The following is a 53,447-nucleotide window of genomic DNA, read 5'->3' as shown; positions in this document are numbered from 1 at the left end:
GCGTCGTCACCGCACAGGACCCGGTGCCGGACAGCACGGCGTACTGGAACGACTCGGTGACCCTGACCTGCGGCAAGGAGCCGGCGGAGCCGAGCGGGGAGCCGACACCGACCCCGTGACCTCCGGCCCGGCGCACCGACTGGCCTCGCACCCCTGCGGCTCGCCGCGCTGAAACCGGCCGATGCGCGCGGCAGCGGTTAGCGTGAACGGCGAGGGCCAGGCCGCCCGCCCGGTGGGGAGAGGACGTGCGATGAGCGACGACCGCCAGGACCCGCCACCCGACGACGACGATCGCACCCGGCCGCTGCCGGGTTCCTCGCGCGGGCTGCCCGCCGAGGAACCGGCCGACGCGACCCGCCCGCTGCCCCGGTCCGGGGACACCGGTCGGCAGCCGCCGGCCACCCCCGCGGTCTGGTCCGGGCGGGCCGGGGTCCCGCCGCCGCGCCCGGCGGACTACCGCGACCCGGCCGGCGAGGACTGGTACGCCGAGGACCAGCCCGGCCGGCGCTGGTGGACGCCGATCCTGCTCGGTGTTCTGGCGCTGCTGCTTGTCGGCCTGCTCGGGGCCGGCCTCTGGTTGCTCGCGTCGGCCGACGACTCTTCCGGTCCCGGGGAAACTCCATCGGCGCGGCCGACCACCGCCCCGGCGACCACCGCCCCGGCGACGACCGGCGCTCCGACGACCGAGGCGACGACCGCCGGGCCGTCCAGCACCCCGCCGTCGACCACCCGACCCGCGGTGCCGATGCCGCCGCTGGTCGGGCTGTCCCGGGCGAGGGCCGAGCAGGTCCTGGACGAGCTCGGCATCGAGCACCGGGTCGAGGCTCGGGAGTCCGACCAGCCGGCCGGCACGGTGCTTGAGACCGATCCCGGCCCCGGCGAGCTGGTGCCCGCCGGGGAGGAGGTCACGCTGGTGGTCGCGGCGGCCCCGGCACCCACCGCCAGCGCGGTCGAGCCGTCGGCGACCACGGCTGCCAGTCCGACGCCCTGACGCTGCCGGGCCGGCCCTCGGCGGCGCCGGAGCCCTCGCCGTGTCGGTCGTGCGCTCACCACCTCCGGCGTCTGGTCCCGACAAGTCCCAGTCCGGCCAGCGAGATGGCCAGGCCGAGGACCCCGGACCAGAACAGTGAGCGGCTCACGCCGTCCCGGCGTTCCGCTGCCCCGCCCGGTGCCCGGTGGGCCTCGACCACCGCGTCCGTTCCGTCGCCGGCGCCCGCTCCGGCGGGGCCCGGTACGCCGACCACCCCCGCCGGAGCGCCCCGCGCCCCTGTCGGGGGGTCCCGGTCGGCCCAGCCCGGCCCGGGATCGGGCCCCTCGTCCACCACGGTGATCTCGGGGGCCGGGACCGGAGCGCTCAGCTCGGTGGCGGACAGGGCCGGATATCGGACCACCACCACGAGGGTGGTGACGGCGCCGAGCAGCGCCAGCAGGCCGAAGGCGTAGAGGGTGCGGGAGCGGTGGTGTCGCCGCGCGGCGGGCAGAATGACCATGACCATCCCAGGTTCAGGGTCCGGGACGCGCGGGGTGGAAACGTTCGCCGGGGTGGGCGTACCGATTCTATGCCGGCGGCACGCCTCCCGACCTGCGATTCCGGTGGGTCAGCCCACCCGGACCGCCGTACGGACTACCGGGCGGCGCTGGCGGACGGTGTGCTGCTGGGGCTGCGGCGCGGTCCGGAGCTGACGCAGCCCGGCCGCCTGTACGAAGATCGACCGCTGGCTGACCGCGTCCCCCGCCGCGTTCAACTCGTAGCCGTTGAGCCACACCCAACCTTCGTACGTGGGCCAGTCGTGTACCCGGATCACGCGGAACATGATCGGTCTGAGGAACTGGACACTCGCCGCGCGAGTCACGTGCACTACGTCACCTGAGCGGGGAAGCACAGAGGACTCCTGGAAAAGATCGGCCGGCGTACGCCGGCGGTGATTTCGGGGGATGCCGTGGGACCGGTCACGTGGTCGTGCCTCGTGAACCGGTCAGGCGGGCGGTGGTGGTCGGGTTGTGCCCGCTGGTGGCGTGCCGTCACCCGACCATCACCCGACTGCACCCGGTCGTCGCGCCCGCCGTCGCAGCCAGCGGCATGCGGCAACGGGGCCTGGAACCGGGGCAGGTCCGTGTGGTGCGTGGGCCGGGTCCCTCGACCGGGCGCTCCGTCGCGGCGGAGCGCCCGCCTCTCCGGTGGCCGACCGGAACGGTGAGTGACCTTGGCCCTACGGACAGACTGCATCAGCGGCGTGTTTCATGCAAGTTGCATGTCGACTTTTGCCGATACGTGAGCGGCGCGCGGAAATAGACGCTTGATGCCGCTGTCCCCGGGGCGGCACACTGGACGCCGGTTTCGCCCGCCGCGGCCGGGCGACGACCGCACCACGCCTCTGCCGCGAAACGCTCGCCGCCCGACGGTCGCGCCCCCGGCGGGCGTCGATTCCGGGCGCGATCGACCGGAGGTAACCGGGTGAGCGCGAGCAGCGATCGGTCCGGCCACGTGGCCCGCTGGGGGACGCCGTGAGTGAGCGACACAGCCCCACCATCCGCCGTCGCAGGCTCGGCGCCGAGCTGCGCCGCCACCGCGACGCGGCACGCATCACGATCGAGGTGGTCGCCGAGCGGCTGGAGTGCTCCGCGTCGAAGATCTCCCGGATCGAGACCGGCCACACCACCGCCACCCCGCGCGATGTCCGGGACATGCTGCTGATCTACGGGGTGTCCGGCACCGAGAGCGACGAGCTGGTGCAGATCGCCCGGGAGGCCCGGCAGAAGGGCTGGTGGCACCCGTACAGCACGGTGCTGGTCGGGTCGTTCGTCGGCCTGGAGTCGGCCGCGAGCTCCATCCGGACGTACGAGCAGCAGGTGGTGCCGGGCCTGCTGGAGACCGAGGAGTACGCCTCGGCGATGATCCGCGCCGCCCGTCCGGACTTCACCGCCGATCAGGTCCAGCAGAGAGTGCGTGTCCGAATCGACCGCCAGTCGTTGTTGACCCAGGACGATTCGGTCGATCTCTGGGTGGTGCTCGATGAGGCGGTGCTGAGCCGGCCGGTGGGCGGCGACGCGGTGATGCGTGGTCAGCTCAGGCGGCTGGTGGAGGTGGCGGAGCTGCCGAACGTGACGCTCCAGATCCTGCCGTTCTCGGTAGGGGCGCACGCCGGCATGGACGGCACCTTCACCATCCTCAGCTTCCCCGAAGCGGGTGATCCCGATGTCGTGTACGCGGAGAACGCCACGGGTGGGCTCTTCCTCGAGAAGAGCGACGAACTGCAGAAGTACAACTTCATCTTCGATCACATTCGAGCAGCAGCCACACGGCCGGAGGAATCCATCGCACAGATCGCAAAACTGGCAGAGGAGCCGTTGTGGAAGTGGCGACCAAGTGGTCCCGTGGGGACCTGACGCGGGTGACGTGGTTCAAGAGCTCGAAAAGTGGGCCGAACTGTGACAACTGCGTCGAGGTGGCGTACGTGACCGGGGCGGTCGGGGTGCGGGACTCGAAGGACAAGAGCGGGCCCAACCTGATCTTCGCTCCGGGTGACTGGCACGCCTTCGTCGCCGGCACCAGGGAAGGCACCTTCGCCCGGGACTGATGGACCGGACCCAGACACGACGGGCGCGGCCCGTCCGGCAGCGTTGCCGGACGTTCCGCGCCCGTCGCGCGTCCCGGGGTGGGACCGTGACCTGCGGGTACGGATCGGCGGCCAGCGGCACGGATCGGTCCGGACCCGTCGCCACCCCCGCCCCGGGTCGTTGTACCTCTCGGTACGGCGCTGGTCGACAACCCGCCGCACGGATCGGCAACCGAGCGAGGCAGGCGAGACGATGACGACGATCGGGTCAGAGAACCTCACCAACGGTCCGGGCAAACCGGAGCGGTTCGGCGGCAAGTACCGCGGGGCCCGCCGGGACACCGTGCTGACAGAGGTGGTCTCCACCGACACCGATTTCGGTGGCAGGGAAGGCGGGGCGCCAGCCCCCGAGCAGGCCGGGCCGCCGCTGTCGCTGCCCTCGCTGGACCCGAACCCGCTCACCGAGCCGTCGTTCCCGCCGGCCGGCTGGCCGACCGGGTCGGCCGAGTCCCTGGCCGACCACCCGTTGCTGCGCGGCCTGCTGCTGGAACTGCCGCCGAAGGGGAGCGTGCCCCCGCCCGGCTGGATGGACCGCTGGTTCGAGGCGACCCGGGCGATCCTGGAGCTGCTATACGTGCAGGGGACCGGCCACCCGCGATGACCCCGGCTGCTGCTGGGGCAGCGCCCGCTCGGCCAGCCGGCTGTGGCGCAGCGCGTGTCGTACCCCGATGGCGGCGACACCCAGCGCGCCGACGGTGACCGCGACCCCGGTCGTGCCGGGCCCGGCGAAGACCCCCAAGCCGCTGGCCGAGAGCACACCCGGGACGGTGGCCAGGCCGGTGACCTGGAGCGGCAGGCCGACGAGCGGATGGGCGGCGGCGGCCCGCAGGCCGTGCGGGGCTGGGGCATGCGGTGCCGTGGCGAGGGCGCCCGCGCCGGTCCGCAGCCGGCGGATCCGCCGGGCGGTGCACACCGCGACGAGCAACGCGGGTGGGGCCGCCAGCGCGAGCCCGGCGGCGGCCCGGTCCACCGTGCCGGCACCGGCGCTCTGCAACCCGGCGGCCAGCACGCCCGCCGTCAGGCCGAGGCCGGTCAGGGTCAGGGCGAGCACCCATCCGGTACGCCGGTGCAGTGCTCGGGCGCGGTCCAGCCGGGGCAGCCGGTCGGCGAGGAACCCCGCGGCCAGCCAGACGCCGGCGACCGGCAGCAAAACGATGAGATGCCCATCCATGCGCCCAGCCTCGCCCAACCCGGCCCCGGGGCGAATCCGGGCCAGCCCCCGGTTCGTCCCGCAACTGCCACCAGTAGGGGGCGGGGGTTGGCGGGAGGCGCCCTGCTCTCGTCCGCTCCCTTTGGAGCTGCCCCGTCTGCGCGGGCGGAGCCGTTAGCATGTGGCCGGTGCGCCAGCCAGTGGATCGTGAACCGGTGATCCTCCAGGTCGCCACCGCGCAGCTCTGGCCGGTCGTCGAGCGGCTGGGCCAGCTCTACCGGCACGACCTGTCCGAGTTCCGCGGCATGGTTCCGCGCGCCGACGGGCTCTTCGCGTTCGACCAACTGCCCTCGTTCCTCGGGGCGGCCGACCGGGTGGCCCACCTGATCCGGTGGGGCCGCACCGTGGCCGGGTTCGCGCTGACCCGGCACCCGTCCGACGGTCCGTCCTCCGTCGCCGCCTTCTTCGTCGTACGCGCGTTGCGTCGCCGGTCGGTCGGTCACCGCGCCGCGTCGGAGCTGCTGCACGGCCGCCCGGGTGGCTGGGAGATCACGTTTCAGGAGGAGAATCCGGGGGCGGCGCGGTTCTGGCGGGCGGTCGCCGCCTCCGTCGGGACGGGTTGGCGGGAGGAACGCCGGCCGGTGCCGGGCAAGCCCCAACTCCCGCCCGACACCTGGCTGCTGCTCGACGTTCCCACCCCGGCCTGAGCCCCACCCCCGGCCCGCGCTGGGGCGGTGGCGTGGACGGGGCAGCTCCACAGGGCCCGGACCGCGCCCGCCGGCGGCCCGAGGACGAAGCCGGTCGGACCGCGAAGGCCGGTCGGACTGCGAAAGCCGGTCAGACGGCGAAGGTGGCCGGACGCTCGGCGGCCGGGGTGGGCGGCTTCGCCTTCCACAGGCCGGTCTTCTGCGCCGCCAGCCGGCCCAGGTAGGCCGGGTTGAGGATGACGTACCGGCGCCAGAGCCGCTTCGGCTCCAGGCCGAGCCGCCAGAACCATTCCAGCCCGGCCCGCTGCATCCACGGCGGCGGCTTGCGGAGCAGGCCGGCGTGGTAGTCGAAGGCAGCCCCGACCGCCATCAGCGGCATGTCCAGCAGGGGCCGCATGGCGTACGCCCAGACCTCCTGGCGGGGGCAGCCCAGCCCGACCAGGACGAGCCGGGCACCGCTGGCCCTGATCCGGTCGGCGATCTCGACGTCCTCGCCCGGCTGTACGGCCCGGAACTTCGACGGCTCCACCCCGGCGATCTTCAGGGCCGGGAACATCCGCTCCAGCTCCGGGATCAGCCGGCCCAGGGTGTCCTCCGTCGAGCCGTAGAGGTAGACCGGCAGGCCCTCCTCGGCGAAGCGGCGCAGCACGTCCAGGGTCAGCTGCGGGCCGTAGACCCGGTCGGCCAGGCCGGCGTGGTGCAGCAGGTTCAGCGCCCAGCGCACCGGCTGCCCGTCCGGGGTGACCACGTCGAACGAGTTGAGCCGGGCGTTGTGCGCCGGGTCGAGCACGCCGGTCATCACGCCGTGCACGGCGAGCGCGGTCAGCGCCAGCGGCCGGCGCTCGCGCGCCGCGGCCACCACCCGCTCGGTCGCGCCGGCGTAGTCGGTGGCGTCGACCAGGACGCCGAGGACGTTGCGCTTGCTGTCGACGGTCACGCGCCCGGAACCCACTTGTCCACGTTGGCCTCGTGGATCTCGCGCGCGATCATCGGCACGTCGTAGACCTGCTTCCACTGCGGGTAGTCGGCCTGGAACGCCTCGTTCGAGCCGATCCACCACTTGTGGTCGCCGACCCGGTTCGCCTCGTCGTACTCGGTGATCATTTCCTGGCCGGTGATCTCCTCGGCCAGGGCGAAGACCTCGCGCATCGAGATGTTGGAGTGCCGGCCGCCGCCGAGGTTGTAGACGGCCGCCGGGCGCGGGTCGCGGAAGAACGCCTCGAACGCCGATACCACGTCCGAGCTGTGGATCGCGTCCCGGACCTGCTTGCCCTGGTAACCGAAGATCCGGTACGTGCGGCGCTCCATGTTGGCCCGCATCACGTACCCGAGGAAGCCGTGCAGCTCGGTCGCGGAGTGCGCCGGGCCGGTCAGCGTGCCGCCCCGGAAGCAGGCGGTCCGCATCCCGAAGTAGCGGCCGTACTCCTGCACCATCACGTCGGCGGCGACCTTGGACGCGCCGAAGACCGAGTGCAGGCAGGCGTCGATCGACATGTCCTCGCGGATGCCCTGCTCGTACGGGTGCCCCGGCTCGATCTCCCACCGGGTCTCCAACTCGACCAGGGGGAGGCTGTTGGGGCGGTCGCCGTACACCTTGTTGGTGGAGCAGTGGATCACCGGCGCCTCGACGCAGTGCTCGCGGACGTTCTGCAGCACGTTGAGGGTGCCGCCGGCGTTGACGTCGAAGTCGGTGAACGGGTCCCGGACCGCCCAGTCGTGCGACGGCTGCGCGGCGGTGTGGATCACCACGGCGATGTCGCGGCCGTACCGGGCGAAGAGCTTCGCCAGCGAGTCGCGGTCCCGGATGTCGATGCTGTGGTGGGAGTACGCCCCGCCCAGCTCCTCGGTCAGCCGCCGGACGTTCCACGCGGTCGACGCCTCGGCGCCGAAGAACTCCTGCCGCATGTCGTTGTCGATGCCGACGACGTCGAGACCGAGGCCGGCGAAGTGCCGGACCGCCTCGGAACCGATCAAGCCGCCCGACCCGGTCACCAACGCGACACTCACACGCCACTCCTGGTCCATAGGAGGCAGGGAAACGATCGGAGCATAGCGTGACGTCCGGCACCGGCCGGACGCGACGCGGGCCCCCGCAACGACTCGAGGGCCCCGCATCGCTGCGGAGCCCTCGATCTGGTGGGGAAGGGGGGAGTTGAACCCCCACGTCCTTTCGGACACACGGACCTGAACCGTGCGCGTCTGCCATTCCGCCACTTCCCCGTGGCTGACCGGGAAACTGTAGCTTGCCCCGGCTCCGCCGTTGTCAGCGGCCCGGAACATCCTACGGTCTTTCCGACCCTGGCCACGACCGGTTACCGTTCGTGGCGGACGAAACTGTAGCACGAGGGCACCGGCCCGCCCGAGCGGGCCGGCAGCGGGCGGCCGAGCGGCGTGTGAGCTGCACGCGCGCCGGCCGGATACCATCATGTCCTCGGGACCCGAGGAGGAGCCGGTGAGCGTGCTGCAACGCTTTGAGAAGCGTTTGGAAGGCCTGGTCGAGGGAGCCTTCGCCAAGGTCTTCAAAGGGGTGGTTCACCCTGTGGAGATCCTCAACGCCATGCAGCGGGAGGCCGAGGCGCACAAGGCGATCCTGGCCGGTGGGCGAACGCTGGTGCCCAACCGCTACGTGATCGATCTCTCGCCCTACGACCACAGCCGTCTGGCGCCGTACGCCGCCGCGCTGGCCCAGGAACTGGCCCAGTCGCAGGCGGAGTTCATCGGCGAGCAGGCCTGGACGGTCTACGGCGACGTGATCGTCGAAATCGAGCGCGGCGAGGGCCTCGACACCGGAATGTTCCGGGTCACCGCCGAGGTCTACACCGGCGGCGACGTCGCCCCGGTCTCCGCGCCCGGCTACGACCAGGGCGGTTACGACCAGGGCCCGCCCGCCTACCCGGCGTACGACCAGGGCGGCGGCTACGGCCCCCCGCCGGGGCACGGCGGCGGGCGCAACGTACGGCTGGTCTCCGGCGACGGCCGCACCTATCCGCTCCAGATGGGCTCGACGGTGATCGGCCGCGGCGACCAGGCCAACCTGCGCCTGCCGGACGTCGGCATCTCCCGGCGACACGCCCGGCTGGACTTCGACGGTGGTCAGGTTGTGCTGACCGATCTCGGGTCGACCAACGGCACCATGGTCAACGGCCAGCGGGTCTCCGCCGTCGCCCTCAACCCGGGCGACATGATCCAGCTCGGCACCACCACCCTGACCTTCCGCGTGGACGGCTGATCCGCCTTGCCGGAACTCGTCATCACCGTCGCCCGGTTCGGGTTCCTCATCCTGCTGTGGATCTTCGTGTTCACGGTGGTCGGCGTCATCCGCCGGGACCTGTTCGCAGGCGCCCGTTCGGGTCGGCTGGTGGCCGCGCCACGGGCGTTGGGAGCCTCGACCGGGCAGCCACAGGCCAAGCCGGCGAAGGTGAAGCGGGGCCGGGCCGCGCACCAGCTGGTGGTGACCGCCGGGCAGCTCGCCGGCACCCGGATCACCCTGGGTGAATCGCAGATCACCATTGGTCGGGCCGAGGATTCGACCCTGGTCATCACCGACGACTACGCCTCCGCGCGACACGCCCGACTCGTGCCGCGTGACGGGCAATGGTTTGTCGAGGACCTCGGATCGACTAACGGCACCTACCTGGATCGCGCTAAGGTCACCGGACCAACCCCCGTCCCCCTCGGCGTGCCGATCCGAATCGGCCGCACCTCTCTCGAATTACGGCCATGACTCTGACCCTGCGCTATGCGGCCCACAGCGACCGCGGTCTGATCCGAGACGGTAACCAGGACTCCGTCTACGCCGGACCGCGGCTTCTCGCCGTCGCCGACGGCATGGGCGGCATGGCCGCCGGTGACGTCGCCAGCAACATCGTCATCGGTGCCATGGAGCCGCTCGACCAGGACGTCCCCGGTGACGCCCTGGTCGACGCGTTGCGCTCGGCCGTGGGCACCGCCAACCAGCAGCTCCGCGACACAGTGGACGCCAACCCGCAGCTGGAGGGGATGGGCACCACGCTGACCGCGACCCTCTTCTCCGGCACCAAGCTGGGTATGGTCCACATCGGCGACTCGCGGGCCTATCTCCTGCGCAACGGCGAGTTCGCGCAGATCACCAAGGACGACACGTACGTCCAGATGCTCGTCGACGAGGGCCGGATCAGCGCCGAGGAGGCGAGCAGCCACCCCCAGCGCTCGTTGCTCACCCGGGCGCTCGACGGCCGCGACATCGACCCGGAGTACAGCGTCCGTCAGGTGCTGCCCGGCGACCGCTACCTGATCTGCAGCGACGGCCTCTCCGGCGTCGTCAGTGCGGAGACGATCGGCGACACCCTGCGCGAGTACACCGACCCGCAGCAGTGCGTCGAACGGCTGGTGCAGCTCGCGCTGCGCGGCGGCGGCCCGGACAACATCACGGTGATCATCGCCGACGCCACCGCCCACGACATCGTCGAGGCGAGCCCGATCGTCGGTGGCGCCGCCGCCCGCGACCGGGGCATGGCCACCTCCGCCGACATCTCCACGCCCGCCGCGCGCGCCTCGGCGCTGTCCGCGCCCCGGCCGCCCGCACCCGAGGAGCCGGCCGAGGAGGACGACGACCGTCCGAAGCGTCGCCCGCTGCGGACCACCGCGATGCTCCTCGGCCTCGTGGTCATCCTCGGTGGCGTGCTCTTCGCCAGCTGGAGCTACACCCAGCGGCAGTACTACGTCGGCGCCACAGAGCAGGGCGATGTGGCCGTGTTCCGGGGCGTCCAGGGGCAGGTCGCCGGCCTGGACCTCTCGGCCGTGCACTCCACCAGCCCCGCCCGGCTGGACGACCTCACCCTGGCGGCGCAGGAGCAGGTCAAGCAGGGTATCCCGGCCAAGAACGAGCCGGACGCCGAACGCCGGCTGGCCGAGCTGACCAGTGACGACCCGGCCAACCCGAACCTCAAGCCGATCTGCCCGGCGGGCCCGACGGCGACGACGGATCCGGCCAACCCGGGCCCGGCGACCCCCACCCCCGGGGCGAGCCGTACCGCGGTCGCCAGCGGCGAACCCGCCACGCCGAGCGGCACGGCGACGCCATCAGCCGCAGCCACCCTGACGTCCTCGCCCACCACGACACCCGACGCTCCGCCCTCCGACACGGCCACGCCGGCCGACCCCGCCGGCTGCCGATCGCCCGAGTGAGTGTCGGCTGAGAAAATCCGAGGACCATCCGTGACCGCAGCGGCCGTACCGGCAGTCTCGCCCGCCACGACGGGCGAGCAGTCCGGCGTACGCATGGCCAGGTCGCGACGCAACGCCGAACTGTCCCTGCTGCTGCTGGCCCTGGTGATCGTGGCCGCGTACGGCGCGACGGTGGAGGCGACCGTGCTCGACACGGTCACCCCGGACTTCTGGGTCCCGACCGCCGTGCTGGCGGTCGTCTTCCTCGCCCTGCACGTGGTCATCCGGTTCCTCGCGCCGTTCGCGGACCCGGCCCTGTTGCCGGCGGTGGCCCTGCTCAACGGGATCGGGGTGGGCTTCCTACGCCGGCTCGACCTGGCCAAGGCCACCCCCGGGGAGCGGGAGTCGCTGGCGATCTTCGCCGGCAACGGCGGCCGACAGTTCGCCTGGACGCTCGCGTCGGTGTTCCTCGCAGCCGTCCTGCTCGCGTTGATGCGCGACCACCGGTCGATCTCGCGGTACGCGTACACCCTGGGCCTCGCCGGCATCGTGCTGGTGATGATCCCGGCGGTGCTGCCGGCAAGGTATTCCGAGATCTACGGCGCGAAGCTGTGGATCCGCATCGGCGGCTTCAGCATCCAGCCCGGCGAGTTCGCCAAGCTGGCGCTGCTCGTCTTCTTCGCCTACTACCTGGTGCGCAAGCGCGAGGTGCTGTCGCTGGCCAGTCACCGGGTGCTCGGCATCGACTTCCCGCGCGGGCGGGACCTCGGCCCGGTGCTCGCGGTGTGGGTGTTGAGCGTGCTGGTGCTCGTCTTCGAGAAGGACCTGGGCACCTCGCTGCTCTACTTCGGCATGTTCGTGGTGACCCTCTACATCGCCACCGAACGGGTGAGCTGGCTGCTCATCGGCCTGATCCTGTTCTTCGGCGGGGCCTATCTGGCGTACGTGCTGGGTGGCGTGATCGGCGGGCCGTTCGCGAACTTCCACCTGCGCGCCGAGATCTGGCTGGACCCGTTCGCCGACCCGTACGAGGACGGCTACCAACTGGTGCAGGGCCTGCTGGCGCTCGGCAGCGGCGGCCTGTTCGGCGCCGGGCCGGGCGGCGGGCAGCCGCTGGAGATCCCCGAGGTGCAGAACGACTTCATCTTCGCCGGCATCGGCGAGGAGATCGGCCTGTTCGGGCTCTCCGCGCTGCTGGTGGTCTACCTGCTCATTGTGGAGCGGGGGCTGCGGGCCGCCCTGGCGGTACGGGACTCGTTCGGCAAACTGCTCGCCGGTGGCCTGGCCTTCACCCTCGGCCTCCAGGTGTTCGTGATCGTGGGCGGGATCAGCAAGCTGATCCCGCTGACGGGTCAGACCACCCCCTTCCTGTCCGCCGGTGGCTCGTCGCTGATGGCGAACTGGCTGCTCATCGCGGTGCTGCTACGGGTCTCCGACGGCGCGCGCCGTCCGCTGGCCGGGGCCGGCGGCTCCGCGGCCCGACCCGGGGGCGGCCCGCCCGAGCAACTGCACGGTGCCCCCACGGAGGTGATCCGGCCGTGAACGCACCCCTGCGCCGCGTTGGCGTCGTCGCGATGGTCCTGTTCGGTCTGCTCTTCGCGAACCTGAACTGGATCCAGGCCTACAAGGCGGACGAGTACCGCAGCAGCGACTACAACGGCCGGGTCCAGGTGGCCGAGTACGAGCGCAAGCGCGGCAACATCGAGGCCGGCGGCACCGCCCTGGCCACCAGCAAGGAGACCGGCGGCAAGCTGCGGTTCCTGCGGACCTACCCCGGCGGGGAGAAGTACGCGCACGTCCTCGGCTACAAGCCGGTCAACCTCGGCGACACCGGCATCGAGCGGGTGGAGAACGACTTCCTCGCCGGCACCAGCGACGCGCTGATCGCCAACCGGATCAAGGACATGTTCACCGGCGACGAGACCGGCGGCGGCAACGTCCTGCTCACCCTCTCCAAGCGGGCCCAGGACGCGGCGTACAACGGGCTGGCCGACAACGAGGTCGGGGCGAAGAAGGGCGCGGCGATCGCGTTCGACCCGCGTACCGGTGCGGTGCAGGCGCTGGTCTCCATGCCCAGCTTCAACCCGAACCCGCTGGTCAGCCACGACAGCAACGAGGCGACGGCGGCGTACAACAAGCTGGACAACGCTCCGAACGGCCCGCTGAAGAACCGGGCACTGTCGGAGGTGTTGCCCCCGGGGTCCACCTTCAAGATCGTGGTGGCCGCCGCTGCTCTGGAGAACGGCGTGGGCAAGAACACCGAGATCCCCGCCGGCTCCAGCTGGACCCCGCCGACCTCGGGCACCCCGATCCGCAACGCCGTGCCGTCGATCTGCCCCGAGGACCAGGTCACCCTCCTCGACGCGGTCACCGAGTCCTGCAACACCGGCTTCGCCCAGCTCGGCGTCAAGCTCGGTGCCGACAAGGTGAAGGAGAAGGCCCGCCAGTTCGGCTTCGAGCAGGACGACCTCACGGTCGGCCAGCTCGGCGAGGACGGGCTGCCGACGGCGGCCAGCCGCACCGGAACGATGCAGGCCCCCGACGGCGCCACCGACCCGGCCGCGCTGGCGCAGTCCTCCATCGGGCAGCGCGACGTGAGGATGACCCCGCTCCAGGGGGCGCTGATCGCCGGGGCGGTCGCCAACGGCGGCAGCCAGATGCGGCCGTACCTGGTCCGGCAGCTGCTCGCCCCGGACCGCACCACCAGCTACTACACCGCCAAGCCGCGGGAGCTGCGCCAGCCGGTCAGCGGCCCCGTCGCGTCGGACCTGCGCGACATGATGGTCAGCGTGGTGGAGAACGGCAGCGGCCGCAAGGCGAAGATCGACGGCTACCGGGTCGGCGGCAAGACGGGCACCGCCCAGTCCGGTCCGCAGACTCCCGACCACGGCTGGTTCATCGGCTTCGCGTTCGACAAGAACGGCAACCCGGTCTCCGCGGTCTGCGTGATGCTGGAGGAGGCGGGCGCCGGCGGCAGCGCCGAGGCGGCCCGGATCGCCGGCAAGATCATGCAGGCGGCGATCGCCGACCCCGGGGGCCGCTGACATGCTCAGCCCCGGCGTCCAGCTCGGCAACCGCTACCGCCTCGACGAGCGGATCGCCAGCGGCGGCATGGGCGACGTGTGGCGCGGCACCGACCAGGTGCTGGGCCGAACGGTCGCGGTGAAGAGCCTGCTCCCGGCGCTGCTGGACGAGCCGGGCTTCGCCGAGCGGTTCCGTGGCGAGGCGCGCACCATGGCCACCATCAACCACCCCGGCGTGGTCGACGTCTACGACTTCGGCAGCGACCAGCACATCGCCTTCCTGGTGATGGAGTACATCGAGGGCGACGCCCTCTCCTCCACGCTCGGCCGGGTCGGCCGGCTCACCCCGGCCCGCACCATGGCGCTGCTCGCCCAGGCCGCCGACGCGCTGCACGCGGCGCACTGCAAGGGCATCGTGCACCGTGACGTCAAGCCGGGCAATCTGCTCGTCCGGCCGAACGGGACCCTGGTGCTGACGGACTTCGGCATCGCCCGCTCCGAGCTGGTCGGGCAGCTCACCGCCGCCGGCTCGGTGCTCGGCACCGCCTCCTACATCTCCCCCGAGCAGGCCACCGGCGCGGTCGCCACGCCCGCCTCCGACGTGTATGCCCTCGGCGTGGTCGCATACCAGTGCCTCGCCGGACGGCGGCCGTTCGAGGGCGACAATCCGCTCGAGATCGCCATGAGGCACGTCCGGGACGCGCCCCGGCCGCTGCCTGGCGACATCCCGCCGTCGGTACGGGCGATCGTCGAACGGGCGATGGCCAAGGACCCGACCGCCCGCTGGCCCAGCGCCGCAGCCCTGGCCGGGGTGGCCCGGCAGGCGAAGCTCGCGCTCGGCCAGCAGTCTCGCACCGCCGGGCACCTCGGCCAGATCTCCGCCGCGCCGGCGTCCCCGGCGGCCCCGCTGGCCCGCGCCCAGGTGCCGCCCGCCACACGCCAGCCGCCCCGTCCGCCCGCAGTGGCGCAGCGGCCGGTCCCGACGTCCGCGCCACCGCAGCCCCGGCCTCCGGCCGCCGTACCCCGGCCGCCGGTCGTCCACCAGCGGCGTCCGCCGGTCACCCACCAGCAGGCGCAGCCTCCGGCGGCCGTTTCCCGTCCGCCGGTCGCCAGCCCGCCGGCCTACCCGCGCGGTGCCGCAGCCGTGCCACCGGCCCCGGTCCGGCAGCCCGGCCCGATCGGGTATGCACGGCAGCCCGGCCCACCGCCGGCCCCCCCGCAACGGTCCAGTTCAGGGTTTGTCCTGCTGTTCGTCGTGCTGGCCGTGGTGGTCCTGCTCTGCTCCGGCGTGATCTCCTACAACTTGCGGAAGAACGCGGCGGCCGGTGATTCCGGCGTCCTCGGCATCCGGGCCGTGACCTCCGGTGCGTCGGCGGCCGGCGAGGGCGACGAATCCTCCCGGACGCCGTACCGTCGGGTGGAACGGCTCCTGCCGGGTGGCGGCGAGACGACGACGAGCGAAGGACGACAGACGCGATGACAGCGCAGGCCCGCCTGCTCGGTGGCAGGTACCAGGTCGGCGAGCTGCTCGGCTACGGCGGCATGGCGGAGGTGCACCACGGCCGTGACCTCCGGCTCGGTCGGGACGTCGCGATCAAGATGCTCCGGGCCGACCTGGCGCGGGACGACACGTTCCAGATGCGGTTCCGTCGGGAGGCGCAGAACGCCGCCTCGCTCAACCACCCGGCGATCGTGGCCGTGTACGACACCGGCGAGGAGACCGGGCCCACCGGCGAGACGCTGCCGTTCATCGTGATGGAGTTCGTCAACGGGCGGACCCTCAAGGAGCTTCTCGGCGTCGAGGGGCGCCTCCAGCCGCGCCGGGCGCTGGAGATCTGCGCCGACATGTGCGCCGCGCTGGAGTTCAGCCACCGGCACGGCATCATCCACCGGGACATCAAGCCCGGCAACGTGATGCTCACCCAGACCGGCCAGGTCAAGGTGATGGACTTCGGCATCGCCCGGGCCCTGGCCTCCGGCGTCACCTCGATGACCCAGACCAGCGCGGTCATCGGCACGGCGCAGTATCTCTCCCCGGAGCAGGCGCGCGGCGAGGCCGTCGACGCCAGATCCGATGTGTACGCGGCCGGCTGCGTGCTCTTCGAGTTGGTCTGCGGCCACCCGCCGTTCGTGGGGGACAGCCCGGTCAGCGTGGCGTACCAACACGTCCGGGAGGCCCCGCCGATCCCCAGCGACATCAACCCGGATGTCACCCCCGCGATCGACGCGATCGTGCTGAAGGCGCTGTCGAAGAACCCGCTCAACCGGTACCAGAGCGCCGGCGAGATGCGGGCCGATCTGCTCCGGGCGGCGGCCGGCCGACCGGTGATGGCCACCCCCGTGATGCAGGAGGCCGAGACCGCTCCCATGGCGGCCGCCGGATCGGGGTACCCGACCCAGGTCGTCGGCGGCGCGGCCACCCGGCAGCAGCCGCCGGCCCGCGTCGGCGACCCGCGGCAGCGCAGGGCCTCCTCCTGGGTGATCGCCACCTTCGCCGCGCTCGGCGTGCTCGCCGTGATCGCCCTGGTCGCCGGCATCCTGCTGAACCAGGACAACACCGAGAAGACCGGTGTCCCCGACGTGGCGGGCCAGACCAGCGCAGCTGCGGTGGCCGCGATCGAGGGAGCCGGCCTGGTTCCCACCGTCGGCGACCCGGTCTTCGACAGCACCTGCAAGAAGGACACCGTCGTCAAGCAGGAGCCGTCAGCGAGCACCGAGCTGGAGAAGGGCGAGGGGGTCACCATCCAGCTCTGCGGCGGCAAGCCGGAGGTGGCGATCCCGCCCGCCCTGGTCGGCTCCCCGTTCAAGAACGTCGAGCAGCAGCTCAAAGGGCTGAAGCTTCAGGTGATCAAGAAGGTGGTGAGCAACGAGGCCGCCGAGGGGAACGTCACGGAGGTCGACCCGCCCTCCGGCACCATGGTCGCCGAGGACACCAAGGTGACGGTGACGGTCTCCAAGGGCAACATCCGTGAGGTGCCGAACGTCGTCGGCTCCTCGGCGGAGAACGCGAAGCAGGAGTTGGAGCGGGCCGGCTACGTGGTGAAGATCGTCGACGGTGACGAGGTGCCGGCCGACCAGGCCGGCAAGGTGTCCGGCCAGAACCCGCGGGGGGGCACGAGTCTCGAGAAGGGCAAGCGGGTGACCATCGAGGTCGACGTGCCCGAGCCCAGCCCCGAGCCCACCGAGCCGACCGCGAGCCCGCCCACCACCAGTCCGACCCCGTCGACGGGTGGTGGCGGCGGCGGACAGCCGTTCCCGACCCCACCGATCCGGCTCCCTGAGCGGTGACCCCCGAACCCGGCCCCTCCGAGGGCCGGGTTCGTCGTTTCCGGTCTCGGGGCGGCGCGAACGCGACCGGTCGGCGTCAGGCGGTGGCGAACGCCGAGCGGCGGCGGGCGTCGACCTCGGCGGCCAGCTCCGGCGCGCGCTCCAGCGCCTGCGGGTGGCCGCACGTGGTCAGCCAGTTGGCCAGCATCAGGTGGCCGCCCTCGGTGAGCACCGACTCCGGGTGGAACTGGACGCCCTCGATCGGCAGCGTCCGGTGCCGCATCGCCATCACCACGCCGGAGCCCGTCCAGCCGGTGACCTCGAGCTCGTCGGGCAGCGTCTCGGGCAGCACGGTGAGCGAGTGGTACCGGGTGGCGGTGAACGGGTCCGGCAGCCCGGCCAGCACCCCCACCGAGTGGTGCCGCACCTCGGACGTCTTGCCGTGCAGCAGTTCGGGGGCGCGGGCCACGGTCGCCCCGAACGCCTCGCCGATCGCCTGATGACCCAGGCAGACGCCGAAGATCGGCAGCTCGCCCGCGTACCGGCGGATGACGTCGAGGCAGATGCCGGCCCGGTCCGGGCTGCCCGGCCCCGGGGAGAGCAGGACGCCGGCCGCGCCGACCCGGCCCACCTCCTCGACGTCGATCTCGTCGTTGCGCCGCACGTCGCAGTCGACGCCGAGTTGGCCGAGGTACTGCACGAGGTTGAAGACGAACGAGTCGTAGTTGTCGATCACCAGGACGCGCATCGACTCACCTGTTCGGGGTGGGGGGCGGGGTGTTGTTCTGGTCGGTGTTGTACGGCAGGTCGTGCTCGTCGCCGGCCGGGGTGCTCCCGTCCACGCCCGGCCCGCCGCCCGGCTCGCCGGAGTCCTGCGTGACCTGCACGTCGTCGAAGGGGAGCAGCGGCTCCGCCCACGGGAAGACCACGTACCACAGCAGGGCGACCGTCGCGGTGGCGAGCAGCAGCGAACCGGCCAGCTTGCCGGGCAGCCCCAGCGGCAGCCTGCGCCAGATCCAGCCGTACATCGTCAGGCCCCCAGCTCCGCCGGCCGGCCGGCCGACTTGGCCTCGGTGCGGTCCAGTTCGGCGTGGATGATCAGGCGCTGGTAGTTGTCGAACTTCGGGTTGCAGGTGGTGAGGCTCAGCAGCTTCTTCGTCGGCTTCGCGTCCGGTTCCATCGGCACCGGGGCGACGACCTCGACCTGGTTGGGCTTGACGATCCGGGACTTGTAGACCTTGTAGACGTACCAGTCAGTCTTGCCCTCGACCACGATGGCGTCGCCGCTGTTCAGCTCGTCCAGCCGCCAGAACGTGGCCCGGTTGCGGTGGCCGGCGACGGCGAAGTTGCCCACCTCGCCCGGCATTGCGCTGTCCGGGTAGTGGCCGGGGGCGTACCGGATGTCCCCCTGGGTGACGCCCTCGACCACCACCCAGTTCTTGTCGAGCTTCGGGATGTAGAGCCCGGCGAGGGGCTTGCCGTGCACCGGCGGCTTCGGCTTCGGCTTCGCGGTGGCGGTGGCGGTGGCGGTGGGGGCCACGGTCGGGTCGCCGTTCGCGCCCCAGGCCTGGGCGAGCTGGCGGTCGAGGTCGTTCTGGTGGGCGTCGACGATGGCCGACTTGCCCCACACCTCGTACCCGGCGAAGAGGAGCACCACGAGGCCGAAGGTGATCAGCACCTCGCCGCTGACCCGTACCCCGGTGCGCAGCCGGGTCCAGATGGACGGCCGGGTCAGCTCGGAGTAGACGCTCTTGTAGCCCTCGCCGGTCTGCTCGGCCCGGAGCTGGACCACCCGCTCGCCACGGCGGGGTCGGGGCGGCTCGGCCGGATCGGCGTCGGCTCCGCCCGGGTCGTCGCTCTCCGGCATGCGGGGCACGGCACCCATCAGCGCGGTCGAGTCCAGGGCCGGGCCGGTAACCGATGGCCGGCCGGGCGGCACCGTCGGGAGGAAGGTGGTGGGGGCCTCGGCGGCGGACGCCGGTCGGCTCGTGGGCCCGAACTCGGGGCGATCCCCGGAATGCCGCCCGTACGGCTCCTCGGCGGGCCGCCCGTACGGCTCCCGGGCGGGCTGGTCGGCGGGCCGCCCGTACGGCGGGAGGCCCGTTCCGTCGGCGGCCCGGGGGGGACCGGGTCGCTGGGGCGCACCCGTCGGGGGCCTCCCCGTGGACTCGGGGGCGCGGGCCGGGCGACGGTCCGCGGCGGCGGGGTGCCAGGTGGGCGGCGTGTCCGCCGGCTTGGGCCGGGTGCCGGGTGCCGCCGGATCGCCGCCCCGGGAGGCCGTCGAGCGGGGCGGCAGCACCGGGTCGGGCCAGGGGCGGGCCTGGCCGGGTCGCTCCGACGGGCTCGGGCCGGGGCGGTCGACCGGGGGGAGGAAGTCGGTCGCCTCCTCGTCGGGGTGCCGGCCGTCCCAGCGGCCGTCGGGCGTCCGGCTCACCTGGGCACCTTGGCAGCGCGCAGGGCTGTCGAGTCCTCGAAGGCCGGCACGGTGACCGTCGAGACCGTCTCCCGGTACCCGAGGTGGAAGTCGTTGACCACGCCCTTGAACACCCGGACTCCCTCGGAGGCGGCGAGGGCCTGCTGGAGGGCAGCTGGATCGCCGATTGCCACGATCTTGAACGGTGGGGAGTACACCCGGCCGTGCAGCAGCAGGGTGTTACCCACGCAGCGTACCGCGCTGGTGGCGAGCACGCGGACGTTCATGATTGACATGGCCTCCGCGCCGCCGGCCCACAACGCGTTCACCACGGCCTGGACATCCTGCTGGTGGACGACCAGGTCGTCGTTGCTGGCACCCTCGGGCAGCCCCTGCTCCGGGCGGCGCGGCGCGTCGTCCAGCTCCACGACGACGCCGGTCCCGCGCAGCGCGGTGAACCCGGCGGCCTGACGGCTGGCGGCGGCGCGGTTCCGCTGGTCCCTGATCGGGCCGTCGGAGTCGGCGAGGGCGGCGGTCTCGTCCTCGACCTCGCCACGCAGCCGGGCGGCCCGCAGCTCGCTCGTCGCGACCTGCTCCCGGCGGTCCTCGATGAGCTGCGTGAGCTGGGGGCGGCGGTCCTCGCGCAGGGCGGTGCCCCCGGCGGTCGTCGCGGTGGTGGTGAAGAGCAGCCCGGCTGCGGCGGCGATCAGCGGCACCCCGATCGACCAGCCCGGCCGGCGCTGGCGTGGGCGTCGGGGCAGGAGGGCGATGACCGCCCGCCGGAGGACCTTCCGCCAGGAGGCGGCGCCGGATGTGTACTCCACCGACCGTTCCTTCCGCGTCGTCTGGTGTCAGCCCGCCACGACGCGGACCGGTGCGGGTACCCGAACACTCCCGCCCTTTTCGGTCACTCCGCGCATCGGCCTGACCCCATTCATGGCCTGGACGGGCCTTCGGGACTACGCTAGCTGTCGAAACATTATTGGCCATGGACCGTCGCCCCCGTGCCCGGTTGTCAGGCCGGACGAGGTCGTCACCCCCTCTGGAGAGCGTCGTGCCCAAGTCTCAGGTCCGCAAGAAGAAGGTGTACACCCCGCCGACGGACGTGCGTCCGACGGCGACGGCGGCGACGCGCAAGCCTAGCCCGGTCTGGCTGCCGATCACGGCGGTTGCGCTGATCGTCGCCGGCATCGGCTGGCTGGTGATCTACTACCTCTCCGAGCAGGCGTACCCGGTCATGTCGTGGGGTTACTGGAACCTCGCGGTGGGCTTCGGTGCGATGGTCGGGTCCCTGGTGCTGCTCTCCCGCTGGCGCTGACCACGCCGGGCGTCGGCCCGGCGTGCCGTTTTCGGTGGTGGACACGATCCATGTCACCTCGCGAGCCCCTGCCCGGCGCTTCGGCGCCGGGCACCCTATGGTGTCCGCAGGGCGGCGTGGCCCCCAGGTGCGAGATGACTCACGTTACTGCTGGGTAACCTTGCGCGTAGGCTGCACTGATGGCTGAGTGAGCGAGGTCATCGACCGGTCCGGTCGGTGTGTGGGGGCGACGTAACGCCGGTCACGCACCTGACCCGGTCGCCGAGCCGCTCGACAGGCAGCAGACCGGGAGGCCAACTCGATGGGCAGCGTCCAGATCGTCACCACGATCCTCGCAGCCGCCATCACCGCCGTGGCGGTGTGGCTTGCGGTGCGTGCCGTCATGAAGATGGTGGCAGTGATCCGGTTGGGTCAGCCCGATCCGGAGCGGTTCACCGACAGGGCCACCCGCACGAAGACGATGCTGGTGGAGACCGTCGGCCACACGCGGATGCTCCGGTGGGGCGTGGTGGGTGCCGCGCACTGGTTCGTGATGGTCGGCTTCATCGTGCTGTCGCTGCTGGTGCTGGAGGCGTACTTCGAGGTCGTCTCCCCGACCGGCGGCCTGCCGCTGATCGGTGGCCTGGCGGTCTACGGCCTGGTCACCGAGCTGATCGCGGTGCTCGGCGTGGTCGGCATCCTGGTGCTGATCGCGATCCGGGTCCGCAACCGGCCGACCCGGCCGGGCGGGCGGTCCCGGTTCACCGGCTCGACCATGTGGCAGGGCTACTTCGTCGAGGCCGTGGTCCTCGCGGTGCTGATCATGGGCTTCGTGATCCGGGGCTTCAAGGTCGCCACCGACCACTTCGAGTACCCGGTCTGGGCCACCCCGGTCAGTCACGCCGTCGGCTCACTGCTGCCCGACTGGGAGGCCGGCGTCAGCATCGCCGCCGTCATCAAGATCGCCATCTCGATGACCTGGCTGATCGTCATCGCGCTCAACGTGACCATGGGCGTCGCCTGGCACCGCTTCCTGGCGTTCTTCAACATCTTCTTCAAGCGCAACCCGGGTGAGGCCGGCTCCGGGCTCGGCGCGCTGCGGCCGATGATGAGCGAGGGCAAGCCGCTCGACTTCGAGGAGGCCGACCCGGAGAAGGACCAGTTCGGCGTCGCCCAGGTCGAGCAGTTCACCTGGAAGGGCCTGCTCGACTTCAGCACCTGCACGGAGTGCGGCCGGTGCCAGTCGCAGTGCCCGGCCTGGAACACCGGCAAGCCGCTGTCGCCGAAGCTGCTGGTGCTGAGCCTGCGCGACCACGCGTACGCCAAGGCGCCGTACCTGCTGGCCGGCGGCGGCAAGGACCTGACCGGCGAGGAGAAGGCCACCGCCGCGCAGCTCGCCCACATGGACGTGCTGGCGCTCGCGGAGGCCGAGAAGCCGTTGATCGGCGGGGCCGAGGACGGCGGCATCATCGACCCCGACGTGCTCTGGTCCTGCACCACCTGCGGGGCGTGCGTCGAGCAGTGCCCGGTCGACATCGAGCACGTCGACCACATCGTCGACATGCGCCGCTACCAGGTGTTGATCGAGTCGAGCTTCCCGTCGGAGGCCGGCGTGATGCTGCGCAACCTGGAGAACAAGGGCAACCCGTGGGGCGCGCCGCAGAACACCCGGGAGGACTGGACCAAGGGCCTCGGCTTCGAGGTTCCCCGGGTCGGTGAGGTCGAGGACTTCGAGTACCTCTTCTGGGTCGGCTGCGCGGGCGCGTTCGAGGACCGGGCCAAGAAGACCACCCGGGCGGTCGCCACGCTGCTCAACGAGGCCGGCGTCAGCTTCGCCATCCTCGGCGAGGGCGAGACCTGCACCGGCGACCCGGCCCGCCGGATCGGCAACGAGTTCGTCTTCCAGATGCTCGCCCAGCAGAACGTGGAGACCTTGAACGAGGCCTTCGAGGGCCGGGAGAAGAACAAGCGCAAGATCGTCGCCACCTGCCCGCACTGCTTCAACACCCTGGGCAACGAGTACGGGCAGCTCGGCGGCGAGTTCGAGGTGGTGCACCACACCCAGCTCCTGGCCCACCTGGTCAGCACCGGCAAGCTCACCCCCGTCCAGCCCGTCGACGGTGGCGTCACCTACCACGACCCCTGCTACCTGGGCCGGCACAACCGGGTCTTCGCCCCGCCGCGCGAGGTTCTCGACAGCTCCATCGCCGGCGAGGTCACCGAGATGCCGCGCAACAGCGAGCGCTCCTTCTGCTGCGGTGCCGGCGGCGCCCGGATGTGGATGGAGGAGAAGATCGGCAAGCGGATCAACGTGGACCGGGTCGAGGAGGCCATGGCCACCGGGGCGAAGACCATCGCGGTCGGCTGCCCGTTCTGCTCGACGATGCTGAACGACGGCGTGAACGGCAAGGGCGCCGGCGAGCAGGTCGAGGTCATCGACGTCGCCAGCGTGCTGCTCCGCTCGGTCAAGCCGGCGGACGCCGCCGGCGCGAAGGAGACCGCGCCGGCCGGTAGCTGACGGCGACGCCCCCGGGCGCGGGCGGACGGCGGACAGGTCACGGTGGACGGCGACGCCCCGGGCGACGACGGGCCGGCGGCGACTGCGCGTGGTCGTGTGCGACGCGGCAGGTCGTGGAACAATCGCGCCGAGGTGAACCGATCATCGACAGTCCTCTCGTTACCACCGTGTTGCCCCTGGTCGGCTTCGTGCTGCTGACGGCGGGTAACGCGTTCTTCGTCGCGGCCGAGTTCGCACTGGTCACCGTGGACCGGCCGGAGCTCGACCGGCGGGCTGCGGCCGGGGACGGCGGTGCGGTCACCGTCCGCCACGCGCTACACGAACTCTCCTTCCAGCTCTCCGGGGCGCAGCTCGGCATCACCATCACCGCCCTGCTCACCGGGTACCTGGCCGAGCCGGCGCTGGCCCGCCTGTTCACCCCGCTGCTGCACCCGCTGGGGGCGTCCGCCGACCGGTTCACCCCGTTCCTCGCCCTGGCCCTGGCCACTCTGCTCTCCATGCTCTTCGGCGAGCTGGTGCCGAAGAACCTGGCGCTGTCCCGGCCGATGCCCACCGCACTGGCCACGGCCCCGGGGATGCGCGCCTTCTCCCGGACGTTCGGGTGGCTGATCAGAGGGCTGAACAACTCGGCGAACACGCTGGTGCGACGCCTCGGGGTGGAGCCGCAGGAGGAGTTGGCCAGCGCCCGGTCCCCGGAGGAGCTGGGCCTGCTCGCGGTGATCTCGGCCCAGGCCGGCGCGCTCCCCCCGGACACCGCGATGCTGCTGCGGCGCACCATCCGCTTCGGCGACAAGCGGGCCGCCGAGGCGATGACCCCCCGGGTGGACGTGATCGCGCTGCGCGCCACGGCCAGTGTGGCCGAGCTGCTCACCCTCGCCCAGCAGACCGGCCGGACCCGGTTCCCGGTCTTCGAGGAGACCCTCGACCTGGTCACCGGCGTCGCGGCGGTGCCGGACGCGCTGGGTGTCCCGCTCGCCCGCCGGGCCGGCACCAGCGTCGCCTCGGTGGCCCGGGAGCCGGTGTACGTGCCGGAGAGCCTCGACCTCGACGGCGTCCTCGCGGCGCTCAAGGCGGCCGGCTCGGACCTGGCGATCGTGGTCGACGAGTACGGCGGCACCGACGGCGTGGTGACCATGGAGGACCTGGTGGAGGAGCTGGTCGGGGAGATCGCCGACGAGTTCGATCCGGCCTTGGTCGACGACGGCGGGCCGGTCGAGCTGACCGTGCCGGGCGGCGAGCGGACCGCCCTGGTCGACGGGGTGCTGCGCGAGGACGAACTGGTCGAGCAGACCGGCTTCCGGCTGCCCGAGGGCCCGTACGAGACCCTCGCCGGCTTCCTGATGGCCCGGCTCGGGCACATTCCGGTGGCCGGGGAGACGGTCGAGGAGAGCGGGTACGAGTTCACCGTGGTCGAAGTGGAGCGGCACCGTATCGAGCAGGTGCGGGTGGTTCGCCCGGAGGAGTCCGGCGACGATGCTTGAACTGTCGGTGACCGTGTTGCTGCTGCTCGGCAACGCCTTCTTCGTCGGCAGCGAGTTCGCACTCATCGCTTCCCGGCGGACCGTGATCGAGCCGCTCGCGGCGACGTCGAAGCGAGCCCGGTGGGCGTTGTCGGCGATGAACCAGATCCCGCTGATGATCGCAGGGGCGCAGCTCGGCATCACGGTCTGCTCGCTGGGCCTCGGCGCGATCGCCGAACCGGCGCTGGCGCACCTGCTGGAGACACCGTTCCACGCGCTGGGGCTGCCGGCCGGGGCGGTGCACCCGGTGGCCTTCCTGATCGCCCTCGGCGTGGTGGTCTTCCTGCACACCGTCGTCGGCGAGATGGTGCCGAAGAACATCACCCTCGCCGGGCCGGAGCCGGCGGCGCTCTGGCTGGGCCCGGCGATGCTCGCGTTCTGCACGGCGACCAAGCCGCTGCTGCTGGCGATGAAGTGGGCGGCACGGCGGGTGCTGTGGCTGTGGCGGGTCGAGGCGACGGACTCGGTCAAGACGGTCTTCACCGCCGAGGAGCTGGCGGGGCTGGTGGCGCAGGCCCGCACGGAGGGCCTGCTCGACGCGGAGGAGCACGCCCGGATCACCGGCGCGCTCGCCCTGCACACCCGCACCGCGGCGGACGCCCTGCAACCCTGGTCGACGGTGACCACAGTGGCCGAGGACGTCTCGCCGGCCTCCCTGGAGGTGCTGGCCACCCGCACGGGCCGGTCCCGGTTCCCGGTGGTGCAGCGGGCCACCCGCAAGGTGCTCGGCTTCGTGCACGTCAAGGACGTCCTCGGGTACGCCGGGGCGGACCGCCGCGCGCCGGTGCCCGCCGAGGTGTACCACCCGCTGGCCGTGGTCCCGCCGGACCGTACGCTGGCCGACCTGCTGCTGGCGATGCGCCGCGAGCGGCGGCACATGGTCCTGGTCAGCGACGGCCGCCTGCCGCTGGGCGTGGTGACCCTCGACGATGTATTGACGGCCATCGTCGGCTGAGCCCCGCCCCGCCGGACCACACCCGTTGCGTGCGAAGGGTTGTCGGTGCGTGACGGTAGGCGACCCACCTTGATTACCCGAGTGGGCCTCGCCTAATGTGGGGCGCTGACCGCTGTGGGTCGTCTGCCTCGATCTTCCCTCTCCCGAGGCGCCCGGCGGTCGGTTGCGAAGGAGTCGGTGCCGGTGGCAACCATGCCCCCTCATCGCCATGTCCCGGGCTGGTCACCTGCTCGTCCGGGTGGCACCCGCCGGTTTGTACGACGCCTGCTCACCCTGGTCGCGGCGGTCGCCGTGGGCGCCGGAACCCTGACCGCGCCCGCGTACGCCGAGCCCTCGGTCGACGAGATCGAGGCGCAGATCGACAAACAGTGGGAGCAGCTCGAACCCACCATCGAGCAGTACAACAAGGTGCGCGCCCAGCTCAAGGTGAACAAGGAGAAGTCGGCGGAGCTGAAGAAGAAGATCGAGCCGCTCGCGCTCGAAACCGAGCTGGCGATGAACCGGGTCGGTGACCTCGCCGCCCGCTACTACATCTCCGGCCCGTCGCAGGACCTCGGCGCGCTGCTGGTCAGCACCAAGCCGGGGACGCTCGCCGAGCAGCTCACCATGCTGGACCGGGTGGCCGCGGAGGAGCGCCGTCAGTTGCAGGGCGTGCTCGCCGTCCGGGCCAAGTACGACGGACAGAAGCTGAAGCTGGACACGCTGATCGTCGACCAGGAGAAGCAGACCAAGGAGCTGGCGGCCAAGAAGACGCACATCAACACCGAGATCAAGCGGCTGCAGGCGTCGATGCCGAAGACCGTGGTGTCCGTCGAGGGCTGCCCGACGGTCACCGGCGTGATCAGAGATGCGGCCCGGATCGCCATCCGGACCGCCTGCGCGCAGGTCGGCGACCCGTACGTCTGGGGGGCCACGGGCCCGAACTCGTTCGACTGCTCCGGCCTGACCCAGTACGCCTACAAGGCGGCCGGGATCTCGCTGACCCACTTCACCGGCGCCCAGTGGAAGCAGGGCAAGGCGATTCCGCGCTCGGAGGCCCTCCCGGGCGACCTGGTGTTCTTCTTCGCCGACCTGCACCATGTCGGCCTCTACCTCGGCAATGACAAAATGGTGCACGCGGCCCGGGCCGGCAAGCCGGTCAACGTGAGCAGCATCAACACCATGCCGGTCGCCGGCTTCCGCCGACCCGGCTGACGCCGCGCGGCTCCGGTGCGGGCCGCGCAGCCAGGAGTCTCGGCCCCCGCGAAGGCCGCCCGGACCCGATGCCACGCGAGGCCCACACCCGAGCACCGTCCACGACGAAGGCCCCCGGTCACCCGACCGGGGGCCTTCGTCGTGCCGAGGGGCGACCGTCAGCGGGGCGCGCCCAGCGGGGACGGCACCAGGTTCACGTCGGCGCGGTCGACGTACATGATCCGGTAACCGAACTGGATCTGCACGTACTGCTTCTCACCCCGGATCACCGTCCGGTCACCGGGGGCCGAGCCGTCGAACGTGGCGGCCCGGTAGTACTCGCTGGGCAGCACGTTGCCGACGGCGTACCGCTGGCCGGCGGAGAGGGTGTACTGCAACGGCGAGATCGGCTGGTACGGCACGCCGGCCGGGTATGCCGCCTCCTCCGGGTACGCCCGCCCGTACACCGGGATCGTCGCCTTCCCGGCCTTCGGGGTGGCCACCAGGCCGAGGGTCCAGGCCGCCGTGGGCGCGGACGCCGGGTTGTGGAACCACGCCTTCTGCCCGAGGTACCAGATCGCCGTCCAGTCACCATCACGGCCGGCCAGGGCGTACGTCTGCCCGGTCGACGCGCGGGCGCCGTGGTCGGAGACGGCCATCGTGGCCGGCGTGCCGTTCGGACGCAGGGCGATGTCGTTGACCAGCGGCGCGTCGGCGCTCGGCGCGCTGCGCAGCACCACCGCCGAGGAGCCGCGCGAGGGGCACGGCACGCCCGCCGTCACGCAGCCGGTGAACGCCGGCCGGTTGGTGGCGAAGTCGGGGTTGATCCGCACCATGCCGGTCAGCGGGGTGCCGGTGTTGAGCTCCGGCGCGCGCAGCAGGTCGAAGTAGTGCGACCAGTCCCAGTACGGGCCCGGGTCCCAGTGCATGCCCCGCACGTTCGCCGCGACGGTGCCGGGGACGTTGTCGTGGCCGATGATGTGCTGCCGGTCCAGCGGGACGCCGTGCCGCAGCGCGAGGTACCGGACCAGCTTCGACGAGGTGCGGTACATCGCCTCGGTGTACCAGGTGCCCTGGGCGGCGAAGCCCTCGTGCTCCAGCCCGATCGACTTGGAGTTGACGTACCAGTTGCCGGCGTGCCAGGCGACGTCCTTGGTCTTCACGTGCTGGGCGATGTGCCCGTCGGCCGAGCGCAACGTGTAGTGCCAGCTCACGTAGGTCGGGTCCTGGACCATGTTGACCGTGCCCGCGTAGCTGCCCTCGGTGTCGTGGATGAGGATGTACTCGACCTTCTGCCGCTTGGGCCGGTCGGACAGGTCGTGGTTGCCGTAGTCGCCGGGGTCGGCACCGAGCGACTGGTAGGGGGCGGGGATCCACTCGCAGGAGATGGTCGACGGACACTCCAGGCCGTCGGGGCGCGCCGGCAGGCGCAGGCCGAGCCGGTCCAGCCAGGACTTCTGCGGGGTCACCGCCCGGGCGGCGAGGGTCACCCGCTGCCCGTCGTCGGTCACCCGGCTCTCGCCGCCGGCGATGGTGCCGAAGACCTCGTCGGCGAAGGAAGCCGCCGCGTCGGCGCTGTCCGCGCCGGCGTACCGGGCCACCGCGCCGTACCAGGCCGCCGGGTCGGTGCCGGCCCCGACCGGGGCGCCGATCTGCCGCTGGTACGACGCGAGCAGCGCCGCCCCGCCCCGGATGTTCGTCGGCGCGTCGGCGCGCAGGGCAGCCTCGTCGGCCCCGGTCAGAGTGGCGGCGGTGTCCAGGGTCTGCAATGACGCCGCGGTCGGGGCCTCGTCGGCCGAGGGCTGGGCGGCGGCGGGGGCCGGGCGGGAGTCGTCCCCGCGCGGGTCCTCGTCGCCGGAGTCGTGGTGGGTGCCGGTGGGCAGGCCGGTCACGTATTCGGCGTCGGTTAGGTGCATCGGCCCGTACCCACCGCTGGTGCTGGGGGTGCCGGCGTTGGTGTCCCAGCGGGACTGGAGGTAGGAGACGCCGAGCAGGACGCTCTCCGGCACGCCGTACTCGGCGGCGGCGTCAGCGTACTGCTGCTGGCGGTCGGGGGTCTGGCCGGCCGCGGCCGGGGAGGCGGTGGTACCGAGGGGCACAAGGGCCGTGGTTGCGGCCACGGCGGCGGCGAGCAGGATCCGTCTGCTCGACGACACGACGGAACGGGGCATCGAACCTCCTGGTTGGGCATTGTTTGAGGTCACCCTTCCGCCGCCGCACTCCCGCGTCAATAGCTTTCCACCAGGTACCACGATGTGAAGGAAACTTCCGCACGCTGGGCGTGGTGCGGCGTGTATGGCCCGGCGGGTTGCGGATCGATAACGGGCGTCTCTACTCTGGTCAATCGTCGGCCGGTAGCTGTATCGCCCAGCCGGGCGGTGACGGTCCGACACCGCCGAGTCGCCTCCGGGTGAACCGGGGACCCAGGTACGCCGGGGTGAATCCGCAGCGCCGCTGCGGTAGGGCGCTCTCCCTTCCCGCCCGAACCCGTCAGCTAACCCGGTAGGCGGTCAAGGAAGAAGGAGAACGGAGCCAGGTGGCACACCCTGCCCTGCGGCGCCCGTCACGCCGGTCGGCGCACGCCGACCGGACGCCTGTTACGCCGCGCCCACGCTGGTCACGCTTCACCACCGCCCTCGCCGCACTGGCCGGCGCCGCCGTCATCCTGACCGGCGCCCCGACCTCGGCCCAGGCCGATCCCTCGATCGCCGAGATCGAGCGGCAGATCGACCAGGACTGGAACAAGCTCGAACCGCTCATCGAGCGGCACAACGCCACCCGTCAGGACCTCGCCCTCAAGCGTCGGCAGGCCGACGCCGTCGCCAAGCAGATCGGGCCGCTGCAACGCCGGGTCGACGAGGCGATGGACAAGGTCAGCGGCCTCGCCGTCGAGGCGTACAAGAGTGAGAACCTGTCGGCGGTGAACGCGCTGCTCGGCAGCCGCTCGCCCGGTCAGGTGATGGGACAGTTGGAACTGCTCGACCAGTTCGCCGAGCGCCAGCAGCGCGACATCCGGGCGGTCATCGACCTCCGCGACGAGCTCGATGCGAAGAAGAAGCCGCTGGACGAGATGGTCACCCAGCTCGCCCGCACCGAGGCGCAGCTCGCCGCCAAGCGGAAGCAGATCAACGCAGAGATCGACCGGCTCCAGAAGCTGCGGCTCAAGGTGTACGGCACCGGCGGTGGCGGCGCGCTGCGTCCCGCTCCCTGCCCGGCTGCCTACCCCGGCGGCGGCGCGGGGGTCGCGGTGAAGTTCGCGTGTGCCCAGATCGGCAAGCCCTACGTCTGGGGCGCCGAGGGCCCCAACTCGTACGACTGCTCGGGCCTGATGCTCGCGGCCTGGGCCAAGGCCGGGGTGTCGCTGCCGCACAACGCGGCCCAGCAGCGGTCGGTGACCGCCCGGGTGAGCCGCGCCGACCTGCGCCCCGGCGACCTCGTCTTCTACTACGCCGACCTGCACCACGTCGGCATGTACGTCGGCGGCGGCTGGGTGGTGCACGCCTCCCAGGCCGGCCAGCCCGTCAAGATGAAGCGCGTCGACGACGGCCAGATCCACAGCTACGGCCGCCCCGACTGAGCGGCGAGGGGCCCGTTCCGCGGGACGGGTCCCTCGATCGCGCCCGCGCCGTCAGCGGGTGGGCCAGGTGCGCCAGTTCTGCCAGGAGCGGCTCGGCGTCGGGCCGCGCTGGCCCTGGTACCGCGAGCCGTACACCGTCGACCCGTACGGGTGCTCGGCCGGCGAGGAGAGCCGGAAGATGCAGAGCTGGCCGATCTTCATGCCCGGCCAGAGCGTGATCGGCAGGTTCGCCACGTTGGACAGCTCCAGCGTGACGTGACCGGAGAAGCCCGGGTCGATGAACCCGGCGGTCGAGTGGGTGAGCAGCCCGAGCCGGCCCAGCGAGCTCTTGCCCTCCAGCCGGCCCGCGAGCTGGTCGCCGAGCGAGATCACCTCCAGCGTGGAGGCGAGCACGAACTCGCCCGGGTGCAGCACGTACGGCTCGCCGTCGGGCACCTCGACCGCCGAGGTCAGGTCGTCCTGCTGCACCGACGGGTCGATGTGCGTGTAGAGATGGTTGTTGAAGACCCGGAAGAGCTTGTCGAGGCGCACGTCGATGCTAGACGGCTGCACCAGGGTGGGCTCGAACGGCTCCAGCGCGAGCGTGCCAGCCTTCAGCTCGCTGACGAGATCGCGGTCGGAGAGCAGCATCGGCACACCATAGCGACCCTGGTCGGCGGGCCTGTCATCGCCTACGGCGACCGGCGCGCCGCGCTCGCCTGTCGTACACGTGTTCGATAGAATGTCCACATGGCTTCCTGGTCCGAATTCGCCGCTGACGAGCCACGACTCGCCGGCGGGATCCGCCTCCTCATGCAGCAGTACGGGCCGGGCTTCGGCTACCTGGCCACCGTCCGCGCCGACGGTGGGCCCCGGGTGCACCCGGTCTCCCCGGTGATCACCGACGACGGGCTCTTCTGCTTCATCGTCGACTCGCCGAAGCGGCGCGACCTCGAACGCGACGGCCGCTACGCGCTGCACTCCTTCCCGCCGGAGGACAGCGACGACGAGGCGTACGTGGCGGGGCACGCGTGGCCGGTGACCGACCAGGCCCGGGTGGCCCGGCTCGCCGAGCTGGGGCGGGCTGCCCCGCAGGTGGACTGGCGGCTGTTCGAGTTCACCGTCGACGTGGCGATGCTCGCCCGCCGCTACCAGGGCGGCGCCGTCTTCCCGGGCGGCGGCCCGGGGCAGCCGGCCGTGCAGGTGTGGCTCGACCCCCGGTCCGCTGGTGACCCGGGTGGCGCCCCGGTGGGCGTACCGGATCAGGGGCCGACCCGGCGCGTCCGCGGCTCCCACCGCGCGGCGGCCTGACCCCCGACGACGCCGGTGCCGGCCCCGTCGAAGGACGGAGCCGGCACCGGAGGGTCAGGAACAGGGGTGCGTCAGGCCGCGCGGTACGCGTTCCACGCGGTCAGCATCCGGCTCGCCTGCCCGGCCGTGAACTGGTACATGCACGAGTCGTAGGTGTAGTCCATGAAGTTGGTGATCGGGTCCAGGCCGGTCGCGGTGCAGGTGTTCCGCCCGGTCGGGCACTGGTACGCAGGCGAGGCCTCCGCCGGGGTGTCGCTCACGCTGTCGCCCGAGCCGGAGCAGCCGCCCTGGAAGGTGTGGTACAGGTTCAGCCAGTGGCCGACCTCGTGGGTGCCGGTGTCACCCTGGTTGTAGTTGGTGGCGGTGCCACCCGGCAGCGACTCGTTCAGGGCGACGACCCCGTCCATCTTGTCCAGGGTGCGCTTCGGGAAGGTCGCCCACCCGAGCAGGCCGTCGCTCAGCTCGCCGAGGTACACGTTCAGGGTGTTCTTGCCGCCCTCACGCAGCGAGGTCTTCATCGAGCGCTCGGCCGACGAGCCCGACACGATCGGGTACCACGCCGGGTTGGTGACCCGGTTGATCTTCTGGAGCTGGAAGCCGAAGGCGGTCGCCGCGCCGCCGGTGGCACCGCTGTAGGCCTGGTTCAGCACGTTGATCTGCGAGTTGATCAGCGAGTCCGGGATGTTGCCGCCGGCCCGGGTGCTGTTCTCCTGGATGACGTGCACGACGACCGGGATGTTCACGGTCGCGAGCGTGCCGGCACCGGCGCCGGCCCGGAAGCTGGCCCGCTCGCGCAGGGCGCCCGCCAGGTCGGCCTCGCGCTCGCGGACCTGTGCGGCGGTCAGCTCGTTGGGTTCGTGCTTGGCCTGTGCGCCCGCCTTGACCCGGGCGTCGGAGTGCACGTCGGCCGGCTCGGCGCACGCCTCCGCCGGGGCGGCGGAGAAGGCCGACGCGGCCGGAACGACGCCCACGGCGGCGGTGCTGAGCAGGAGTGCGAGGGCCGTCGACGCGACGCCGGCGGTACGCCGGGTCAGCAGGTTGGCACGGAGTCCCATGGGCCTACCTCTTTCTGTCGGCGCGGCAGGGGGTGTGTCGCGCCGTGGCTGAAACGTGTGGCAGACGTTACAACCCATCGAAGCATTTGAAAACGCCTATGAGTTGCCGGCATGGAACTTCTACGGCTCATCGACGGATCGTGGGGAGGCGGTGAGGGCGGCCCTGGATCGGGTGGGGAGGAGTGCGAGCCGCGCCGTCGGCCCGACGGCTGCCGGTGGGCGGCGCGCGACGGGGTGCCTGGATGCACCCGGCGACGTCGTCGGGTACAGTGGGGCCGCCTGCGGGTGTAGTTCAATGGCAGAACATCAGCTTCCCAAGCTGACAGTGCGGGTTCGATTCCCGTCACCCGCTCCACGCACGAAGGACCTGGTCAGGACGCGAGTCCCAGCCAGGGCCTTCGATGTTGCTACCGCTTCCTGTGCTGCCCGTGCCCGCCTCAGGGCAGCCGCGTGCCCGTGAGTCGATAGCGCCGCAGGTCCCGGCGCGTACGCAACACCGTCATCAGGAGGAGCAGGCCGAGTCCGGCGCCGGTGAGGCCGTACCCCAGATTGCGCAAAGGCGGGTAGGACTGCATGGTGTCCGGCAGGAACCAGCCGCGTGGATCGACCAGCGCCTCCAGCCTGTCGCCGACCTGTAGATCATGCTCGGACCTGTAGGTCATCTCGCCCACGTCCTCGCCGCTTGCGACCGTGGCGACCCGAACCGCCTGGTAGGTGCCGGGCGCGGACTTGCCGGAGCTGTCCTCGGTGACCACGACAGCCACCCGCTCCCCGAACACTTCGAGGTAGGCGAGGCCCACACCGATGGGGGCGACGGCGAGCAGACAGATCGAAGCGATCGTCATCGGCACGATCCACCCCGGTTCGACGTCCGTCCCGTCCTCGCCGATGAACCAGACCAGCCCCATGCCGAAGAGACCGAGCACCGTGAACACTGTGCTGAGCACGACGACGAGCAAGCTGAGGCCGTGGCTGTAGAGGGCACCCGCCGCGCCTCCCGCCACCAAGCAGGTGAGTAGGGAACCGAGGGTCAGCAGGATCTGTCGGACAACCAGTCCAGTGCGGGGCACAGGCTCATTGTGCGGGGCTCGCGCAAACCCTCGCGGAGATCAGACGCCGAACGCGGCGGTGGCCTCGCAGGGTAGGTCCAGAGCTGGTCGGCTGGGGCGGCGCAGGGCGGTCGGCGGGCCGTACCCGACCGGGACGCCGGGGCGTCGAGCACGCTCGCCTACGCTGCGCGGCATGGATCAGAGTCTGCCTCCGAAACTCACCCGGGATGAGGCCATCGTCCTCGTTGAGCGGATCATGAGTCTCGGCTACGCGGACGATGCTGAGCTCAACGACCTGTTGGCTCAGCTCGAACGTGACCTCGTCTACCCGGACGTCGCTGAAATGATCTTTTCGGTCCCGGAGCTGACGGCCGTTGAGGTCGTTGACCGGGCCCTCGCCTACGCGCCGATCGAGATGCGGTCCGGGCCGTGGACGGAGCCGGCGACCAGCTAGATGACGTCGCCGTCGGGTGGGAACTGCTTGTCGACCAGCGCCAGCAGGGCGGCGTGCGTCTGGCGATCCGCAGCCACGATGAGCCCGCCCGCGCCGGTGTGCAGCGGTTGTCCCTGGATGCCGGTCACCACGCATCCCGCGGCCTGGCACAGGGCGATCCCACTGGCGAAGTGCACGCTGTCCCGCAGGTCGCCGTCGGTGACGTAGGCGGCCCGTCGGCCCGCGGCGACCCAGGCGACCGCCAGGGTGGTGGAGACCACGCGTGGCCGGAACCGCTCGACGAACCCCGGGTCGGCGAGCAGCCGCGCCGCCCGGAACCGGGGAGCGTTCGGGAACGGCGGATCGAGATTGACGTCCACCAATCGTGACTCGGCGGAGGGTGCGAGTCGCTCGTCCACGCCGTCGCGGCGTACGTACGCGTGAGTGCCGTCGGTCCAGAACACCTCGTCCGTGAACGGGTCGGCCGAGGCCGCCACGGCGACCCTCGCATCGGCCCGCAGCGCGACGTTCACCGCGACCAGCATGTTGCGTACGGCGTAGTTGAGCGTGCCGCACAGGGGGTCGACCAGCCACTCGCGGGCGGTGTCGTCGGCACCTGTGCGTCCACTCTCCTCACCCGTCACGGCATCCTCGGGCCGTGCGGAGCGGAGGACGTCGAGGATGGCGTTCTCCGCCTCGATGTCGGCCGAGGTGGCGAAGTCACCCCCGGACTTCTCGAAGCGGGTCAGGGCGGCTCCGTACCTGGCCCGGACGACGACGGCTCCCGCTTGCGCGGCCTCGATCGCCACGTCCTCGTCGCTGTTCGGCATGCGCGCAGGGTACCGGCCCTCGACGGGTCGAATGTGGCCCGATCCGGCGAGCCGGGCGCTCTACTGCGTTCTGTGGCGCGGTCGACGCGTCAGGGACAGCCAGCCGAGGAACCGGGCGTACATGGCGGGCCCGTCGGGGCGTCCGCCCAGCCGGTACACGTCGTCCATCGCCTCGTACATCGACGTGGCCAGGTAGAAGGCGCGCGCGACCGAATGGCCGTAGAACTCGGTGGCCAGGTCGAGTTGGGCCGCCGAACACGGCCACTGCGCGGCACAGACCCAACAGAGCCAGGCCGGGCGCATCGGCAGGTGGGGGCGGCTCACGGTACGTCCTGCCGTCGGGCCGTAGTCCCTCACCGACACGGCCGACCACCGTTGCCGCGTAGCTTCCCGCCCCGCGCACGGAACTCGCCCGCCGCCGGTCGCAGGACCCGCGTCGCGGTGTCGTTACGCGGGAACCGTGCGGCGGGATCATCGGGCCGATCAACGGCGGGTCGTACGGGACCGGGTCCGGCTGGGCCGGCGACGGCGCGGGCTTCGGATCGGGCTTCGGCTTGTCCTTTCCCAGGCGCTCCCGCCACGACGGACACGCGGCGTGCCGGCCCCGGCGGTTGTTGGCGCGGTGACGTCCTTCTCGGTTCCGCACGATGCTCCCTGTCCGTCGAGTCTTGGAGAGGGAGCCCGCCCCCGCTCCTCAACGCAGGAAGACCGGGGCGGCCCCTCGACGAACATGAACCGGGCTGTCTATCACCGACTCACGCCGTCCAAATAAGAAGCCTCCCGAAAGTTGCGGCGCGATCACACTGCGTTGCACTATGAAGTCCAGACGTACCGCCCGCGTTCCCCGCTGACAGTCTTCGTGATTGACGAAGCGGTGCTCCGCCGAGGTCATCCAGCCGTGATGGGCCCGCAGCTCGATTACCTCGCGACCACAGCTCAGCGACCCGACGTCATGGTGCACGTTCTCCCACTGAGCGCCGGCTTGCATCCAGGCCAGGCCGGGCCTTTCATCATCGCGACCACACCGGAGGGCGAGGAGGTCGGCTACCTCGATGATCAGTCCTCCGGCCGTATCACGAATGACGTTGCCCCCCTCTGGGCCGTCTGGGATACCGTGAGATCGGTAGCGCTTCCGCGTGACCAGACCATCGACCTGTTGAGGGCGCGAGCATGGACGACCTGACCGGCGCGCGGTGGCGAACCAGCACCCGCAGCAGCTCCAACGGCGGCGCTTGTGTGGAGGTCGCTGACAATCTTCCTGGCGTCGTTGCCGTGCGGGACAGCAAGGACCCGATGGGTCCGGCGCTCACCTTCGCTCCGATCGCGTGGAGTGCGTTCGTCGCCCGCATCGCCGAACGGGCCTGACGACCCCGTACCCCCGGAGCACCCGCTTCCAGCAGCGCGGCGGGCGCTCTGTCGTGTACCGACGGACTGCGGTCTGACGGCGAAACCGGTGGTGCCTGTCGTCGGCGTCCCGGTACCGTCCTGGCACTCCGGGCTCGAATCGGTAGGGCCGGACGAGCGGTGGCGAGGTCGAGATGGGCAGCGGTGGCGGTACGACGGTGCTGTGGCGTCCGACCGGTCCGGAGGAACTGGATCTCGTCCGCCTGTCCGGGTGGCGGCGCTGGCCGCCGCGCCTGCCGGACCAGCCGATCTTCTACCCGGTCCTCAACGAGGAGTACGCGATCATGATCGCCCGGGACTGGAACGTCCCGGCGTCCGGCGTCGGGTACGTGACCCGCTTCCACGTCGAGTCGGACTTCGTGCGCCGGTACCCGGTGCGGCAGGCCGGCGGCGAGTCCATCCTCGAACTGTGGGTGCCCGCCGAGGAGCTGGACGAGTTCAACGACCACATCGTCGGGTCGATCGAGGTCGTGCACGAGTTCCGGTAGCCGACAGCTGGCGCTTATGTCGAAGTCGGTCCACCTCGGAGCGGCGCGGGCGGTGGGTGCGGGGTGAGGGCTCGCCGGGCCCCGCCCGCTCCGGGCGCTCTTGCGCGCCTGACCGGGTCGGCGGCGGCTCCCGCCCCGGAACTGGGAGATCTTGGAAGCAAACGGCCCCTCCAGGGGCCGAAATCTTCCAAGATCTACCCGATCTCCGCATTGCCACCGCACTTCGACACAGGCTTTAGTGGATGAACGTGAACAGTTCCCCGGAGGCGTTGAGCGGGCGGGGCGGGCCGGCGAACCGGTGCACGCCGACGGAGAAGAGCACACTCTCCGGCGCGTGGAACGCCCGCTCCACGAAGCCGGCGTCGCGTAGCCAGCCGCGCAGCGCCGGGGTCAGGTCGGGGGCGCGCCGGGTCCGCGTCCAGATCACCGTGGCACCCGCCGCGCAGAGCTGCGGCAGGGCGGCCACGGTCCGGCGTACGTCATGGTCGGTGACGTTGCCGAACACCCCGGCCAGGAGCACCAGGTCGGCGGGCACCGCCCCCGCGTACGACGAGAGCCGCCCCGCGTCCGCCCGCTCGACGGCGACGTTCGTGAGCCCGGCGCGGCCGGCGGCATCCCGGGCGGCGGCCACGTTGCCCGGGTCGTACTCCAGCAGCGTCGCGCGGACCCGGTGCGCGTCGGCCCGCCCGGCGAGCACGCCGACGAGGTCGTGCCCCTGGCCCGCGCAGGCGCTGACCACCGTGAGCATGTCGTCGGGGCGCTCGTCCAGCCACGCGGCGATCTCGCGCCGCACGAGGCGCAGCCGGCGCGACAGGGACGATCCCTCGTCGGCGTAGGGCTCGTGCCACGCCTGCCAGTCGGTCCGGGCCGTCATCCCTTCGGAGTCCAACAGAGGGTCATGTCGGGCAGGTGTTCCATGTTCTGGCTGCCGTCGCTGGTGTCCAGGACGGTGAAGCCGTGGCGCTCGTAGAAGGCGCGGGCTTCGGTGTTCTGCTGGAAGACGTGCAGCGACACCCCGTGCGGGCTGTGCCGTCTGACCTCGTCGAGCAGTAGCGTGCCGATGCCCTGACGGCGGGCGTCCGGCCGCAGATAGAGGTGTTCGAGCACGTCGCCCGCGACAGCGGCGTAGCCGAGGACCACCGCGTCGCGTACCGCCACCCAGATGCGGCACTCCTTGAGCAGAACGTCCTCGACCCAGCGGGTCACCTGCTCGGGACTACGTTTCTGCGGGGGGAGATACGGCATGGTCGCCGCCCGGGAGTGCAGATGGATACGCGCGATCACCGCCGCGTCCGCCGCGTCCGCGAGCCGGATCTCCGCCCTGACGTCATCACCCACCCCGGTGAACCTAGGGGCCGGCGGACTCCCGATCCACCGGATAACCGTCGGCCGGCTCGTCCTGCGGGTACCAGCGCAGCTCGACGACGTTGCCGTCCGGGTCCCGGACGTAGACCGATGTGGCGCTGCCCCGCGCCCCGAACCGCCCCGCCGGCCCCTCGACCACGTCGAGGTCGCCCGAGGCGATCACCTCGGCCCAGTCGAGCGGGGCCACCACCAGGCAGAAATGGTCGACGTTGGATTCACCCCTCAGGCCCCGGACCAGGTCGATGATCGTCTCCGGGCTGACCCGTCGCCTCCGGCAGGGCCGCCTCGACGACGGCGTGCACCCGTTGCCCGACCTCCCGCAGCGGGGCGTCGAGTCCGGTCAGGTAGTCGCTGGGCATGGCGTACTCCTCGTGATCGTCAGGCGGTAGGGACAGGCCCCCGGGTGATGCCCTCAATGATCGACCGGGCGGCGGGTCCGACCAAGCCATGATCGGGCTACGACCGTTTACCCTGGCGCAACGAACGTTGGCCGGGTCGCCGCGTGGTGGGGGTCGGATGCTGGAACGGTACGAGGTCGAGACGTTCCTGACCCTGGCCGAGGAGCTGCACTTCGGGCGTACCGGCGAGCGGTTGGGGGTGACCACCGGGCGGGTCAGCCACGTGGTGAAGAAGCTGGAACGGCGGATCGGCGCGCCCCTGTTCGCGCGTACCAGCCGGGTGGTGACCCTGACCCCGATCGGCCGCCGCCTCGCCGACGACCTGCGCCCGCTGGTCGGCGGGATGGAGGCGGCGGTGCGCCGGGCCACCGAGGCGGGGCGGGGGATGACCGGGCAACTGCGGGTCGCCTTCCTCGGCGAGGGGACGGCGTCGGTGCTGCTGCGGGCCGTCGCCCTGTTCAGCGAGCGGCACCCCGACTGCGAGGTGCGGGTACGCGAGGCGCAACTCGCCACCACCCGGGCCAGCCTGCTCGACGGCTCGGTCGACGTGCTCGTGGCCTCGTACCCGTTCGACGGGATGGCGTGCGGCCCGGCGCTGCTGACGGAGGGCCGGGTGCTCGCGGTGGCCGCCGAACATCCCCTGGCCCGCGCCGGGTCCGTCTCGCTGGAGGTGCTGGCCGAGCACCCGGTGGTGCAGTACCCGGCGGTGACCTCGGCGGAGTTCAAGCGGGACCGCACCCCCGAGCACACCCCGTCGGGGCGGCCGGTGCCGAAGGGCCCGACGGGGGACACGTTCTCCGAGCTGCTGACCCTGGTGGCGCTGGGCCGGGGCGTCCTGCCGGTCGGCGAGCACACCCGGCGCTACTACCCGCGCCCGGACGTCGCGTACGTGCCGATCAGCGACGCCCCGCCGATCCGGCGCGGGCCGGTCTGGTTGGAGAGCAACACGACGGCCCGGGTCCGTGAGTTCGTCCGGGCCGCGACGGACACGACGGCACGCCCGCCGGCCTGAGCCTCGCCCGCCGGCCTGAGCCGGGTGCGGCGTCCGGCTGAGCCCGGGAACGTGCCAGGAACGAGGGAGGGCGCCGGGCGGCGAGCGGGTCGGTGACCCCCGGCAGGTCGTACGCTGGCGATCATGCGGATTGGCATCGTGATCCTCCCGGACCAGCGCTGGTCGGACTCGCAGCGCCGGTGGCGGCAGGCGGAGGAGTGGGGCTTCGACCACGCCTGGACGTACGACCACCTGGGCTGGCGGGACCTGGTCGACGGGCCGTGGTTCGACTCGATGACGACGCTGACCGCCGCCGCGACGGTGACCTCCCGGATCCGGCTCGGCACCCTGGTCGCCTCGCCCAACTTCCGGCACCCGGCGGCGTTCGCCCGGCAGATCACCGCCCTCGACGACGTCTCCGCCGGCCGGTTCCTGCTCGGTCTCGGCGCGGGTGGCATCGGCTTCGACTCGGCCGTGCTGGGCGGCGAGATGCTGCCGCCGCGCCAGCGCGTCGACCGGCTCGCCGAGTTCGCCGAGCTGCTCGACCTGATCCTGCGGGAGGACGGGACGACGTGGCGCGGCGAGTGGTTCGCCGCCGTGGACGCCCGGAACAATCCCGGCTGCGTGCAGCGTCCCCGGGTGCCGTTCGTGATGGCCGCCAACGGTCCCCGTTCGATGCGGCTGGTGGCCCGGTTCGGGGAGGGTTGGGTGACCACCGGTACGGGTGGCGACGACCTGGAGGCGTGGTGGGGGACCGTGTCCGACCTCGCCGCGCGGATGGACCGGACGCTGGCCGAGGCCGGCCGCGACCCGGCCACGCTGGACCGCTACCTCTCCCTCGACTCCGCCCCGGTCTTCTCGCTGAGCAGCGCGGACTTCCTCGCCCAGCAGGTCGGGCGGGCCGCCGCGCTGGGCTTCACCGACGTGGTCACGCACTGGCCGCGGGCCAACAGTTGGCACGCGGGCGACGAAGCCGTCCTGGTGGACGCGGCCACCCGCCTGCTGCCCGAGCTGCGCCGCCTCGCCCCGGCTGACCGCCCCGCCTGACCGCCCGTGCTCATGAACGTCTTGGCGGGGCGGACAGGTCCCGCCGATGAAACGTCCTGTCATGCCGAATTGCGGGTGACGATTCCGGTCCTGTCCGCCACCCTGGCGTCCATGAGAGCGGACGAAACACGGCTCCCTGAGCAGCCTGAGGTGGTCCTGATGTGCGGGATGGCCGGCTCGGGCAAGACGACGTACGCCAAAGACCTCGAGACTGAAGGCTACGTCCGTCTGTCCGTCGATGAGGAGATATGGCATCGCTTCGGTCGCTACGGCGTCGACTACGAGCCCGACCGGTACGAGGAACACACCGAAGTCGCGAGGCAGGCTCTGCGGGAGCGGTTGCTCTCACTCGTGGCACAGCGTCGCAACGTCGTCATCGACTCCAGCTTCTGGCAACGCTCACGACGGCAGGCATACCAGGAGCTGATCGAGCAGGCCGGGGGCTGTTGGCGTCTCGTCTACCTCAAGGCCGAGCCGGCGCTGCTCCGGCAGCGCCTCCGTACGCGAGCTGAGCGCTTCGACGCCAACGCCGCCTTTCCGATCACCGACGAACTGCTGGACCGCTACCTCCAGAGCTTCGAGCCGCCGTTCGGCGAGGGGGAAGAAGTCATAGTGGTGGCCGCCGGAGTGTCGGCAGGTTCTCCCGCGCCTCAGGTGGCGGTGCTGCCCTCGGTCGAGACGAGCCGGAACCGGATGCAGACGACCTGGGTGTCGTCGGTGACGGGGGTGCCGACCCGGGCCCAGTAGGCGGCGTGCCCGGCCCGCCACTCCTCGATGGACCGGTCGCCCTCCCCTTCCGAGCGGGCGAAGTCCCAGGGGACGTCGGCGAAGCGGACCACCTCGACGCCGGTCACCTCGACGACCCCGACCAGCGCGTCGTGGTCGTCCACGAGGGCCAGCCGCTCGCCGGCCCGCTCCATTTCCTCGCCCTCCTCGGCGTACTCGTCGATCAGGCCGGCGGTCGCCGTCTTGACCCCGGCCAGCACCAGGGCGTTGAGTCGGGCCCGCATCTCGCCGGGCGTGCCGAGGTCGAGGGAGCGCAGGTCACCGATGCGAGGCCACATCCTGCCGAGGCTACGCGCGCCCGCCGCCCGCCGCCGCCCGATTTCGCCCGCCGTCGAGCCTCGCCGCCCGGCTGAGCCGCCCGGCGCGCACAGCCGCTGCTCAGCCCAGCCGGGCGGCGTCGAGCAGGCCGCGTACCCGCAGCTCGGTGGCGAGGGCGGGCGGGCAGTCGACGACCACCGCGGACGTGCCGAGGACCTCGGCCCCCCGGGTCGCGCAGATCTCGTACAGGGCGTGGAGTTGGGCACCGGTGGCCACCCAGTCGTCGACCACCAGCACCCGGTCCCCGGGGCCCAGGTGCCGGTCCCGGACGCCGAGTGCGACCCGGCGGCCCCGGAAGTCGGGCGGGCTCTGCGCCCAGGTGGTCGCCCCGGCGGGCAGCCGCCCGTCCCCGGCCTTGTGCGCCGGCACGAAGCCCACCCCGAGCGCGGTGGCGGCGAGCGGGCCGAGCAACAGCCCGGTGACGGCCGGGGCGAGCACCACGGTCGGCCGGGCGGCCCGGAACGGCGTGACCAGGGCCGGCCCGAGTTCCGCCAGAACGGCCGGGTCCCGCCACCAGCCGGAGACGTCGCTGACCAGGTGGGTGCTCCCCGGGCCGGGATCGATCCACCGGAACAGCTCGACGAGGCGTTCGCTCAGCTCAGCGGGCATGCCGCCCATCCTGCGACATCCCCGCGAGCCGTGCGGTGCCGGCCGGGTTCGGGGCCGGCCGGGTTCGGGGCCGAGCGGGCCACCTCGCCTCGGATGATCGGCTACACGTATGCGAGCAAATACGTGCATAGCACCATGATCACGTTGACTTCGGAAGTGCTTCTCTCGTTACGGTCCGGGCCGGTTTGTTCAGCGACGACGAAAGGACGGGCCCGGTGGCTGGTAGGCACTCCCGTACCCGCATGTTCTCCTCGCCGGCCGGCATCGCGGCCACCGCGGCGGTCGGTGTCGCGCTCGCCGTCGGTGGGACCGTCGGCGCCGTCCAGCTCGCCTCCGGCGAACCGGCGGACTCCGCGCCGGCCCTCGCCGACGCCCCGGTGAGCAGCCCCGCCGTGCCGGCCTCACCCTCGGCGTCGCCGAGCGCGAGCCTGCCGCCCAGCGCCAGCCCCTCGCCGACGGTCACGGTCAGCCCGAAGGCGACCCGGACCCAGGCCGCGTCGCGGAGCAAGGCCCGCACCGCCGCGCCGAAGCCGGCCGCCACGACCAGGAAGCCGGCCCCGACCAGCACCGTCGTCGACAGCGGCTCCTGCGGCGCGTCCTTCTACGACGAGGGCCAGCTCACGGCCAACGGGGAGACCTTCAACCCCAACGAGCTGACCGCCGCGCACAAGACCCTGCCGTTCGACACCAGGGTCCGGGTGACCAACCCGGCGAACGGCAGGTCGGTCACCGTGCGGATCAACGATCGTGGCCCGTTCATCGAGGGCCGCTGCATCGACCTGTCCCGGGCCGCATTCGCCACCATCACCTCCGTCGACGTCGGCGCGCTCACGGTGAAATACGAGGTCCTGGGCTGACTCGGCGACCCCTGCGGTGGGCGAGGCATCCGTCCCCCGTCGGTCCGGCACTCCGGACCGGCCGGGCAGAACATCCTCGGACGACGGGCCAGGCTCATTCACCGGCCCGCGTCGATCAGGCATGCTGTCCCTCGTACGCACGCATGCCTTCCAGTCGGGCCGCGGCCCGCTGAGCCCCGGATCCCGCGCCGGCCTCGGCGCGGCCCTTGCCCTGCTCGCAATCATCTCCGGGGTGGAGTTGGCGGACGGCCGCACGGCGCACTACATCGCCCTGATGGTCGCCGCGCCCTTCCTCGCCGCCGCGCTCGCCTCCTGGCGGGTGGTGCTCGGGGTGGGCGCCGTCGCCACCGCGATCGGGTCGGCCTTCGCCCTGATGGAGCCGGCGACATCGCTGGTGACTGCGGTCAACGTGGCCGGCATCGCGCTGGCCACCGCCATCGCGGGTGTGGCGGCCGGCGTCCGGGAGCGGCAGGCCGAGCAGATCGCCGAGCTGTCCAAGTTGGCGACGGTGGCCCAGCAGGCGGTGCTGCGTCCGCTCGGCCCGCAGGTGGGCACACTGGCGGTGGCCGGGCGCTACATCTCGTCCACCGCCACCGCCGAGATCGGCGGCGACCTGTACGAGGCGATCGACACCCCGTACGGCGTGCGCATGATCATCGGTGACGTCCGGGGCAAGGGGCTGGACGCCGTCCGGCTGGCCAGCATCGTGCTCGGCTCGTACCGGCACGTGGCGTACGAGCGGGCCGACCTGCGGGCCGTGGTGACCGACCTGGACCGGGCGGTGGCCCGCAATGTCGGCGACGAGGACTTCGTCACCGCCGCGCTGGTCGAGGAGCGGGGCGGGACGCTCACCATCGTCAACTGCGGCCACCCGGCACCGCTGCTGCTGCGCCGGGGCGCGGTGATCCCCCTCGAACCGCCGGCACCCGCCCCGCCGCTGGGCTTCATGCCGGTCGTCCGGCCCCGGGTCGAGCGGCTGGAGCCGGGCGACCGCCTGCTGCTGTTCACCGACGGCCTCGGCGAGGCCCGCCGGGACGGCGAGTTCTTCCCGACCGCCGACCGGGCCTGGCGGTTGCTCGGCCACGGCACGGTCGGCGACGGGCTGGCCTCGCTGGAGACCGCCCTGGTCGAGTGGGTGCACGGCCGGCTCGACGACGACATCGCCCTGGTCCTGATGGAGTACGCGGGCCCGAGCAGCGCGGTGACCGCCCCGGTGCCGAGCTGGGAGGTCGGTGCCGCCGAGGGCTGACGGAGCTGGGAGGTCGGTGCCGCCGGGGCTGACGGAGACGCTCCGTGTCGGGATCGTGCTGTTTCCTGGAGAATGTGGTGTCGCGGTGCGGCTGAGGCCACTGATTCCAGGATTGGGCACGATTTCGTCACTCGGCACCGGGCGGTGGCGGCCCGACGGCCGCTGGCCTGCTGATTCGGTGGCCCGGCGAGCGCCGGAACGCAGGTGTGTAATCGCTGTCACTTCAGCGGGCGGCTTGTCGCTGCCTACCGGCGAGTAATACAGTCGGGGTTACTGATCGGTAATACCTGTCCGGAAGCGGGGCCAGCGAGCATGACCCACTACAAGAGCAACCTTCGGGACCTCGAGTTCAACCTGTTCGAGGTCTTCGGGGCGGACCGGGCGTTCGGCCAGGAGCCGTACTCGGATCTCGACGTCGACACCGCGCGCAGCTTCCTCGCCGAGGTGGACCGCCTCGCCCGCGAGGATCTGGCCGCCAGCTACACGGACAGTGACCGGAACCCGCCGGTCTTCGACCCGGCCACGCACACCGCACCGCTGCCGGAGTCGTTCAAGAAGTCGTACCAGGCGTTCATGGACTCGGAGTTCTGGCGGCTGGACCTCCCGCCGGCCCTCGGCGGCACCAACGCCCCCCGCGCCCTGTGGTGGTCGCTCGCCGAGTTGGTGCTCGGCGCGAACGCCCCGGTCTGGATGTACTCCTCCGGCCCTTCCTTCGCGCACGTGGTGTACGTCGAGGGCAACGAGCGGCAGCAGAAGTGGGCCAAGCTCTTCGTCGAGAAGCAGTGGGGCTCCACCATGGTGCTCACCGAGCCGGACGCGGGCTCGGACGTCGGCGCCGGTCGCGCCCGCGCCGTCCAGCAGCCGGACGGCTCGTGGCACATCGAGGGCGTGAAGCGCTTCATCACCTCCGGCGAGCACGACCTGAGCGACAACATCGTGCACTACGTGCTGGCCCGCCCGGTCGGCGTCGAGGGCGCCGGCGGCCCGGGCACCAAGGGGCTGTCGCTGTTCGTCGTCCCGAAGTACCACTTCGACGAGAACACCGGCGAGCTGGGCGAGCGCAACGGCGTCTACGCCACCAACGTCGAGCACAAGATGGGGATCAGGGTCTCCAACACCTGCGAGATGACCTTCGGCGAGCACGGCGTGCCGGCGAAGGGCTGGCTGCTGGGCGACAAGCACGACGGCATCCGGCAGATGTTCATGATCATCGAATACGCCCGGATGATGGTCGGCACCAAGGCGATCGCCACCCTCTCCACGGGCTACCTCAACGCCTTGGAGTACGCGAAGAACCGGGTGCAGGGCGCCGACCTGATCCAGCAGGCCGACAAGACCGCGCCCCGGGTCACCATCACCCACCACCCGGACGTGCGCCGCTCGCTGATGCTTCAGAAGTCGTACGCCGAGGGCCTGCGTGCCCTGGTCTGCTACACCGCCACCTGGCAGGACCAGGTCGCCATCGCCGAGGCGGCCGGCGACGAGAAGGCGACGAAGACCGCGAAGCGGGTCAACGACCTGCTGCTGCCGCTGGTCAAGGGCGTGGGCTCGGAGCGGGCGTACGAGATGCTCGGCCACGAGTCGCTCCAGACGTTCGGCGGCTCCGGCTTCCTCGAGGACTACCCGCTGGAGCAGTACATCCGGGACTCGAAGATCGACACCCTGTACGAGGGCACCACGGCGATCCAGAGCCTCGACCTGGTCTTCCGGAAGATCGTCCGGGACAACGGCAAGGCCCTGATGACGGTGGCCACCGAGATCCAGGAGTTCATCACCTCCGAGGGCGGCAACGGCCAGCTCAAGCAGGAGCGGCAGTCGCTCGGCAAGGCGCTCGCCGAGATCCAGAGCATGCTCGGCGTGCTCACCGGCTGGCTGGGCGAGGCGCAGGCCGGCGACTCCCGGGCGCTCTACAAGGTCGGCCTGAGCAGCCGGCGGTTCCTGCTGGCGATCGGCGACCTGGTCGTCGGCTGGCTGCTCCAGCGGCAGGCCGACGTGGCCCTGCGTGCCCTGAACGGCGAACTCTCCGCCGCCGACAAGGCGTTCTACACCGGCAAGGTCGCCGCCGCGAAGTTCTTCGCCCGCGAGGTGCTGCCCCGCCTCGGCGCCGACCGGCGGATCATCGAGAACACCGACCTGGACGTGATGGACCTCCCGGAGGAGTCCTTCTAGCCCACCCCCGGGGCGCCCCGCGCGCCCCCACCCGCCGGGTCTGCGCCGGCACTTTCACGGAATGAGGGGCTGTCCCGCGCCGGGAGGCCACGAATTCCGTGAAAGTGCCGGCGCTTCTGGTTCGGAGGGGTTCGGGGCTCTATCGGGGTGTCTGTACCGGGTAGTTGGCGGCGCGGGCGGGTAACCGGGGCGCGGACGTCGTCAGTGAACGCCCAGAGCCACCGCACGTGGGGGTGCAGCGCACATGGGCATTGGTAGCGGAATCTTTCTGATCGCCATCGGCGCGATCCTGACCTTCGCCATCCGGGCGAACGTCTGGTGGGTGGACCTGCGCGCGGTCGGCTGGGTGTTCATCCTGGCCGGGTTGGCCGTACTGCTCACCACGCTCTGGTTCTGGCAGGACCGGCGTAAGCGGGCGCGCACCTTGATCGTGGAGGAGAACCGGCTGTCGCATCCGACCGCGATGATGCCGCCTCCGCCCGACCCGCCTCCGCCCACGGCGCCGCCGTCCTGAGTGAGCCCGTGAGCAGGGGCCCTGGTCGCACCGGGGCCCCTGCCACGCGTACCCGCCCCGGGCTCAGCCCCGCGCGGTGTGGCGGGCGGTGATGTCGGCGTGGCGCAGGTCGGCCCAGCGGAGCCGGGTGCGGTGCACCACGAGGTCGACGGTACGCATGCCCTGCTGGTCCGCCCGGTCCGGGTCGAGGAGCGCCGAGAGCAGCGAGACACCCGGGTTGTGGGCGACCAGCAGCACCGTCGTCGCCTCCGGCGGTGCCGACCGGACCAGGGCCAGCAGCTCCACCGGGCCTGCCTCGTACACGCCGGGCTCGTAGCGCACCGCCGGGGAGGTGCCGGCGGGCCCGGTCTCGTCCGGTGAGCCGGTCATGCCCAGCGCCACCCCGTGCCAGGTCCCCCGGGTGCGTCTCGCGGGCGAACAGAACACCACGTCGGGCAGCAGGCCGTGCCGGGCCAGCCAGGCGCCCGCAGCGGCGGCGTCGGCCTGCCCCCGCGCGGTCAGCGGCCGGTCGGCGTCCCTGCCGTCGCCCGGCGGTTCCGCCTTGGCGTGCCTCAGCAGCACCAGCGTCCGTTCCGTACCCCCGGCGTCCGTCATGGCCCCAGCTTGCCCGATTGGCGAGCGGAGTGCCGGGGTATGTCGATGGGTGCCGCAACCTCACGATGGCCGCGGCGGGTAGTAGCGCCAGCTGACAGCCAAGGAGGCGACAAAATGGGCATTGGTGCCAGCATCTTCCTCATCGCACTGGGTGCGATCTTCGCGTTCGCCGTGCAGGCCGACCTGGGGTGGCTCAACCTCAGCGTCGTCGGCTGGGTGCTGATGCTCGCCGGGGTCGTCAGCCTGCTCACCACCCTCTACTTCTGGAACCGGGGCCGGCGCACCGTGGTGGCCACCCCGGTGCGGGAGAACCGGGTCGTGGCCGACCGGGTCGTACCGGTGCAGGGCGAGCCGGTGGTGCAGGAGTACCGCGAGGTGCGCCGCCCGGGCCGGACGGTCTGACCAGCCGGCCCGACGACCGCGTGCCGACGGCCGAGGACAGCCTGCCGGCCCGGCCGACCACCACCCGAAAACCCCGGGGCCCCGCAACGGTGCGGGGCCCTCGGCGTGTGCGGGCAGGTACTGCCCCCGTGCGGCCCTCAGGCGAACAGGGCGAAGTAGATCGCGATGTGGTGGCAGACCGCGGCCACCAGGGTGCAGGCGTGGAAGAACTCGTGGTGGCCGAAGACGGTGGGCCACGGGTTGGGGCGGCGCAGCGCGTAGAAGACCGCGCCGACGCTGTAGATCGCGCCACCGACCGCCAGCAGCACCAGCGCGGTCACCCCGCCGGAGTGCAGGATCTGCGGCAGCATCGCCACCGCGACCCAACCGAGCGCCAGGTAGAGCGGGGCGGAGACCCAGCGCGGGGCGTGCGGCCAGATCAGTTTCACCGCCACCCCGCCCAGCGCGCCGCCCCAGACCAGGGCGAGCATGGTGGTCGCGTGCCGGGCGTCCAGCAACAGGACGCAGAACGGCGTGTACGTACCGGCGATGAACACGAAGATCATCGAGTGGTCCATCCGGCGCATGATCTGATACCCGCGTTCCGACCACACCCGGCGGTGGTAGAGCGCGCTGGTGCCGAAGAGCCCGCACACGGTCAGGCTGTAGATCAGGCAGCTCACCAGCGGAGCCCAGCCGGGCCGACCGGCTGCGACGGAACAGAGCACGACGCCGCAGACGAGCGCGATGAAGAACGCGTAGGTGTGCAGCCAGCCCCGCATCCGGGGCTTTCCGATGTCGACCGGCTTGAGTCGAAGCGGGGCGGAGGTCGTCACGCCATTAGGTTACGGCACCGTAGGTTACCTGCAAGTAGTGTCCCGGGTCACGAGATCGAGGGGTCGGACGCCCCTGGCCGTCCGCCGAATCGGGAATCATGACGGGATGCGGATCCGACCCGTCGGCACGAACGCACTCCTGCTCGACTGCGACGGCCCCGACCAGGTCGAGGCTTGGCGCGCTGAGCTGTGGCGCCGCCGGGCAGCCGGCGAGCTGACCGCCGTCGAGATCGTCCCGGCGGCCCGTACCGTGCTGCTCGACGGGGTGCCCGACCCGGCCCGGGCCGCCGCACTCGTCGCCGGCTGGACGCCCCGACCCGCCGCCGACGCCGGGCCCACCGACGAGGTCGAGGTCCCCGTCCGGTACGACGGTGCGGACCTGCCCGCCGTCGCCGCCCACTGGGGGGTGGACGTGCCCGAAGTGGTCGCCCGGCTCACCGGCACCGAGTTCCGGGTCGCCTTCTGCGGGTTCGCGCCCGGGTTCGCGTACCTGACCGGGCTGCCGGCGGAATGGGCCGTACCCCGGCTGCCGACGCCCCGGGCCCGGGTGCCGGCCGGCTCGGTCGCCCTGGCCGGCCCGTACGCCGGGATCTACCCCGGCGCGTCGCCCGGCGGCTGGCTGCTGGTCGGCCGGACCGACCTGTCCCTGTTCGACGTGCGCGCCGACCCGCCGGCCCGGCTCACCCCGGGCACCCGGGTCCGCCTGGTGGCCGGGTGACCGCCCGCCCGGCCGCCCCGGTCGCCGACGATCCGGCGGGCCGGATCGAGGTGCTCCGGGCCGGCGCGCTCACCACCGTGCAGGACCAGGGACGGCCCGGCTGGGCGCACCTCGGCGTGCCCCGGTCCGGGGCGCTCGACCCGGCGGCGCTGCGGCTGGCCAACCGCCTCGTCGGCAACCCGGAGGCCGCCGCCGGCCTGGAGATCACCCTGACCGGCTGCACGCTGCGGCTGACCCGGGCCGGCACGGTCGCGATCACCGGCGCGGACGTCGACGTCCGGGTCGGCGACCGGCCCGGCGACGTCGGCCGGCCCCTCGCGGTCCCGGCCGGGGCGGTCGTGCGGGTCGGCCCGGCCCGCACCGGGCTACGGAGCTGGCTCGCGGTGGCCGGCGGGATCGCCGTCGCACCGGTGCTCGGCAGCCGGTCCACCGACACCCTCTCCGGCCTCGGCCCGCCCCCGCTGCGCGACGGCGACACCCTGCCGCTCGGCGCCCCGGCCGGCGACCCCGCGCCGGTGGACGGCACCGTCGGCCGCCCGGCCCCGGTCGAGCTGCTCCTCGGGCTACGACCCGGCCCCCGGGACGACTGGTTCACCGCTGCCGCGTTCGACCTGCTGTACGACACGGCGTACACCGTGAGCTCGGTGAGTAACCGGGTCGGCGTGCGACTGGTCGGTGCACCGCTGCCCCGCGCGGTGGCCGGGGAACTGCCCAGCGAGGGCATCGTGCTGGGCGCGGTGCAGGTCCCCGCCGACGGTCAGCCGCTGATCTTCCTCGCCGACCACCCGACCACCGGCGGCTACCCGGTCGTCGGGGTGGTGGACGACGCGACCGGACTCGCACAGGCCCGCCCAGGTACTACGGTGAGGTTCCATGGACCTCAACGCTGACCTCGGCGAGGGTTTCGGCATCTGGCGGCTCGGCGACGACGAGGCGCTGCTGGACCTGATCACCTCGGCCAACGTCGCCTGCGGCTTCCACGGCGGCGACCCGTCCACCATGCGCCGGGTCTGCGCCGCCGCCGCCGAACGCGGGGTCACCGTCGGCGCCCAGGTCGGCTACCGCGACCTCGCCGGATTCGGCCGCCGGCACATCGCGTACGCCTTCACCGACCTGCGCGACGAGGTGACCTACCAGCTCGGCGCGCTCGACGCGTTCTGCCGGGCGTTCCGCATCCGGGTCCGGTACCTGAAGCCGCACGGCGCGCTCTACCACGCGGCGGCGGCCGACGAGTCGCAGGCCGCCGCGCTGGTCGCCGCGATCAACGACTACGACCGCGAGCTGCCGGTGCTCTGCGCGCCCGGCTCGGTGCTCGCCCAACTCGCCACCGGGGCGGGCATCCGGGTGGTCGCCGAGGGCTTCGCCGACCGGGGCTACCTGCCCAACGGCACGCTGGTGCCCCGCACCGCCCTCGGCGCGCTGGTCACCGACCCCGAGCGGGTGGCCGAGCGGGCCGTCCGGATGGCCACCGAGCGGACCGTGGTCGCGGTCGACGGCACTGTCGTCCCCTGCCCGGTCGAATCGATCTGCCTGCACGGGGACACCCCGGGCGCGGTGGCGTCCGCCGCCCTGGTGCGGGCCGCGCTCATCGACGCGGGAGTCACCCCCACCCCGTTCGTGTGAACGGACCCGCCCTGCCGGCCCTGCCCCGCTGCGCCGGCCCTGCCCCGCCGGCCCCGCCCCGCAGCGTCGGCGGCGGGGTCAGGCGTCCAGGCCGCGCAGGACCAGCGGGAGCCGGGCCGCGGCGCCCTCGACCACCCGGACCGGCACGCCCCAGTCCTGCCGGGTCAGGTGGCAGGCCGCGTGCTCCACGCCGGCGTCACACGTCGCCGCCTGGGCGGTCACCTGGAGCACCCCACCGGCCACCGCACCGTCGACCACCAGCCGGCGGGACAGCTCCGTGCCGGTGCCTGCCCCGTCCAGCAGCAGCTCCGGCGGGGACGCCGAGACCACCAACCGGGTCGACGGCCCGTACGTCTCGTCCAGCTTCTGCCCCGGGGCCGGGGTGAAGACGATGTCCAGGGTGACCTCGCCGGCCGTCACGTCCGTCGGCTTCCGCTCGGTGCGGTGCCGGGGCCCATCGACTGTGCTCGCCCCGGCGGCCGACAGCGCGCCCGGAGCCAGCCGGGTCAGCCGGTGCGCCGCCGACTCGACCACCAGCACCCCGCCGTCGGCGGTCAGCACCACGTCGCTCGGCTCGGCCAGCCCGGCGGCGACCGTGGACACCTGGCCGGTCCCCGGGTCGAACCGGCGGACCGCCCCGTTGTACGTGTCGGCGACCAGCACCGAGCCGTCCGGCAGCGCGCACACGCCCAGCGGGTGCTGGAGCAGCGCCCGCTCGGCCGGCCCGTCGACGTGGCCGAAGTCGAACAACCCCTGCCCGACGGCGGTGCCCAGGAGGCCGTTCTCGACGTACCGGACCGCGCTTGTCTCGCTGTCGGCGATCCACAGCCGCGCGCCGTCGGTCGACACCGACAGGCCGGACGGCTGCGCCATCCACGCCTCGGTCAGGGGGCCGTCGCGCAGCGCCTCGACCGTGGTGCCGGCGTACATCCCGGCGGTGCGTCGGATCGGGTCGAACCACCAGAGCTGGTGGATGCCGGCCATCGCGACGATCACCTTGTCGTCGTACCAGGCCAGGTCCCAGGGGGAGGAGAGGTCGACCGAGAGCGCGTCGTGGGCGTGGTCGTCCACCGTGGAGCGCCACTGCCGGGCGGTGCCGGCGACGGTGACCACCTCGCCGGTGCTCAGCCGCACGCCGCGCAGCAGATGGTTGACGGTGTCCGCGACGACCAGGTCGTACCCGGCGACCTCGGCCACGTGCTCCGGCAGCCGGCACAACCCCTGCGGCTCGGAGAACGCGGCGGCACCCGCCGGGCCGTCGGCCCGCCCCCGCTCGCCCGAGCCGATCCGGCGGACCACGGTCTCGCCGTCGGGGGCCAGTTCGACCAGGCAGTGCCGGGCCGAGTCGGAGACCAGCAGGTTCCCGCCGTCGAGCAGGACCGCCTTGCCGGGGAAGCGCAGGGTGGTCTCCGGCTCGGCCGGCGGCACGTACGGGCCGTCGCCCCGGTGCAGGGTGCCCCTCGCCTCGTGGGTGGCGACCAACTCGTCCACCAGCCGGGCCAGCCCTTCGGCGTGGCCCTCGCCGGCCATGGTGGCCACCACGTACCCCTCGGGGTCGATCACCGCGAGGGTCGGCCAGGCCCGGGCCGCGTACTGCTGCCACATGTCCAGCTCGGGATCGTCGAGGACGGGGTGGTGCACGCCGTACCGCTCGACGGCGGCGGCGAGGGCGTCCGGGTCCTTCTCGTGCTCGAACTTCGGCGAGTGGACGCCGACGACGACCAGCACGTCGGCGTACTTCTCCTCCAGCGGGCGCAGCTCATCGAGCACGTGCAGGCAGTTGATGCAGCAGAAGGTCCAGAAGTCCGCGACTACGATCTTGCCGCGCAGGTCGGCCAGCTTCAGGTCCCGCCCACTCGTGTTCAGCCAACCCCGTCCGCGCAGCTCCGGGGCACGTACTCGTGCGCTCATCTCCTCAGTCTGCCCGACGGGGATGCCCCGTACGCCAACACCCGGCGCGGGGCCCCGGTCACACCCGGCGTACGACGAGGGCGGGGCCACGGTGGTCCGTGGCCCCGCCCTCGGGAATCCGCTACTTGGTGGACGGCTTCAGGCAGAGCACCTTGTTCGGCACGTCGCCT

The 53,447-nt window shown here is 72.2% G+C and carries 60 protein-coding genes, 2 tRNA genes, 1 pseudogene and 1 riboswitch (2 of these 64 running past the window's edge); of the genes and pseudogenes, 36 read left to right on the top strand and 27 right to left on the bottom strand.

What is annotated here, in order from left to right:
• A protein-coding gene (locus OG559_RS11500) for a PASTA domain-containing protein (protein ID WP_405115014.1) crosses the window boundary here: on the top strand, positions 1 to 119 show its end. It extends 574 nt beyond the left edge of the window; only the last 119 of its 693 coding nucleotides appear in the window; the start codon falls outside the window, past its left edge; it ends in the stop codon at positions 117 to 119.
• A gap of 131 nt (positions 120 to 250) precedes the next feature.
• Positions 251 to 991 carry a PASTA domain-containing protein gene (locus tag OG559_RS11495; protein ID WP_405115013.1) on the top strand — a complete coding sequence of 247 codons (741 nt, stop codon included), beginning with the start codon at positions 251 to 253 and terminating at the stop codon, positions 989 to 991.
• A 55-nt stretch (positions 992 to 1,046) separates the two neighbouring features.
• Here OG559_RS11495 and OG559_RS11490 read toward each other — a convergent pair whose 3' ends face one another.
• On the bottom strand, positions 1,047 to 1,496 hold the full coding sequence (locus tag OG559_RS11490) for a hypothetical protein (protein ID WP_405115012.1): 450 nt from the start codon (positions 1,494 to 1,496) through the stop codon (positions 1,047 to 1,049).
• 102 nt (positions 1,497 to 1,598) lie between these two features.
• Positions 1,599 to 1,883 carry a hypothetical protein gene (locus OG559_RS11485; protein ID WP_396671786.1) on the bottom strand — a complete coding sequence of 95 codons (285 nt, stop codon included), beginning with the start codon at positions 1,881 to 1,883 and terminating at the stop codon, positions 1,599 to 1,601.
• A gap of 622 nt (positions 1,884 to 2,505) precedes the next feature.
• Here OG559_RS11485 and OG559_RS11480 point away from each other — a divergent pair.
• From OG559_RS11480 to OG559_RS11470, 3 genes are all read left to right on the top strand, one after another.
• Positions 2,506 to 3,387, top strand: a complete 882-nt coding sequence (locus OG559_RS11480; protein WP_396671785.1) for a helix-turn-helix domain-containing protein — start codon at positions 2,506 to 2,508, stop codon at positions 3,385 to 3,387.
• On the top strand, positions 3,357 to 3,578 hold the full coding sequence (locus OG559_RS11475; RefSeq protein WP_387025515.1) for a DUF397 domain-containing protein: 222 nt from the start codon (positions 3,357 to 3,359) through the stop codon (positions 3,576 to 3,578). Before OG559_RS11480 ends, OG559_RS11475 begins: the two co-directional genes overlap by 31 nt.
• A gap of 232 nt (positions 3,579 to 3,810) precedes the next feature.
• A complete protein-coding gene (locus OG559_RS11470; RefSeq protein ID WP_405115009.1) occupies positions 3,811 to 4,218 on the top strand; it encodes a hypothetical protein in 408 nt (135 codons plus the stop codon).
• Here the strand turns inward: OG559_RS11470 and OG559_RS11465 are convergent.
• Entirely contained in the window at positions 4,186 to 4,788 is a 603-nt protein-coding gene (locus OG559_RS11465; RefSeq protein ID WP_405115007.1) for a hypothetical protein, read from the bottom strand. The two genes, OG559_RS11470 and OG559_RS11465, sit on opposite strands and share 33 nt — an antisense overlap.
• Positions 4,789 to 4,955: 167 nt before the next feature.
• On the opposite strand from OG559_RS11465, the gene OG559_RS11460 reads away from it, so the two are divergent.
• Positions 4,956 to 5,474 carry a GNAT family N-acetyltransferase gene (locus tag OG559_RS11460; RefSeq protein ID WP_405115005.1) on the top strand — a complete coding sequence of 173 codons (519 nt, stop codon included), beginning with the start codon at positions 4,956 to 4,958 and terminating at the stop codon, positions 5,472 to 5,474.
• Positions 5,475 to 5,604: 130 nt separating this feature from the next.
• Here OG559_RS11460 and OG559_RS11455 read toward each other — a convergent pair whose 3' ends face one another.
• The 3 genes from OG559_RS11455 to OG559_RS11445 form a co-directional block, all read right to left on the bottom strand.
• Positions 5,605 to 6,411: a WecB/TagA/CpsF family glycosyltransferase gene (locus OG559_RS11455; protein WP_405115003.1), complete on the bottom strand. Its 807-nt coding sequence runs from the start codon at positions 6,409 to 6,411 to the stop codon at positions 5,605 to 5,607.
• A complete protein-coding gene (locus OG559_RS11450; protein ID WP_405115001.1) occupies positions 6,408 to 7,481 on the bottom strand; it encodes an NAD-dependent epimerase/dehydratase family protein in 1,074 nt (357 codons plus the stop codon). Before OG559_RS11450 ends, OG559_RS11455 begins: the two co-directional genes overlap by 4 nt.
• Before the next feature lie 127 nt (positions 7,482 to 7,608).
• Positions 7,609 to 7,694: transfer RNA gene (locus OG559_RS11445), tRNA-Leu, on the bottom strand.
• A gap of 205 nt (positions 7,695 to 7,899) precedes the next feature.
• On the opposite strand from OG559_RS11445, the gene OG559_RS11440 reads away from it, so the two are divergent.
• The 7 genes from OG559_RS11440 to pknB all read left to right on the top strand — a co-directional run bounded on the left by OG559_RS11440 (position 7,900) and on the right by pknB (position 16,930).
• Positions 7,900 to 8,703: a DUF3662 and FHA domain-containing protein gene (locus OG559_RS11440; protein ID WP_161688773.1), complete on the top strand. Its 804-nt coding sequence runs from the start codon at positions 7,900 to 7,902 to the stop codon at positions 8,701 to 8,703.
• A 6-nt stretch (positions 8,704 to 8,709) separates the two neighbouring features.
• Positions 8,710 to 9,198, top strand: a complete 489-nt coding sequence (locus OG559_RS11435; RefSeq protein WP_405114999.1) for an FHA domain-containing protein — start codon at positions 8,710 to 8,712, stop codon at positions 9,196 to 9,198.
• Positions 9,195 to 10,640, top strand: a complete 1,446-nt coding sequence (locus OG559_RS11430; RefSeq protein WP_405114997.1) for a protein phosphatase 2C domain-containing protein — start codon at positions 9,195 to 9,197, stop codon at positions 10,638 to 10,640. Before OG559_RS11435 ends, OG559_RS11430 begins: the two co-directional genes overlap by 4 nt.
• Before the next feature lie 93 nt (positions 10,641 to 10,733).
• Positions 10,734 to 12,161, top strand: coding sequence for an FtsW/RodA/SpoVE family cell cycle protein (locus tag OG559_RS11425; RefSeq protein ID WP_405116583.1), 1,428 nt, complete (start codon positions 10,734 to 10,736; stop codon positions 12,159 to 12,161).
• Positions 12,158 to 13,663: a peptidoglycan D,D-transpeptidase FtsI family protein gene (locus tag OG559_RS11420; RefSeq protein WP_405114995.1), complete on the top strand. Its 1,506-nt coding sequence runs from the start codon at positions 12,158 to 12,160 to the stop codon at positions 13,661 to 13,663. Before OG559_RS11425 ends, OG559_RS11420 begins: the two co-directional genes overlap by 4 nt.
• Before the next feature lies 1 nt (position 13,664).
• Positions 13,665 to 15,122 carry a protein kinase domain-containing protein gene (locus OG559_RS11415; RefSeq protein WP_405114993.1) on the top strand — a complete coding sequence of 486 codons (1,458 nt, stop codon included), beginning with the start codon at positions 13,665 to 13,667 and terminating at the stop codon, positions 15,120 to 15,122.
• A complete protein-coding gene (pknB, locus tag OG559_RS11410) occupies positions 15,119 to 16,930 on the top strand; it encodes a Stk1 family PASTA domain-containing Ser/Thr kinase (RefSeq protein WP_405114991.1) in 1,812 nt (603 codons plus the stop codon). The genes OG559_RS11415 and pknB overlap by 4 nt, the downstream gene beginning before the upstream one ends.
• Before the next feature lie 76 nt (positions 16,931 to 17,006).
• Here pknB and OG559_RS11405 read toward each other — a convergent pair whose 3' ends face one another.
• From OG559_RS11405 to OG559_RS11390, 4 genes are read right to left on the bottom strand one after another with little or no spacing between them, the layout of a single operon-like run.
• Positions 17,007 to 17,657 (bottom strand): aminodeoxychorismate/anthranilate synthase component II, encoded by a 651-nt coding sequence (locus OG559_RS11405; protein WP_405114989.1) that lies wholly within the window; start codon positions 17,655 to 17,657, stop codon positions 17,007 to 17,009.
• Positions 17,658 to 17,661: 4 nt separating this feature from the next.
• Positions 17,662 to 17,937, bottom strand: coding sequence for a hypothetical protein (locus OG559_RS11400; protein WP_405114987.1), 276 nt, complete (start codon positions 17,935 to 17,937; stop codon positions 17,662 to 17,664).
• A 2-nt stretch (positions 17,938 to 17,939) separates the two neighbouring features.
• Complete coding sequence (locus OG559_RS11395) at positions 17,940 to 19,343, bottom strand: class E sortase (protein WP_405114985.1); 1,404 nt, start codon at positions 19,341 to 19,343, stop codon at positions 17,940 to 17,942.
• Positions 19,340 to 20,146, bottom strand: a complete 807-nt coding sequence (locus OG559_RS11390; RefSeq protein WP_405114983.1) for a DUF881 domain-containing protein — start codon at positions 20,144 to 20,146, stop codon at positions 19,340 to 19,342. The genes OG559_RS11395 and OG559_RS11390 overlap by 4 nt, the downstream gene beginning before the upstream one ends.
• Before the next feature lie 230 nt (positions 20,147 to 20,376).
• On the opposite strand from OG559_RS11390, the gene OG559_RS11385 reads away from it, so the two are divergent.
• From OG559_RS11385 to OG559_RS11365, 5 genes are all read left to right on the top strand, one after another.
• Positions 20,377 to 20,640, top strand: a complete 264-nt coding sequence (locus OG559_RS11385) for a cell division protein CrgA (RefSeq protein WP_350880366.1) — start codon at positions 20,377 to 20,379, stop codon at positions 20,638 to 20,640.
• A 301-nt stretch (positions 20,641 to 20,941) separates the two neighbouring features.
• Positions 20,942 to 23,137 (top strand): (Fe-S)-binding protein, encoded by a 2,196-nt coding sequence (locus tag OG559_RS11380; RefSeq protein WP_405114981.1) that lies wholly within the window; start codon positions 20,942 to 20,944, stop codon positions 23,135 to 23,137.
• Positions 23,138 to 23,307: 170 nt separating this feature from the next.
• Entirely contained in the window at positions 23,308 to 24,618 is a 1,311-nt protein-coding gene (locus OG559_RS11375; protein ID WP_405116581.1) for a hemolysin family protein, read from the top strand.
• Complete coding sequence (locus OG559_RS11370; RefSeq protein WP_405114979.1) at positions 24,611 to 25,612, top strand: hemolysin family protein; 1,002 nt, start codon at positions 24,611 to 24,613, stop codon at positions 25,610 to 25,612. The genes OG559_RS11375 and OG559_RS11370 overlap by 8 nt, the downstream gene beginning before the upstream one ends.
• A gap of 177 nt (positions 25,613 to 25,789) precedes the next feature.
• A complete protein-coding gene (locus tag OG559_RS11365) occupies positions 25,790 to 26,806 on the top strand; it encodes an NlpC/P60 family protein (protein WP_405114977.1) in 1,017 nt (338 codons plus the stop codon).
• Positions 26,807 to 26,964: 158 nt separating this feature from the next.
• On the opposite strand, the gene OG559_RS11360 is transcribed toward OG559_RS11365, so the two are convergent.
• A complete protein-coding gene (locus OG559_RS11360; protein WP_405114975.1) occupies positions 26,965 to 28,956 on the bottom strand; it encodes an N-acetylmuramoyl-L-alanine amidase in 1,992 nt (663 codons plus the stop codon).
• Positions 28,957 to 29,168: 212 nt separating this feature from the next.
• Positions 29,169 to 29,309: riboswitch (cyclic di-AMP (ydaO/yuaA leader) on the top strand.
• A gap of 12 nt (positions 29,310 to 29,321) precedes the next feature.
• Between OG559_RS11360 and OG559_RS11355 the strand changes: the two genes are divergently transcribed.
• Positions 29,322 to 30,362 carry an NlpC/P60 family protein gene (locus OG559_RS11355; RefSeq protein WP_405114973.1) on the top strand — a complete coding sequence of 347 codons (1,041 nt, stop codon included), beginning with the start codon at positions 29,322 to 29,324 and terminating at the stop codon, positions 30,360 to 30,362.
• A 51-nt stretch (positions 30,363 to 30,413) separates the two neighbouring features.
• Here OG559_RS11355 and dcd read toward each other — a convergent pair whose 3' ends face one another.
• Positions 30,414 to 30,992, bottom strand: coding sequence for a dCTP deaminase (dcd, locus tag OG559_RS11350; protein WP_350880377.1), 579 nt, complete (start codon positions 30,990 to 30,992; stop codon positions 30,414 to 30,416).
• A gap of 99 nt (positions 30,993 to 31,091) precedes the next feature.
• Here dcd and OG559_RS11345 point away from each other — a divergent pair, with 99 nt between their 5' ends.
• Positions 31,092 to 31,652, top strand: coding sequence for a pyridoxamine 5'-phosphate oxidase family protein (locus OG559_RS11345; protein WP_405114971.1), 561 nt, complete (start codon positions 31,092 to 31,094; stop codon positions 31,650 to 31,652).
• Positions 31,653 to 31,723: 71 nt separating this feature from the next.
• On the opposite strand, the gene OG559_RS11340 is transcribed toward OG559_RS11345, so the two are convergent.
• Positions 31,724 to 32,707 carry a zinc metalloprotease gene (locus tag OG559_RS11340; RefSeq protein WP_405114969.1) on the bottom strand — a complete coding sequence of 328 codons (984 nt, stop codon included), beginning with the start codon at positions 32,705 to 32,707 and terminating at the stop codon, positions 31,724 to 31,726.
• Between the two features lie 281 nt (positions 32,708 to 32,988).
• Between OG559_RS11340 and OG559_RS11335 the strand changes: the two genes are divergently transcribed.
• Positions 32,989 to 33,062: transfer RNA gene (locus tag OG559_RS11335), tRNA-Gly, on the top strand.
• Between the two features lie 82 nt (positions 33,063 to 33,144).
• Here OG559_RS11335 and OG559_RS11330 read toward each other — a convergent pair.
• Together OG559_RS11330 and OG559_RS11325 are read right to left on the bottom strand one after the other, a co-directional pair.
• Complete coding sequence (locus OG559_RS11330) at positions 33,145 to 33,666, bottom strand: hypothetical protein (protein WP_405114967.1); 522 nt, start codon at positions 33,664 to 33,666, stop codon at positions 33,145 to 33,147.
• 150 nt (positions 33,667 to 33,816) lie between these two features.
• Positions 33,817 to 33,951: a hypothetical protein gene (locus tag OG559_RS11325; protein WP_405114965.1), complete on the bottom strand. Its 135-nt coding sequence runs from the start codon at positions 33,949 to 33,951 to the stop codon at positions 33,817 to 33,819.
• Here OG559_RS11325 and OG559_RS11320 point away from each other — a divergent pair.
• A complete protein-coding gene (locus tag OG559_RS11320) occupies positions 33,950 to 34,210 on the top strand; it encodes an e9imm peptide (RefSeq protein ID WP_405114963.1) in 261 nt (86 codons plus the stop codon). The genes OG559_RS11325 and OG559_RS11320 overlap by 2 nt on opposite strands.
• Here the strand turns inward: OG559_RS11320 and OG559_RS11315 are convergent.
• Both OG559_RS11315 and OG559_RS11310 read right to left on the bottom strand, forming a co-directional pair.
• Positions 34,207 to 35,019 (bottom strand): inositol monophosphatase family protein, encoded by an 813-nt coding sequence (locus OG559_RS11315; protein WP_405114961.1) that lies wholly within the window; start codon positions 35,017 to 35,019, stop codon positions 34,207 to 34,209. The two genes, OG559_RS11320 and OG559_RS11315, sit on opposite strands and share 4 nt — an antisense overlap.
• Positions 35,020 to 35,079: 60 nt before the next feature.
• Positions 35,080 to 35,343, bottom strand: coding sequence for a hypothetical protein (locus tag OG559_RS11310; RefSeq protein WP_405114959.1), 264 nt, complete (start codon positions 35,341 to 35,343; stop codon positions 35,080 to 35,082).
• Between the two features lie 508 nt (positions 35,344 to 35,851).
• Between OG559_RS11310 and OG559_RS11305 the strand changes: the two are divergent.
• The 3 genes and pseudogenes from OG559_RS11305 to OG559_RS11295 form a co-directional block, all read left to right on the top strand.
• A pseudogene (locus OG559_RS11305) lies at positions 35,852 to 36,202 on the top strand (DUF5753 domain-containing protein); the annotation flags it as partial.
• Entirely contained in the window at positions 36,190 to 36,384 is a 195-nt protein-coding gene (locus OG559_RS11300) for a DUF397 domain-containing protein (RefSeq protein ID WP_405114957.1), read from the top strand. The pseudogene OG559_RS11305 and the gene OG559_RS11300, both read left to right, overlap by 13 nt.
• Before the next feature lie 173 nt (positions 36,385 to 36,557).
• The gene (locus tag OG559_RS11295) at positions 36,558 to 36,911 is read left to right on the top strand and encodes a hypothetical protein (RefSeq protein ID WP_405114955.1); all 354 of its coding nucleotides are present in this window, start codon (positions 36,558 to 36,560) and stop codon (positions 36,909 to 36,911) included.
• 235 nt (positions 36,912 to 37,146) lie between these two features.
• Here the strand turns inward: OG559_RS11295 and OG559_RS11290 are convergent, their stop codons facing one another.
• The 4 genes from OG559_RS11290 to OG559_RS11275 are packed head-to-tail and all read right to left on the bottom strand — an operon-like array spanning position 37,147 to position 38,635.
• Positions 37,147 to 37,785 (bottom strand): SAM-dependent methyltransferase, encoded by a 639-nt coding sequence (locus tag OG559_RS11290; protein WP_405114954.1) that lies wholly within the window; start codon positions 37,783 to 37,785, stop codon positions 37,147 to 37,149.
• The gene (locus tag OG559_RS11285; protein WP_405114952.1) at positions 37,782 to 38,249 is read right to left on the bottom strand and encodes a GNAT family N-acetyltransferase; all 468 of its coding nucleotides are present in this window, start codon (positions 38,247 to 38,249) and stop codon (positions 37,782 to 37,784) included. The genes OG559_RS11290 and OG559_RS11285 overlap by 4 nt, the downstream gene beginning before the upstream one ends.
• 10 nt (positions 38,250 to 38,259) lie before the next feature.
• A complete protein-coding gene (locus tag OG559_RS11280; protein WP_405114950.1) occupies positions 38,260 to 38,466 on the bottom strand; it encodes a hypothetical protein in 207 nt (68 codons plus the stop codon).
• A gap of 25 nt (positions 38,467 to 38,491) precedes the next feature.
• The gene (locus tag OG559_RS11275) at positions 38,492 to 38,635 is read right to left on the bottom strand and encodes a hypothetical protein (protein WP_405114948.1); all 144 of its coding nucleotides are present in this window, start codon (positions 38,633 to 38,635) and stop codon (positions 38,492 to 38,494) included.
• A 157-nt stretch (positions 38,636 to 38,792) separates the two neighbouring features.
• Between OG559_RS11275 and OG559_RS11270 the strand changes: the two genes are divergently transcribed.
• From OG559_RS11270 to OG559_RS11260, 3 genes are all read left to right on the top strand, one after another.
• Entirely contained in the window at positions 38,793 to 39,686 is an 894-nt protein-coding gene (locus OG559_RS11270) for a LysR family transcriptional regulator (protein WP_405114946.1), read from the top strand.
• Positions 39,687 to 39,809: 123 nt separating this feature from the next.
• Complete coding sequence (locus OG559_RS11265) at positions 39,810 to 40,712, top strand: LLM class flavin-dependent oxidoreductase (protein WP_405114944.1); 903 nt, start codon at positions 39,810 to 39,812, stop codon at positions 40,710 to 40,712.
• A 12-nt stretch (positions 40,713 to 40,724) separates the two neighbouring features.
• Positions 40,725 to 41,459, top strand: a complete 735-nt coding sequence (locus tag OG559_RS11260; protein ID WP_405116578.1) for an AAA family ATPase — start codon at positions 40,725 to 40,727, stop codon at positions 41,457 to 41,459.
• On the opposite strand, the gene OG559_RS11255 is transcribed toward OG559_RS11260, so the two are convergent.
• Both OG559_RS11255 and OG559_RS11250 read right to left on the bottom strand, forming a co-directional pair.
• A complete protein-coding gene (locus OG559_RS11255) occupies positions 41,363 to 41,776 on the bottom strand; it encodes an ASCH domain-containing protein (protein ID WP_405114942.1) in 414 nt (137 codons plus the stop codon). The two genes, OG559_RS11260 and OG559_RS11255, sit on opposite strands and share 97 nt — an antisense overlap.
• A gap of 100 nt (positions 41,777 to 41,876) precedes the next feature.
• Positions 41,877 to 42,425, bottom strand: a complete 549-nt coding sequence (locus OG559_RS11250; RefSeq protein ID WP_405114940.1) for a phosphoribosyltransferase family protein — start codon at positions 42,423 to 42,425, stop codon at positions 41,877 to 41,879.
• Positions 42,426 to 42,640: 215 nt separating this feature from the next.
• Between OG559_RS11250 and OG559_RS11245 the strand changes: the two genes are divergently transcribed.
• From OG559_RS11245 to OG559_RS11230, 4 genes are all read left to right on the top strand, one after another.
• Positions 42,641 to 43,282 (top strand): septal ring lytic transglycosylase RlpA family protein, encoded by a 642-nt coding sequence (locus OG559_RS11245; RefSeq protein ID WP_405114938.1) that lies wholly within the window; start codon positions 42,641 to 42,643, stop codon positions 43,280 to 43,282.
• Positions 43,283 to 43,403: 121 nt separating this feature from the next.
• Complete coding sequence (locus OG559_RS11240; RefSeq protein ID WP_405114936.1) at positions 43,404 to 44,531, top strand: PP2C family protein-serine/threonine phosphatase; 1,128 nt, start codon at positions 43,404 to 43,406, stop codon at positions 44,529 to 44,531.
• Positions 44,532 to 44,843: 312 nt separating this feature from the next.
• Positions 44,844 to 46,700 (top strand): acyl-CoA dehydrogenase, encoded by a 1,857-nt coding sequence (locus OG559_RS11235; RefSeq protein WP_405114934.1) that lies wholly within the window; start codon positions 44,844 to 44,846, stop codon positions 46,698 to 46,700.
• 244 nt (positions 46,701 to 46,944) lie between these two features.
• On the top strand, positions 46,945 to 47,214 hold the full coding sequence (locus OG559_RS11230; protein WP_043961115.1) for a DUF6458 family protein: 270 nt from the start codon (positions 46,945 to 46,947) through the stop codon (positions 47,212 to 47,214).
• A gap of 63 nt (positions 47,215 to 47,277) precedes the next feature.
• Here OG559_RS11230 and OG559_RS11225 read toward each other — a convergent pair whose 3' ends face one another.
• Positions 47,278 to 47,808 (bottom strand): SixA phosphatase family protein, encoded by a 531-nt coding sequence (locus OG559_RS11225; protein WP_405114932.1) that lies wholly within the window; start codon positions 47,806 to 47,808, stop codon positions 47,278 to 47,280.
• A gap of 114 nt (positions 47,809 to 47,922) precedes the next feature.
• On the opposite strand from OG559_RS11225, the gene OG559_RS11220 reads away from it, so the two are divergent.
• Positions 47,923 to 48,210 carry a DUF6458 family protein gene (locus tag OG559_RS11220; RefSeq protein WP_386969025.1) on the top strand — a complete coding sequence of 96 codons (288 nt, stop codon included), beginning with the start codon at positions 47,923 to 47,925 and terminating at the stop codon, positions 48,208 to 48,210.
• Positions 48,211 to 48,347: 137 nt separating this feature from the next.
• Here the strand turns inward: OG559_RS11220 and trhA are convergent, their stop codons facing one another.
• Positions 48,348 to 49,025 carry a PAQR family membrane homeostasis protein TrhA gene (gene trhA / locus OG559_RS11215; RefSeq protein WP_396671751.1) on the bottom strand — a complete coding sequence of 226 codons (678 nt, stop codon included), beginning with the start codon at positions 49,023 to 49,025 and terminating at the stop codon, positions 48,348 to 48,350.
• Between the two features lie 106 nt (positions 49,026 to 49,131).
• Here trhA and OG559_RS11210 point away from each other — a divergent pair, with 106 nt between their 5' ends.
• Genes OG559_RS11210 through OG559_RS11200 form a run of 3 tightly spaced genes read left to right on the top strand, consistent with a single transcriptional unit; the run spans position 49,132 to position 51,366 of the window.
• Complete coding sequence (locus tag OG559_RS11210; protein ID WP_405114929.1) at positions 49,132 to 49,743, top strand: allophanate hydrolase subunit 1; 612 nt, start codon at positions 49,132 to 49,134, stop codon at positions 49,741 to 49,743.
• Positions 49,740 to 50,633 carry a biotin-dependent carboxyltransferase family protein gene (locus OG559_RS11205; protein WP_405114927.1) on the top strand — a complete coding sequence of 298 codons (894 nt, stop codon included), beginning with the start codon at positions 49,740 to 49,742 and terminating at the stop codon, positions 50,631 to 50,633. The genes OG559_RS11210 and OG559_RS11205 overlap by 4 nt, the downstream gene beginning before the upstream one ends.
• Entirely contained in the window at positions 50,617 to 51,366 is a 750-nt protein-coding gene (locus tag OG559_RS11200; protein WP_405114925.1) for a LamB/YcsF family protein, read from the top strand. Before OG559_RS11205 ends, OG559_RS11200 begins: the two co-directional genes overlap by 17 nt.
• Positions 51,367 to 51,444: 78 nt before the next feature.
• Here OG559_RS11200 and OG559_RS11195 read toward each other — a convergent pair whose 3' ends face one another.
• Together OG559_RS11195 and OG559_RS11190 are read right to left on the bottom strand one after the other, a co-directional pair.
• Positions 51,445 to 53,277, bottom strand: coding sequence for an NHL domain-containing thioredoxin family protein (locus OG559_RS11195; protein WP_405114923.1), 1,833 nt, complete (start codon positions 53,275 to 53,277; stop codon positions 51,445 to 51,447).
• A 121-nt stretch (positions 53,278 to 53,398) separates the two neighbouring features.
• Positions 53,399 to 53,447, bottom strand: partial view of a hypothetical protein gene (locus OG559_RS11190; RefSeq protein ID WP_405114921.1) — the 3' portion only. It continues 3,002 nt past the right edge of the window; the window shows 49 of its 3,051 coding nt (coding positions 3,003–3,051); the start codon falls outside the window, past its right edge; the stop codon is at positions 53,399 to 53,401.

It is taken from the genome of Micromonospora sp. NBC_01405, from assembly GCF_045040155.1.
Taxonomy (GTDB): Bacteria; Actinomycetota; Actinomycetes; order Mycobacteriales; family Micromonosporaceae; genus Micromonospora.
The sequence above is the reverse complement of the archived record's forward strand: the minus strand, read 5'-3'. Positions and strand labels throughout refer to the sequence as shown.

Excerpts from the sequence above, each read along its gene's own strand:
- OG559_RS11495 (WP_405115013.1), top strand. The coding sequence starts at position 251 with ATGAGCGACGACCGCCAGGACCCGCCACCCGACGACGACGATCGCACC.
- OG559_RS11490 (WP_405115012.1), bottom strand. The coding sequence starts at position 1,496 with ATGGTCATGGTCATTCTGCCCGCCGCGCGGCGACACCACCGCTCCCGC.
- OG559_RS11470 (WP_405115009.1), top strand. The coding sequence starts at position 3,811 with ATGACGACGATCGGGTCAGAGAACCTCACCAACGGTCCGGGCAAACCG.
- OG559_RS11465 (WP_405115007.1), bottom strand. The coding sequence starts at position 4,788 with ATGGATGGGCATCTCATCGTTTTGCTGCCGGTCGCCGGCGTCTGGCTG.
- OG559_RS11440 (WP_161688773.1), top strand. The coding sequence starts at position 7,900 with ATGTCCTCGGGACCCGAGGAGGAGCCGGTGAGCGTGCTGCAACGCTTT.
- OG559_RS11430 (WP_405114997.1), top strand. The coding sequence starts at position 9,195 with ATGACTCTGACCCTGCGCTATGCGGCCCACAGCGACCGCGGTCTGATC.
- OG559_RS11425 (WP_405116583.1), top strand. The coding sequence starts at position 10,734 with ATGGCCAGGTCGCGACGCAACGCCGAACTGTCCCTGCTGCTGCTGGCC.
- OG559_RS11415 (WP_405114993.1), top strand. The coding sequence starts at position 13,665 with ATGCTCAGCCCCGGCGTCCAGCTCGGCAACCGCTACCGCCTCGACGAG.
- pknB (WP_405114991.1), top strand. The coding sequence starts at position 15,119 with ATGACAGCGCAGGCCCGCCTGCTCGGTGGCAGGTACCAGGTCGGCGAG.
- OG559_RS11405 (WP_405114989.1), bottom strand. The coding sequence starts at position 17,657 with ATGCGCGTCCTGGTGATCGACAACTACGACTCGTTCGTCTTCAACCTC.
- OG559_RS11400 (WP_405114987.1), bottom strand. The coding sequence starts at position 17,937 with ATGTACGGCTGGATCTGGCGCAGGCTGCCGCTGGGGCTGCCCGGCAAG.
- OG559_RS11380 (WP_405114981.1), top strand. The coding sequence starts at position 20,942 with ATGGGCAGCGTCCAGATCGTCACCACGATCCTCGCAGCCGCCATCACC.
- OG559_RS11370 (WP_405114979.1), top strand. The coding sequence starts at position 24,611 with ATGCTTGAACTGTCGGTGACCGTGTTGCTGCTGCTCGGCAACGCCTTC.
- OG559_RS11360 (WP_405114975.1), bottom strand. The coding sequence starts at position 28,956 with ATGCCCCGTTCCGTCGTGTCGTCGAGCAGACGGATCCTGCTCGCCGCC.
- dcd (WP_350880377.1), bottom strand. The coding sequence starts at position 30,992 with ATGCTGCTCTCCGACCGCGATCTCGTCAGCGAGCTGAAGGCTGGCACG.
- OG559_RS11345 (WP_405114971.1), top strand. The coding sequence starts at position 31,092 with ATGGCTTCCTGGTCCGAATTCGCCGCTGACGAGCCACGACTCGCCGGC.
- OG559_RS11340 (WP_405114969.1), bottom strand. The coding sequence starts at position 32,707 with ATGGGACTCCGTGCCAACCTGCTGACCCGGCGTACCGCCGGCGTCGCG.
- OG559_RS11320 (WP_405114963.1), top strand. The coding sequence starts at position 33,950 with ATGGATCAGAGTCTGCCTCCGAAACTCACCCGGGATGAGGCCATCGTC.
- OG559_RS11325 (WP_405114965.1), bottom strand. The coding sequence starts at position 33,951 with ATGCCGCGCAGCGTAGGCGAGCGTGCTCGACGCCCCGGCGTCCCGGTC.
- OG559_RS11315 (WP_405114961.1), bottom strand. The coding sequence starts at position 35,019 with ATGCCGAACAGCGACGAGGACGTGGCGATCGAGGCCGCGCAAGCGGGA.
- OG559_RS11300 (WP_405114957.1), top strand. The coding sequence starts at position 36,190 with ATGGACGACCTGACCGGCGCGCGGTGGCGAACCAGCACCCGCAGCAGC.
- OG559_RS11295 (WP_405114955.1), top strand. The coding sequence starts at position 36,558 with ATGGGCAGCGGTGGCGGTACGACGGTGCTGTGGCGTCCGACCGGTCCG.
- OG559_RS11290 (WP_405114954.1), bottom strand. The coding sequence starts at position 37,785 with ATGACGGCCCGGACCGACTGGCAGGCGTGGCACGAGCCCTACGCCGAC.
- OG559_RS11275 (WP_405114948.1), bottom strand. The coding sequence starts at position 38,635 with ATGCCCAGCGACTACCTGACCGGACTCGACGCCCCGCTGCGGGAGGTC.
- OG559_RS11270 (WP_405114946.1), top strand. The coding sequence starts at position 38,793 with ATGCTGGAACGGTACGAGGTCGAGACGTTCCTGACCCTGGCCGAGGAG.
- OG559_RS11265 (WP_405114944.1), top strand. The coding sequence starts at position 39,810 with ATGCGGATTGGCATCGTGATCCTCCCGGACCAGCGCTGGTCGGACTCG.
- OG559_RS11260 (WP_405116578.1), top strand. The coding sequence starts at position 40,725 with ATGAACGTCTTGGCGGGGCGGACAGGTCCCGCCGATGAAACGTCCTGT.
- OG559_RS11255 (WP_405114942.1), bottom strand. The coding sequence starts at position 41,776 with ATGTGGCCTCGCATCGGTGACCTGCGCTCCCTCGACCTCGGCACGCCC.
- OG559_RS11250 (WP_405114940.1), bottom strand. The coding sequence starts at position 42,425 with ATGCCCGCTGAGCTGAGCGAACGCCTCGTCGAGCTGTTCCGGTGGATC.
- OG559_RS11240 (WP_405114936.1), top strand. The coding sequence starts at position 43,404 with ATGCTGTCCCTCGTACGCACGCATGCCTTCCAGTCGGGCCGCGGCCCG.
- OG559_RS11235 (WP_405114934.1), top strand. The coding sequence starts at position 44,844 with ATGACCCACTACAAGAGCAACCTTCGGGACCTCGAGTTCAACCTGTTC.
- OG559_RS11230 (WP_043961115.1), top strand. The coding sequence starts at position 46,945 with ATGGGCATTGGTAGCGGAATCTTTCTGATCGCCATCGGCGCGATCCTG.
- OG559_RS11225 (WP_405114932.1), bottom strand. The coding sequence starts at position 47,808 with ATGACGGACGCCGGGGGTACGGAACGGACGCTGGTGCTGCTGAGGCAC.
- OG559_RS11220 (WP_386969025.1), top strand. The coding sequence starts at position 47,923 with ATGGGCATTGGTGCCAGCATCTTCCTCATCGCACTGGGTGCGATCTTC.
- OG559_RS11210 (WP_405114929.1), top strand. The coding sequence starts at position 49,132 with ATGCGGATCCGACCCGTCGGCACGAACGCACTCCTGCTCGACTGCGAC.
- OG559_RS11200 (WP_405114925.1), top strand. The coding sequence starts at position 50,617 with ATGGACCTCAACGCTGACCTCGGCGAGGGTTTCGGCATCTGGCGGCTC.
- OG559_RS11195 (WP_405114923.1), bottom strand. The coding sequence starts at position 53,277 with ATGAGCGCACGAGTACGTGCCCCGGAGCTGCGCGGACGGGGTTGGCTG.